Raw genomic sequence first — 45870 nt, 5'->3', positions numbered from 1 at the left:
GCTACCGATCCGGAAATCATCGAAGCAGCCCGCCGTGCCGGTATTCACGAGTTCATTTTGTCCCTTCCCGAAGGCTACGAGACGGTGCTGGGTCACCGCGGTGACACGCTCTCCGGCGGCCAGCGTCAGCGCATCGCCATCGCCCGGGCGCTGGTCCGTGATGCACCGATCGTGCTGCTGGATGAACCTACCTCCGGCCTGGACCCGGCGTCGCGACACTTGGTGGAAGAGTCCTTGCGGGAGCTGACCCATGGGCGAACCACCATTGCCATTACCCATGAGCTCTCCACCGTGCAGGGCCTGGACCGAGTGCTGTGGCTTGAGGGTGGGCGCATTGTGGAAGACGGCGCGCCCCAAAGCCTGCTGGCCGATCCAGACAGCAAACTCTCGCGCTGGGCTGCATTCCAGCAAGAAGCGATGGCGAAGGAGAACACCCGCTTCCAGGCCCAGCAGCAGGTGAAAGCTGCTTCGGCTGTGCCCATCCACCCTGCGAAGGAGTATGCCCGATGAGTGTCACCGGCGAACTACCCCGCGTCCACCAGCTCGAGCAGGCGCGCGACCAGCAGCCGACTCTCAAACAGCCAAGCCTCGAGCAGTCCAGCGCTGAGCAGCCCAGTGCTGAGCAGCCCAGTGCTGATCAGGCTGATGTCTGGGCTGCACGCTCTGCCCAGCTTCCTGGAGCTGAGCTGCTGCTGAATCCAGCGAAGCTCTCCGAGCTGCTGACCCGTCAGGTCCGCATCACGCATCTGCGCATCAAACCCGACCATTCTGTGGTGGTGACCTTTGTGGACCGTTGCGGTGCCTACGGTTATGCGGCGCTGACCACTGATGCGGATAAATTCACCAAAGCTATTCAACGGGCGGCGAGGGTCGGTGAGACTCTGCACGTCCACCAGGATGAGTCGCCGTGGCTGTTCAGTGGTCCGGTCTGGGCAGATCCGGTCCTGGCCACTGCGCTTCATTCAGCCTTTGCCGCCACCAGTCAGCGATTCGGTGAGGATGGCGCCCACTGGGAGATGCTGCGCTATAACCCACGCCGTCGGGTAGTCGCCGCAGTAGGCCCCCGGGGCCGCCCCAGCCATGTGGTGCGCGTGGTGGAATCCGGTGCTGCCAAGCTCCTGGAGACCACCGCGCGCTGGCGCGAACTGGGAGTGCCTGTCACCAATGCGAAGGCTCTGGGCGAGCGTGACACCGCGGTGATCACCCCCATGTGGGGTGTCGGGGACCTCACCCATCACCCCTTCGAGCCCGCGGCTCACAGCGCAGGGTCGGCTGTGGCACTCCTGCACTCAACCACCAGGTTGAACACTGACAACGACGACGCGGCCGCGGGCAGCCGACTGCAGGTCCTGCCAGTGTCTGCCACCCAGGCTGTGGCGCCGATCCAGCGCTTCGCCCCGTGGCTGGGTGAACGTGCTGAGAAATTGGCAGAGGTCATTGAACGCAGACTCCGTGAGGCGGCGCTGGGCCGGCGCGAACACGCTGAGCTGCTCGCTCCCTGTGAACTGCATGGAGACCTTTCAGCTGACCAGGTCATTCTGGCTGCCCCGAACAGCCATAAAATCCGGCTCATCGATTTAGAACGCAGCGGAATAGGTCACCCCCTGCGAGACCTGGGCTCCTGGGCAGCCACGTGCTTCCGTCAGGGCCTGCCGCAGCTCGTGGAACCTTTCTTGCACGGCTATGCCACCCAGCTGGGCATCAGTGCCGATGAGCTGGACCTTGACCTGTTAAGCGCGTGGGAGGCCTACTCACATCTGACCGGGGCGCTTGATCCCTTCCGCCACAGGGAGCAGAACTGGCCGCAGCTGATCACCGCAGCCATCACCTGCGCCGAGGAGGCAATCCTGCGATGAGCACCCCCAGTACGGCCAATGCCACCGCCGATTCTGCTGCGCAGACTCGTGCCATTCCCGCCGAACAGCTGACGCAGCAGCGCGGGTCTCCCCATGCGCTTCCCCCGCGCTGGCTCACCATCGACAACACCGAATGGCAGATCCAGCGCGCCTGGCCCGCCAAAAACGCTGATGCTCTGCTGGCGGTAGAGGCCCTCGCCGGGGGTGAAGCACAGGCCGGCGGTGAAGTGCGGGCTGGCTGGTGGGACGAACAACGGCTCCAGCTGCTGACCTATGGACAGGACCCGCAGCTGAAGACGCTCTGGAAGTGGGCCCAGCGCGGCAGGGTGGTCTCACATCGTCCGGCCAAGCGCGCGGTGGTCCACCTCGCTGAGGAGAACAGCTACGTTAAAGTGGTCAAAGGCGGCAAAGCCAGCGGCATCCTGGACGGCATCCAGCGTGCTGGACCTTTCTCCGGACCCTTCGTCACCCCGGAGGTGCTCCACCACAGTGACTCAGAAGTGATTCTCTCCAGTGTCAACGGCGTAGGGCTCCATGACGCTGCCGCGCTTCCCGAGACACTATGGGACACCGCTTGGCGCGATGTTCTCCAGGCCTGGCATGAGGCAGTCACTCGCTCCGAGAGTGCCGGGATAGCGCAAACCCGGCAGAGCATCCCGGTCCACAGTGCTGCCGATGAGGCCGCACTGCTCATGTCCTGGATCAGCCAGGTCTCACGTTATATTGACGACGCTGACTCCGCGGCTCGGGCTGCGCGGCGACTCGGCGCACACCTGCAGGCTCTTCCTGCAGCGCAGCTGAGGGTCTGCCATCGGGATCTGCACGATAAACAGCTGCTGTGGTCACCCCAAGGGCCGGGTCTGCTGGATGTGGACACTGCATGCCTGGCGGATCCGGCGCTGGACCTTGGCAATCTGCGCGCTCACGCGCGGCTTCGCAGGTGCCAGGGCGTGTGGACTGCACAACAGGCCGACGTCGTCATCAGTCATATCGATCAGACCGCCGAGGCGACGGCAGTCCCCGAAGAGACCCTGCGAACCTATGAGCAGGCCGCACTGCTGCGCCTGGGCTGTGTGTATGCGGTGCGTCCGCAGTACGCGGAGCTGGCCGCCGGGCTGCGTGCCGCCGTCAGTACTACTGGCTGAGTTCGGCTCAGCTGAACTGTTTAGCTGAGCTGTTTAGCTGAGCTGTTCAACTGAACCGGGGTCCGGACTTGATCTCCAGCCAGCTCTGCGAAGCCGGGGTGAACAGCAGCACCAGCACCGCGGCGGCGGGCACCAGGAAGATCACCCCTACCAACGGGGTCCCGCCTGCGAAGAAGCTGAAGGAGAGGATCACCAGCAGCAGTTGCAGCACCATCGTCGGAGTGCGGGCACCAGCTGCGCCCAGGAAAATCCGGAATCCCAGGATCATCAGCACCACACCGGCTAACAGGTACAGCACCACCAGGGCGATCTGCCCGGCTGTGTCCAGCACCGCTGCCTCGGAGGTGAGGACCGACCCTATGGTGAACAGGATCACCGCCGCGCCTTGTAAGAAAAGGATGAGGTAGACGATCCAGATAGCTAGGGGGCGCGCCGCGGCAGGTGTTTCGGACATGCCCCTATTGAATCACCCGCCTGTCCCGGGTCTACGGCAGAACCTGACGGCAGATGAGAAAACTCTCATCTCACTCTCCTGGTGCTCTCATAGTGGGCGGCGAGGATCGGTAGTGTCATAAGAAGATCTACAGCCCTAGGGGCTGAGAGGAACGCTTCCGAGATGAGCAAGCAGAGCACGTGGGTCCTCACCGGAGCGCTGGGCATTGTGGCCCTCGGCGGCGGCACTGCGCTGGCCCATGCGATGAGCAATCCCACCGAGGTGGATCTGGGACCGGCTATGTCCGTTGCCAGTAACACCTCCCCGAGTGAGAGTCCCAGCGAGTCCCCGAGCCCGAGCCAATCCCCGAGCCCGAGCCCCACTGCCACCAGCACCGCCTCACCGGCGACGCCGCCCTCGGCAGAGTCGGCTTCCTCACCCGCCCCCTCACGCAGCGCTGTTGAGACTCCGGTTCCGCAGCGCGCCGAGGAAGCCCCCGCCCCGCAGCCGAGCACCCAAGCACCACGGCAGACTCAGACAGTGGTACCTGCTCCGCCGCAGACCCGCACAGCCGCTCCGGTGTCCTCCTGGTCAGCCCCGAGCGCGCAGAGCTGGTCTGCCCCGTCGGCCCCCAGTTCCTGAACTTCGGCAACGCGGCCCGGGACTGCACTGTAGACCCAGCCCGGACGCCAACGAGGCCCCGGTTGTTCTTGACCGGGGCCTCGTGATCTGGCAGGACGCGTTCTAGTCCGTGAACTGGCCGCTGCGACGTGCTCGTAGGTGCATCACAAGCCCCAGCAGCACCAGCAGCAATGCGCCGCCGAAGACCGCGCCGATCGCAGCGCCGGTGCGGGCCAGCCCGTCAGTACCCGCCTCACCGGGCTCAGTGGGCGAGGCAGTGGGGGACTCTGTGGCGGTCTGCGAAGGATCAGCCGTGGGATCCGTGGTCGGATCGACCGTCGCCTCATCCGTCGGCACCCCGGTGGGCTCGTCCTGTGCAGATTCAGTCACTGTCAACGGAGCTTCGGCCAACACATCGCCGTCGGAGTTCAGCGCCCGCAACATGTAGTCGCCAGCCGGGATGTCCTCGGGAATCCTCACGGTGACACTGAACTCACCGGACTCATCAGCCTCCACAGTGCCCAGCTCCGGGTTGAGCTGCAGCAGCAGCTGCTCTCCTGCGCTGAAGCCAGCGCCCTTCACAGTGATCTCCTCGCCGGCTTCGATCCGCTCTGCGCCAAGGGTGAGCTCCGGCTCAGGCTGCGGGGCGGGATCGGGATCTGCGCCCTCTTCAGCAAAGGCGCCCTGGAAGTCCAGCACGTAGTCGTGGCTGAAGAACTTCATGAACTCCGGAGTCAAGCTCTGGGCCTCGATCCCGTTGTCGTAGAGATCCACGGTTCCCACGTCCTGCACCACCCGGATGCTGGTGCCATCCTGCAGTGAAGGAACCAGCGGCAGCGACTCGTAGGAGCCGTCCTTGTCCCACGCCATGCCCATCTGGTTGACCGACTCCACCGGAGCATCGTCGGGGTCCCCGGTCCAGCCGAAGATGGCGAAGTTGCCCGCGTCGTCGGCGGAGCCCGCCTGGATGGCGTAGTGTCCGTCCCCGGTATTGGCCATGCCGCGAATGGCCCGGCCGCCCAGGTCCAGCAGGTGGTAATCGGTGATGTGAATCTCAGCGCCGTTGACGGTGACATCGTAGATGTCGGCGATCTCGACGATCAGCGCGTGATCGCCGGCGCTCTCGGGCACATCATTGCTGCCGACCCCGGCCTCAGGATCCACCAGCGGGGAACGGAAGGCCAGCCACAGGGACTGACCGTCAGGTGCCATGGCCGCACCTTCAACGTTGAGGCTGTTCGGGCCCTCCACCGAGTAGCCGGGCTGCACAGCCCGCTCGAAGCCGAAAGCGCCCGCGCCCAGGCCGTGGCCATCGGCGTTATCCCAGGCCACCAGCGCGTCCTTGAAGCCGCGAGCATACCCCAGGGTCTCTAGCTCAGTCTCGGCACCGGATCCGGTCAGCTCAGTGGCGGCGATGGTATCCCGGTCGGGCCGCACGTTGCCGGAGCGCGAATTGCCGATGGAACCGATCCAGAAGATCGTGTCGTCCATCCGAGCAGAGGCCTCCATGTCCCACGTCTCGCCGGGCGCCCGCTCATAGGGGATGTGTTCGTGGTCCTCGCCCTGGATGGGGAAGAAGTTCACCGGCACGTCAAAGGTGGGTCCGTAGAGACGGATGCCGAGGCTGTCGTCGTCAGCCACCAGCAGATGCCCGTCGCCGACATCCTGGGCGGTGGAGGCATCAGCCATACCCACATGTGCCAGGGCGCTCTCCTCCGGCAGGGACTCGGAGACCCAGTAGCGCAGCGTGGATTCGGCGATCTTCTCGCCCTCCAGCGTCGCGGTGATCCGCAGCTCGGTGATACCTGCTGACTGCGGCTCTGCGCTTAAGCTGTAGGTGCCGTCGTCGTGGTTCTTGATGACGACGGCGTCCGCGGTCACCACATCCTCATCGGCACTGCTGACCTGGAACTCAGCTGAACCGAGATCGGTGATCTCCTCACTGGTCAGCTCGAATCGGGCCCGCGGGTTGGTGTCGGCCCCGAGCACTGCCGAAAGCGCATCACCCTCCCCGTAGGGCACCTGGACCTGCCAGTCGAGATCGGCCGGCAGCAGCTCGAGGTCTTCAAGCTCGACGGCTCCACCGGGCGCAAAGCCGGGGGCGAAGGCGACGCCGCGGAACGCGTAGTTCTCCTCTGCGGTAGCGATCACCTGGGAGGAAGCCTCATCCAGGCCGTTGGTGTCCAGGATCTGCACCAGTTCGTTGCCGAACCCGGAGCCGCGGGTTGCATAAACAGCCACACCGTCCTCAGTCTCAGCAGCCTCCACACCCCAGAATTCACCCGGGTAGGCGGAGTCAGGCTCCCAGGAACCGCTGACCTCGGCGTAGCGCACCAGCGCGGGCTCATCACCCTCGGTGAAGGCCACGTAGAGGTACTCCCCGGCGAAGACGAAGTCATGCGGCACATCACGCCCCTCGGGGGTGGCAGCGATCACCTCGAACTCCTCCTCGGCAATGGTCTCGGTGGGCACTCCGTTGCCGATCTGAACAATGCCGCTGTAATTGGAGCGGTCGGAGCTGACGTAGAGCTGGCCATCGTAAATGCCGGGCACGCGGTGGTTACGCAACTGCCCGGAGTTGCCAGGCACGACGACGGCGGGGTCATCTCCGCCGGCTTCAACCGTGAGTACGCCGGCATCATAGGGCGCCTGGGCATCGTTATTGCCATGCCCGCCGACCCAGTACCGGGTGCTGTCCAGGGCAGCGACGCCGCGGATATGACCGCCGCTGAAGGCACCTGCCAGGGAGGTGGAGACATCCACGCTGCCGTCTGCGGAAATGGCCGCCACCACCCGCTGGGTGCCCAGTTCGCTGAGCGCACCGTTGGTGGCTGCGCCTAGCTCGGCGTCATAGCCGCCGATCACCAGGGTGGAGCCGTCCGCCGATAATTGCAGGGCACCGGCCTGATCCCGGTCAGCGCCGAGCACGAAGCGGTGCTGACCGTCCTCATCCCCTGCGTAGGGAATGCCGGTGACGCCGTTGAGCGTCCCATCAGGGTTGAACAGGTGGATGCTGACTGGAACTGCCTCATTGCCGGTGCGCGTTCCGTCCCCGACCACGGAAACAGCCAGCTGCTCGATGCCGACCACCGACTGACTACCGGGAACCTCCGGGTCCGCTACAGGTTCAGTTGTGGCAGTGGCGGGGGCTAACGGGGCGCCCAAGAGCGCACCGACCGCTCCCAGACTGACCAGACCTTTGACGATACGTGCGCGCTGTGGGTGCACAGCGTCAGCTTGAGTGCTCATAAAAGCAGACATTCCTCATCAACAGACAGCGATTGGGCTCAGGCCCCGCGCAGACCAGCAAAGGGCTCTGCGACCGGGTGCAAACGCCTGTCAGCGAATCAGAGCAAAGTGAACTCCCAGTAACTATTGGGCGAACTCCCAGGGAGCACTGGGGTGTGCGAGCAGTAGGCAGCAGCGCCATGCGCCGAAGGGGAGGGCTTCGGGAACTTCTGCGGCCGATGGCGTGGTGCTCAGACGTCTAGCCGGTACCCCACACCACGGACGGTGCGGATGGCTTCGGCACCGATTTTGGCGCGCAGATACCGCACATAGACATCCACCAAGTTGGAACCCGGATCAAAGCTGTAGCCCCAGACCATCTCCAGCAGCTGCTCACGGCTGAGCACCTGCCCCGGGTGGCGCATGAAGGTCTCCGCCAGGGCGAATTCTCTGGAGGACAGTTCGTGTTCCACACCGTCGACGCGTACGGTGCGACCGTGCAGGTCAAGGGTCAAAGCACCTGCAGTCAACGTGGTCGGCTCCTCAGCTGACCCTGAGCGCAGGCGCAGCCGGATTCTGGCCAGCAGCTCATCAATACTGAAGGGTTTAGCCATATAGTCATCGGCTCCGGCCTCCAGTCCGCGCACGGTGTCTGCCGCCGCCCCGCGGGCTGTCAGGATAATCACCGGGGCGCCCCAACCACGGCTGCGCAGCCGCGCCAGCAGGCTCAGGCCGTCCTCATCGGGCAGACCGAGGTCAAGAACAGCGAGGTCAACGTTGGTGTTGAGCGCGAACTCGAACCCTTCACCTGCAGTTTTGGCACGCACAGTGGCGTAGCCGGCAGAGCTGAGCCCCTTCTCCACGAAGGACGCGATGCGGTCCTCATCTTCTACGATCAGCACTGAGGTCATGCGGGAGCCTCCCCTTCTGTGTCTGGTTCGCTCGGGCCTTCCTGGGATCCGGAGACTTCCACAATGCCAGCCGGTATCACCATGGTGAAGGTCGCGCCGGCTCCGGGTTGTGACTCGACCACTACGTGCCCGCCGTGTGCGCGGACTATCGCTGCGACGATGGGCAGCCCCAACCCGGACCCAGGCTTGGACTTATCGGTTCTGCCGAACCGCTCGAAGATTCGCTGCTGGTCCTCCTCGGCGATCCCTTCGCCCTGGTCTCGCAGGCTTAGCAGGAGGTCATCGCCCTGCACTTGCGAGGCCAAGGAGATAACGGAGCCTTCGGGAGAGAACTTCACGGCGTTGGCGGCAAGCTGCAGCCACGCCTGGGTGATGCGTTCGCGGTCCAGCATCGCCACCGCTTCGGTGCGTTCAGCGATGGTCCACCGCCGGGGCCCCAAGGCGATTGCCTTGTCGAAGACTTCATCTGTGAGGGTGCCGATATCAGTGGGCTGGGGCTGAACGAATTCAGGATGCTCGGCCTGAGCCAGCGTGGTGAGGTCATCTACGACCCGGTTCATCCGTTTCAGCTCATCGATGGCCAGTTCCCGGGTGGCGATGATATCGGCGGGATCTCCTACATCAAGCACCTCCAGGTGGCCACGAAGGATGGTCAGCGGAGTCCGCAGCTCGTGGCTGACATCGGCCACCAGCTGGTCCTGAGCACGGAAGGCCCCTTCAAGGCGCTCGAGCATCTCGTTGACTGCTCTGGTCATTTCCGCCAGATCATCGCCGCCTGCCACTGGGATGCGCTCGCTGATATCCTCGCGCCCAATCCGCCGAGCAGCACCTGCGAGTACGCGCACTGGGTGCAGGACGCGGCCTGCCACAATCCATCCCACCACGGCCACCACCACTAGAGAGAAGGCGGCGACAATGGCATAGATGATGAAGCCGTCTGCGAAGACTCCTCGTTCGGCGGTGAGGTCATAGGCCAGGACGAAGGTGGCTACTTCATGGTCCTGTCCATCGATGTCTTCGGCAGTGGTCTGGGCGTGAACGGGGACGACGGCGGCCCGGTAGGTGGTGCGCGAGGTGCTGATGGTGGTGAAGCTGGCCCGGTCAGAGAGTGCATAGGGACGCAGAGCCTCGACGAGCTCAGCGTCCTCCTCCAGTGCCACCGGGGCCACTGCGGAGGTGAAGGCGACCTCGCCGTCGACAAATCCCACCGCACCCTCGTTGCGGGTGGGGATAATGCGCTGCATGGCGATATGCACGAGGTCTGCCGGGGAGGAGAAGCTCTCACCAGTGCGCGGGTCAACGCCGACGTCGTGGAGTAATCGGAACTGCTCGGAGTCAGCCTGCAGTTCGGCGTTTATCCGGGATTCCACCTGGATCTGCTGGATAGCAAAAGCTGTATATCCGGCCACCACCAGACCGAGTGCAGCCAACCCCAGTACCGCCATCAGAATGCGGGAGCGCACGCTGATCTGGCGCATGCTCCAGCTCTGGCTGAGTCGACGCCGACCCGTGGCCTGCTGTTCTGGGAGATTCTGTCTGACTTCCGGGACCACCCGCTTAGTTTCTCATTCTCTTGCGAGGCTTCGGAAATGAAAAACCATGAGAGTTTTCTCATTCGCAGGCGGTAAAAATAGGACCATGATCTCTGCCATGGGAGACTCCGGTCACGGAGACCAGGCCGCACCGCAGGCTGCACTGGAGCAGCTGCTGCGCTCTGAGGAGGCCGGAGAGCTGCTGGAGCTGGCACTGAGTTCCGCTGGCCTTCGAGTGGGCCAGTGGCGGCTAGAACAGATTTACACCCGCCCCGGTGCAGAGACCAGCGCCAAATATCTGGTCGACTCCGGCGGGGCCAAGCTGATGCTCATCATTTCCACGGTAAAGCTCAGCGATGACCAGCGCGCGGCCCTGCAGGCGGTTCGACTGGACTCACCACTTGGGGCACTGCATCTCTGGGCCTTCCCGCAGGACCCCGCACTTCCAGGTCTGGTGCTGGTGGAAGACCAGCAGGCGCTTCCGAGACTGCTGCGCAGAATCTGGGGAACCACAGTGGAGGTACATTCCGGGGAGCTGCTGGTGCTGCGCCCGCTGCGCCGAGCAGTACACCGGTTCACCCTCCAGCGAGGGGCAGACTCGGTGGAGGATGTCTACATCAAAACCGTGCGTCCCAGCCGGTCCAGAACCCTTCTGCAGCGTCACGACAGCTGCGCGTTAGCCCCACCTCTCTGGGATGCCGGAGACGGGATACTCGTCAGTGAAGCCGCCCGTGGCATACCGCTGACTCATCATCTCTACCGACCCACCGCACCTGATCCAGCAGTTCAGATAGGCCCCGAATTGATCTTCTCGGCTCTGCACAGCATCAGCGCTGAGGCACTTCAGCTACCCGCAAAGGTCTCCGCGGCCTCCCGCGTGCAGGCTTTCGGCCCAGTGCTGCACTCCCAGGGCGCACCGACACAGCGGGTCGATGATCTGCTGCTGGGCATCCGGCAGAGGCTGCTTCCCGAGCCTGGCCCTTTGGTGCCCATCCACGGCGATTTCCACCCGGCGAACCTCTTTGTCGACCAGCAGGCGACCTCGCTGAGTGCCCTCATTGACACCGATACGGTAGGTCCGGGTTACGCCGCCGACGACGCCGCCACTTTCTTCGCGCATATGCTCGCCCTTCCCAGCTTTGATCCACAGGGCTACGCTGGGGTAGACAGACATATCCAGCTCTTCTGGGATCACCTGGCCGCCATCCATGATCCCGATGACTTGGCAGCCCGGACGGCCGCGGTCCTGCTTACCTTGGCACCTGGAGCCAGAAGGCCCGAGCAGTTCGAGCACTTTCTGTCCACAGCGGAGTCGATGCTGCATCGTCCCAGCTCAGCGGGCAGCTTGCCCATCATGGGCCAGAACCAGAAAAACTGATGTGATAAATCACACACAGTTTACGCAAAATTCACCCATTGAGAGGTCTTGTTTGCCTTCGCGTAACATGCCAGCCTTGATAGGTACCCGTTCAGCGAAACCCAGTAGCCCTCCTGCGGCCCCGAAGCTCTCGAGGCATCCACTCTCGCACCAGGATGACCGCCGCCGCAGGCCTGCTGCAGCGTTTCAAGCTGAAGCACCCATGACCAACTGGCGTCCCGCCCCTGAGACGACAGTGCCCAAGGAGTAGTGATCCCCAATGGATTGGCGCAGCCGAGCAGCATGCCTTGATAAGGATCCCGAGCTGTTCTTCCCCGTCGGCAACACCGGCCCCGCTCTGCTTCAGATTGAAGAAGCCAAGAGCGTCTGCCGTCGCTGCCCTGTAATGGATACTTGCCTGCAGTGGGCTCTGGACACCGGCCAGGACGCCGGCGTCTGGGGCGGAATGAGCGAAGACGAGCGTCGCGCCCTCAAGCGGCGTGCCGCACGGGCACGTCGGGCGAGCTGACTCAGCTGCGCTCCTCTGATCCCAATATTGGTGCGCGGAGAGTTACTTTCGTCCCCGCCGGGCTGCTGTCCCAGGCGATGGATCCCGAGAGCTCTCCGCGCACCAGTGTTTTAACAATCTGTAGCCCCAGGCCAGGCTCCCAGCCCTCCTGAGGCAAGCCCACGCCGTCGTCGGTGAGTTCAATATCCAACCGCTGCCGGCCAGCCGCATCAGTATGCCGGTCCACCCGCAGAGACACGTGAATGGTCTTATGCTCAGGATCGTCGCTGAATCCATGCTCCACCGCATTGGCGACAATCTCAGTCAGCACCAGTGCCAGCGGAGTCACCATATCTGGAGGCAGCTGTCCGAAGCTGCCCACCAGCTCGGTCACCGCGGTCCTGTCAGACTCCGCCATCTCAGCCGCCAGCCGCAGCTGACGTCGCATCAGCTCATCGACATCCACGGTGTCCTCAAGTCCCTGGGACAACGAGTTATGCACCATCGCGATGGTCTCCACCCGGCGCATCGCTCGGCGCAGGCCCTCGCGCCCCTCCTGGGAATCCATCCGGCGTGATTGCATGCGCAGCAGCGCCGAGACAGTCTGCAGGTTGTTCTTCACCCGGTGGTGGATCTCCTTGATGGTGGCGTCTTTGCTCATCAGCTGCTTATCCCGACGGCGCAGCTCGGTGACGTCCCGGCAGAGCACCAGGGCGGCGAACCGCTTGCCTTCGCGGCGCAGCGGAATAGACCGCAGCGTGACGGCGGCCCCGTGAGCCTCCAGTTCAGCACGCATGGCGCGTCGGCCGGTGAGCATCAGCGGCTGGGATTCATCCACCACCACCCCGGTGGCTCGCTGCAGCTCTGCCCCGATACCCGCCAGCGAGCGGCCCTCGAGAGTGTCATTGACCCCTAAGCGCAGCAACGCCGAAACTGCGTTGGGGCTGGCAAAGGTAATCTGCCCTTCAGCGTCCAGGCGCAGCAGCCCATCACCTACGCGCGGTGCCCCGGAGTAGCCGGTGAACTCATGACTTGAATCCGGCCAGGCTCCTTCGGCGGCCATCGAGAGCAGATCGGCGGCGCAGCGTCGGTAGGTCAGTTCAAGCCGGGAAGGTGTGCGCAGTGCCGAGACCGAGAAGTGCATGGTGATCACCGCGACGGTGCGTGGGCGGCCGTGGGCATCGGGACGGACCAGCGGGACAGCGGTGACCCGCATCCGCCCCGGCGATGGCTGCCCCTGGTCAGAGGAGTTTGTCTCCACCTGAGCCACCCAGGCCCGCTCCACCATGGGTTTCAGGTCCGCGCGGATCCGGTCCCCCACCACATCGCGGTGTATCAGCGTCTGGGTGGTGGAGGGCCTGGCCTGGGCCAGCGCCACATAGGAGCGGTCCTGAGCTGCGATCACGCCGTCTTCGGTATGCGGGAACCACAGCACCAGGTCAGAGAAGGCCAGGTCGGAGAGCAGCTGCCAGTCACTGACCAGTGCATGAATCCACTCCACATCTGAGCTCAGCAGATGCGGATTGTTATCCAGTCGGTCACTCAGCACAGACATCGGTATTCCTTCCGACCCAGCCTCAGCCTCAGGTCCCTATGAGTCCGCGGAGGTGGCGCAGCAGCACAGTGATCGAGGCGATGTTGTGATCACGTCCGGTGATCTCGTCCTTCAGCCGTTCAGCACGGCTGAGAGCGCCAGCATGGGCCTGCTTCCAGTTGTGCAGGCGCTCCACTGCGTCGCCCTCATGGCCGCTGGTGAGCACCGACTCCGTGATCTCCTTCAGCGCGAAGTAGAGATCATCACGCTGAGCCCCGCGTGCCAGGGCCTGCCATTTGTCCTTCCGCGGCAGTCCGGTGATGTGGTTGAGCAGTCGATCCACGTCGAAGTCGTGGTACACCGTGTAGTAGATCTCCGCCACAGTGTGCGAGTCCAACCCGTGCTGCTGCGCCAGTGCCGCAATGTCCAGCAGGGAGAAGGTCTCAAAGAGCTGGGAGTGCCAGCCGGCGAGCTCCTCATCCATACCGTGTGAAATGACCTCTTCACGACGACGAGCGACCCGCTCGGCGTCGGCCCCGCGCAGCAGCGACTCCACTTTGCCGTAGAGCGGCTCAATGTGCCGGGCGTAGAGGCTGATCTCTTCGGCGATGCTGCGGTCATGGCTGCCGTGGTTGACGAACCAGCGCACCGCACGGTCAAGCAGCCGGCGCATATCAACGTAGATCGGTGCCCACAGCTCGGTGGGGAAGCTCACCGGCAGCTGGCGCATGGCGGCGTCGAACTCATCAAGCTTGAACAGCTCACGGACGATCACGAAGGCACGGACCACCTGTGCTTCGGAGGCGAAGGTCTCCTCCACAGTGCGGAACACGAAGGTAGAGCCACCCATATTGACCACATCATTGGCAATCTCGTTGCTGATGATCTGGGTGGCCAGCGGGTGACGCGGCAGCTGTTGAGCGAAGTGCTGAGTGATCTGGTCCGGAAAGTAGCTCTCCAAAGTGCCGGCGAACCAGGGGTCTTGCGGCAGATCGGAGGCGCCCAGAGCACCCTTGAGCTGGATTTTGGCATAAGCGGCAAGTACCGACAGCTCCGGGGCGGTCAGCGGTGGGATCCCGTCTGCGGCGCGCTGCTTCATCTGCTCATCAGTGGGCAGCACCTCGAGCCTGCGATCGAGTCCAGCGTTGTGTTCGAGCCAGCTGATCAGTCGGCCGAAACTGGGGGACCAGTCAGAGAGCCGCTGCCGGTCAGTCAGCAGCAAGACGTTTTGATCCTTATTGGTCTGCAGCACCAGTTGGGCGACTTCATCGGTCATTTCACGCAGCAGGTCATTGCGCTGTTGGGCTTCTAGGTGGCCGGAATCCACAAGCCGGTCCAGCAGGATCTTGATGTTGACCTCGTGGTCCGAGCAGTCGACCCCTGCAGAGTTATCGATGGCATCAGTGTTCAGCAGCACCCCGTGCTGTGCTGCCTCGATGCGTCCGGCCTGCGTCAGGCCCAGGTTGCCACCCTCGGTCACCACCTTGGCGCGCAGCTGACTGCCGTCTACACGGATGCCGTTATTGGCCCGGTCCCCCACATCCTCATGGCTCTCCTGCGAAGATTTCACATAGGTGCCGATGCCGCCGTTGTAGAGCAGATCTACCGGAGCCTTCAGCAGGGTACTGATCAGTTCCGGCGGAGTCAGCGCGTCGACGTCGTCGGAAATGCCGAAGCGATCCCGCATCTGGGCAGTGATCTCGATACTGCGAGTATCGCGGGAGAAGACACCGCCGCCGGCGGAGATCAGCTCTGTGCTGTAGGCATCCCAGCCTGAGCGGTCAGCTTCGAAGAGCCTGCGCCGTTCCGCGAAGGAGGCGGCGGAGTCCGGGTTGGGGTCGATGAAGATGTGCAGGTGGTTGAACGCGGCCACCAGTCGGATGTGCTCAGAGAGCAGCATGCCATTGCCGAAGACGTCACCACCCATGTCACCGATGCCGACCACGGTGAAGTCTTCACTCTGAGTGTCCACGCCCAGAGAGGAGAAATGCGACTTCACTGATTCCCAGGCACCGCGGGCGGTGATGCCCATGGCCTTATGGTCATAGCCCACCGAGCCACCCGAGGCGAAGGCATCGCCGAGCCAGTGCCCGTATTCGGCGCTGATGGCATTGGCAGTGTCGGAGAACGTGGCAGTGCCCTTATCCGCAGCCACCACCAGGTAGGGGTCATCACCGTCGTGCCGGACCACATGCTGCGGCGGGACGATCCGCAGGCTGCCGTCCTCCTCCGCCTGGTTATCGGTGATATCCAGCAACGCTCGGATGAAGGTCTTATAAGCCTCCCGTCCGGCTTCGAACCAGGCACTGCGGTCCTGACGGGCATCGGGCAGCTGTTTGGCGAAGAACCCGCCCTTGGCACCTGAAGGCACGATGACGGCGTTCTTGGTCATCTGCGCCTTCACCAGACCCAGGACCTCGGTGCGGAAGTCTTCCTGTCGATCAGACCAGCGCAGTCCGCCGCGCGCCACCTTGTCGAAGCGCAGATGCGTGCCCTCCACCTGCGGCGAGTAGACCCAGATTTCATGCGCTGGGCGAGGCTTGGGCGCGGAGTCGATGTCCTGCGGACGCAGCTTCAGTGAGACCCAGTCCTGGCCCTGATAGAGGTTGGTGCGATCGGTGGCGTCGATCAGATTCAGGAAGGTGGAGAGCACCCGGTCGGCGTCGAGAGTCTTCACACCTTCCAGCGCCTCGACCACATTCTTCCGGCAGACCTCCATGGCTTGGTCGCGGGAGGATTCAGCACCGGACTCACCACCGAGCTGCGGGTCGAACTTCGCGGTGAAGTAGCCGATCAACGCCGTGGCCACCTCCGGGTTCGCCAGCAGCGCTTCGGCGAGGAAATCGTATGAATGCGGGCTGCCCAGCTGGCGCATGTACTTCGCGTAGGCGCGCAGGACGGTGACCTTGCGGATATTGAGCTTCAGCTGCAGCACCAGGCGAGAGAAGACATCGGATTCAGCTCGGCCGGTGAGGACATGGCTGTAGGCCTCTTTGAACAGCTCGATAGTCTCGTAGGGATCAGCGCTGGTCGGATAGCACAGCCCCAGGTCATAAAGGTAGAAGGTGCGCTCATCGGCGGTGGTCAGCGTGTAGGAACGCTCATCGAGGATGGAGAGCCCGAAGTCATCGATGACCGGCAGGGTGTCGGTCAGCGTCTTGGGTTCGGTGAGGTAGAGCTTCAGCCTCATATCGGCTGGATCCTCTTCCTTCGGCGAATAGAAGTAGAGTCGCGGTCCGGCCTCGGGCTGGGCTTCGAGGGTCTCGAACTCAGCGGCGTCATGCAGCGCATCAGGCACCTCGTAGAGCACCCGGTAGTCATCGGGGAAGGCCTCGCCCCAGCGCGAGGAGATCCGGCTGGCGTGGGCTGCAGAGTAGGCTTCGCTGGCCTCCTGGGCAATCCCTTCTCCCCAGGAGCGGATGGCCCGGGCCAGGTGCTGCTGCAGCTCATCAGCGCTGATGCTCATCTGGGCGGCATCTTCGCGCAGCCGCATCCGGAAGAATACGCGCGCCAGTACTGAATCTGAGAGCCGCACATTGAAGTCAATGGATTCTGCGTCGATATGCTTCAGCAGCTCGTTCTCCACCCGACGGCGCACGGCGGTGTTATAGCGGTCGCGCGGCAGGTAGAGCAGAGCTGTCATGAAGCGCCCGTAGTGGTCCTGGCGCAGGAAGAGCTTGACCCGACGACGCTCCTGCAGCTGCAGGATCTGCCACGTCACATCCTCGATCTCGGAGATCTCCATCTGCAGCAGCTCATTGCGCGGATAGGTCTCCAGGATCTGCACCAGGTCATTGCCGGAATGCGAGTCCGGGCTGAAGCCGGAACGGGCCAGCAGCTGCTTGGCACGGGAGCGCAGCAGCGGAATGGTCGAAATGGACTGGGTATAGGCCCGCTGGCTGAACAGTCCGAGGAATCGCCGTTCACCGACGACATCACCAGCTTCGTCGAAGGTCTTCACCGCCACATAGTCCATATAGGTACGACGCCGCACCGTGGAGCGGGAATTGGCTTTGGTGATCACCAGCGCCTTCGGCTGGTGGGCGCGTTCACGACCTGCCGCCGAGAGCTCCGAGGAACTCTTGGGGCGCGGAGTGCCGTCCACGTCGGAGAGGATCCCCAGGCCAGTGCCGGTCAGCGGCTCAAGGCGCAGCGTGTCCTTGTCATCGATCAGCTGGTACTCGCGGTAGCCCAGGAAGAGGAAGTTGCCCTCACCCATCCACTCCAGCAGCTCGGCAGACTCATCACGGTCTTCCACATTGCTGAGCTGACGGATATCAGCGGCCGCACTGCGGGCCTGGGCGATCATCCGATCCTGGTCGCGGTGGGTGATGCACACATCGTCAAGCACCCGGGCCAGGCCCTTGATGAGAGTCTCGCCCTGCTCCTGGCTGATGACCCGGTCAATCTCTACGGCAATCCAGGATTCCACCTGGGTTTTGTCGTTCTCATTGAGGATCTCAGCCAACGACGGCAGCGCCTGGGTATCGCCGGAGGAGAGCGAACGCCCTTGGGTGGGCACGGATTTGACGCTCTTGAGGCTCTGATCCTCCAGGCTGCGAGAGGCTAGGAAGATGGGGTGGACCACCAGCGAGATGGCATGACCGCAGCGAGTAACCTCTGAGGTCACCGAATCCACCAGGTACGGCATATCTTCTGTGACCACCTGAACCACGCTGCGGTGGCCAACGGTGGTCACCGAGATTGCAGGGGCTGCGGGGCTGCGCTGGGCTGCGAGTTTCACGTGGGCGGCGACGCCTTCGCGACGCTGATCGGGGCCGATCTGCCGCAGATCCTCCTCGGCGATATGCCCGTAGTACGCCTCCGTAAGGCCTTTTAGGTCAGCGTCTTCGCTTGTCCACAATGCCGTTGTCTCCGCCATACCTTCAGCCTACCGGGCTGGCACACACCGGACTACCGCGCCGCGACCCGACGGCGAGACATCCGCAGACGACGGCGCCCTGGCAGCTGGATCCCGGCAAGTTCAGCCAGCTGCCGGCGCAGGGCCGACTCGGGTGCCGCCTCAGCTAGGACCTGGCCGGTGCGCAGCGCGTCATCGCAGGCTTGCCGGTCATAGGGCAGAAAGTGCCGTAGTTGATTCTGCTCGGCGAGCTGTTCCCACGCTTCGGTGAGCTGTCTGCGCGGGGAGCGCCCCACTGCGGAGGTGCGCAGCTGATTGATGATGACCTGGGGCTGGGGCGCCTGAGGCAGCCGGTGACGATACTCCTCGCAGGCTTTGATCAGCCGGGAGAACCCCACCGCGTCTGCTGTTCCCAGCGCCAGCACCTGATCTGCCTCACGCAGCGCCGTCAGGGTGGCGCTGTTGCGCTGGGGTGCGGAGGTGTCGAAACTGAGCTCCTCGTCCTCCTCGATGCCTGCGCTGACATCCACCACCACGTGCTGGTACTGGCTGCGCGCCAGGGATAACACGCGTTCCAGTGCGCGTGGGCGCAGTTCGGCCCAGCGTTCGGCCCGCGGCAAGCCGGTGAGTACCGGCAGCACAGCGCTGTGTCCGGCAGCCTGCAACTGCGCGGTGGTCTTGGCTTGTGACAGGCGGTCAGCATCGAGTCCGCCCAGCTCTGCGGCGCGACAGGCTTGGGCGAGTCCGGCAGATTCCTCGAGCAGCCCCAGCTGTACAGCAACAGACGAAGCGTGGGCGTCGGCGTCGATCAACAGCACTGAGGCGTTGCTCATGGCCAGCTCGGCAGCCAGATTGACGGCGACAGTGGTGCGCCCTGGGGCTCCCGCGGGTCCCCAGACCACTGTGATGCCCGGTAGTCCTCCTGCTGGGGCGCGCCGCCCGGAAGCAGCGGAGTCGGTATCTGCACCAGGGTTCATATCTTGAGAAGTCTGGGCTGCAGTATGCGCAGCGACCTCGGCGTCAGCCGGATCCATCTCCATCAGGTTCCCGCTGAGATCGAGGTAATCCGGGTCTTCCTGGGCGCTCAGTGGATCTGACTGCGCCGGATCTGACTTCTCTGGGAAAGCCCCACTGTACTCACGGGCCAGATGATCGCCACGCGCTGCCGCAAGGCTAGGCGGTTCATCTACACTGGGTTCAGCGTCACTGGCTGACACCTCTGCGTCCGGACCGGTGGCGCCGTCGTTTCCTTGTAGAGCAGCAGCCAGCGTCTGGGCCTGCACCTCATCGCTGAAGCACCTGGCGCCGAGCCGGCTGAGCCGGCTGCGCTCCTGGGCGACATCGGAGATCACCACCACGCGGATTCCGCACTGCCTCAGCCCGCTGAGCATCGAGGCAGTCAGCGGCGCGGTGTCCCCGATGATCAACGCAGCGTCAGCCCGTTGCAGCTCTGCTACAGCAATGAGCTCCGCGAGATCCGCACACCGGCGATCCACCGTCACCGAAGTATGCAGTCGCTCCAGCGCAGCAATATGGTCAGCGGCAAGCCTGCCGATGGTCACCACTGAGCAGCGACTCATGGCTGCTGCGTCCCGGCCGGCAACACCGAAAGCACAGCTGCTGAGCCTTCGGCGGCGAGCAAGTCCGGCAGCTCGGGGACTTCGATCAACAGCTCGACGGTGACCGCGGACTGACTGCCGAAGGCGGAGGAGGTTTCACGAATATCGATGACTTCAGCGTCGGTGACCAGACGCTCGACTGCAGCCTCGTCAGTGGGCGATTCCGCAGTGGCCGCCCAGACATCGACTCGCCGTCCCACCTGAACGGCCCGTGCCAGTTCCTGTTCCACGTTGACTGTCACCGGCTGTCTGCCCTCAGGATCGCTCTCCCCCAGTGCGGTGCGGGGAATGAGCTCCCCCTCCAGCACAGCCCGAAGCAAAAGCCCCTCTGCAGGCAGCGGATCAGCTGCGGAGAGGTAATGATCGGCCAGATCATCCAACTGGACATGGACGACGCGCACGTCGTCGTCGCTCAGTTGGTCTCCGGTACTGAGCTGGCGTTCAGCCGCGTAGACGGCGGTAGTACGGTCCTGGGACATCACTAGGGCTACCACCGCGGCAGTAGAGAGCAGCACGATGAGGATTCCGCCGAGTAACCGCGGGTCCCTCCATGAGGGGCGCCGGAGCCGCTGAACATCAGTGGGTTTCTGCGTCACGCTGCCCAGAGTAGTAGAAACCTTCAGATACCGATAGGGCTCAAATGAGACGTGATGACACGCAGACGAGGAATAACACGCAGAGCAGCGTCAATGCGAGAATAGAAGCAAATGTCATCAAAAAAGCCGATATGCCCTGAAAGGTGTGGCTATGCGTAAATTTCTGACCCTTCCGGATGTGGCCGAGGCCCTGAACATCTCCATGTCCCAAACTCGGGCGCTGATCAAGAGTGGAGACATTGTTGGAATCCAGATCGGCGGGCGCGGCCAGTGGCGCGTGGAGGAGGCGAAGCTGGATGAGTACATCGAGCGCCAGTACGCCGCCCAGCGTGAGTCGCGCAGCACCAGTAGCCCGTCCCAGGAGCACGCGGGGCGTTAAACCGGCTGTGCCGCTTGCTTCACACCTCACCGGCTTCAGACCCCCAGTCCGGCTATGCAGCCCTCACGCTCCGGCTAGGCTGCGAATCAGCGCGACGGCGTTGAGCGGAATGGTGCGAATACTGCGCCCGTCTCGCTCCGGTGCGTGACCATCAGCGGCAGGCATCAGCACATCAAAATGATCCTTGCCGACGGCGATGAGCCGCCCGGCAGCCAGCTCAGCATCGCCGTCGGCCCCCTCCCCAAAGACGGCAACCCCAGCTCGGTCATTCATCAGCGCCCGCAGCGGTGCCGCGATCGTCAAGCGCCTGCGGGTCGGACTTGTTTCCTGCGCGGCGGTGCGGGCCAGACTCTCCACCATCAATACCGCCGGCAGCGGTATGAGCAGACTGTGGACACCGGCACTTCCTGCAATCCAATCCGCTCCCACCGTCTCCAAGCAGCAGGTGATTCGTCGGCCACCGCGCAGCAGCACACTCAACTGTTCTGAGGCATATCGCTGATCCTCTAAGTGGGCCCGCAGTCGGTCTGCCAGCAGCAGCTGAGAGCGCTCCAGTTCACGGGCCTGCTGCACTTCAGCTTGGAATCGCTGATCCGCCTGCGCCTGCAACTGAGCGTCCAAGTCAGCAAAGAGTGCATCCCAGCGCACGCTGACACCCCCTTCGGCTTTGACGGCAATACTGTGCCCATATTTCCTGCAGCTCTTCCCAAGCGCAATACATCTGTGTAGCATCTGAAAATATCAAACGACACTAAATGGCACATACCATATCCATGCAGTGTCACGACGCATCACAGGGAGTCAGCATGAGTCAAGGTTTTCTACCCCGCCGCCCAGCCCCCACGCCGCGGCACACTGGGGCGGCCACCAGATCCACCGACGAGACCAGCACGGTCACAGTGGGACTCGAGGACTCCTTGTGGAGCATCGCAGCTGAGTACGCAGGCCCAGATGCAAGTGACTGGGAAATCGCCCGAATCTGGCCCCATTGGTTCACCGCTAACCGTCAGCTGATCGGGGATGATCCCGCGCGGCTTCGCCCAGGAACCGTGCTGACTGTTCCCCCAGCTATTCGCTGAGCTTCCGTTGCTACAACCCCATACGACGCCGATCGCACAGGAGAAGACATGCCGCTCAACGCTGCGCAGAGCCAGCCCAGCAGCTCATCAGCCACTCTGCCCGCACTGCTTCAGCAACCTCCATCGCGGCGGCCAAGCCGATTTCGGCTCCAGCGCGAAGACGAGGTCCCGCGGCTCCTCCACGCTATGGGCGCAAGAGAACTCAATGCGACGTCAGAACTCAAACCCGATGGCCGCGCGCCAGTGCCGCTGGCAAGTGAACGTGAAGAACAACGGCAGATCACTGCGATCTCCAGGATGGTCTGCCAGGCTATGGCCGAGACGTTTGCCGGGCTGCGACCGGTTCATCAGATGCAGCGCTGGCTCGACGGCGAGATCTACCAGAAAGTGAGCCGCCGGGCAGCGCTACTGGCTCGCCATCGTCAGCGTTTTTCTCCCGGACAGCACCGCAACGGACCCGCCCAGCTGGTCTTCCGCAGCATTCGGACACAACAGGTAAGCCCCTCCGCATGGGAGGTCTGCGTGATCTTCACAGACAATCAGCGCACCAGGGCCTGTGCCCTGCGCTGTGAAGCTCACCGGGCCCGCTGGAGGATCACCGCCCTGGAACTAGGCTGAAGGCCCCACAAGACAACTCGCAGGGCCTTCAGGCTAGTCATTGCACGAACGTGCCAGAGCTCAACTAGTTCGAGCCTGGGGCGTCCTTGAGACCGGGTACCTTCACCTGTTTGCCCGAGGCTGCCACACGGCCATCCTTGACCCCCGGCAGCGACGGCGCGTGGGCGGGTGTGATTGCCTGAACCTCGGCGGCGAACAGTTTCCGCACAGATTCCTCTCGGATGCCCTCAGCCATTGCCTGGAACAGCAGATAACCCTCGCGCTGGTACTCCACCAGCGGATCACGCTGAGCCATCGAACGCAGCCCGATGCCAGACTTCAGGTAGTCCATCTCATAGAGATGCTCCTGCCACTTCTCATCGATGACCGAGAGGAGCACCCGCCGCTCCAGCTGGCGAAGCGCCTCGGAACCGATCTCCTCTTCCTTCTTCTCGTAGGCGATCTTGGCATCGGAGACCAGTTCACGCTTGAGCAGCTTGACCGAAAGCTGGTCGATGCCGCCAGCCTCCTCCACCAGATCCTCAATCTCCAGCGAGACCGGGTAGAGGCCCTTGAGTTCTTCCCACAGGCCTTCTAAGTCCCAGTCCTCAGAGGAGGATGAGGCAGTCTTCTCGTCGATCATGAGCGAGACAGCATCTTCGATGAAGTGCTGGACCTTGCCGTGGACATCGTCGCCTTCAAGGATCCGGCGGCGGTCAGAGTAGATGGCCTCACGCTGGCGGTTCATTACGTCGTCGTACTTCAAGACGTTCTTGCGGGTCTCAGTGTTCTGCGACTCGCGCTGCTGCTGAGCATTGGCAATGGCCCCGGAGACGAACTTATGCTCCACCGGGATCTCATCAGCCATGGCCGGGGAGTTCATGATGCGCTGCGCAGCCGACTGGTTGAACAGGCGCATCAGATCATCGGTCAACGAGATGTAGAAGCGGGACTCCCCCGGGTCGCCCTGACGGCCGGCACGACCCCGCAGCTGATTGTCAATGCGACGTGACTGATGGCGTTCGGTGCCGAGCACGTAGAGACCGCCCAATTCGCGGACCTCAGCGGCCTCAGCCTCAGCCGCTTCCTTCGCGCGGGCAAAGACCTCATCCCACTTGGCCTCGTACTCCTCGGCGTTCTCCACCGGGTCCAGGCCGAGTTTCTCCATCTCGTGGACTGCGTTGAATTCGGCATTGCCGCCGAGCATGATGTCAGTGCCTCGACCGGCCATATTGGTGGCCACAGTCACCGAGCCGCGGCGTCCTGCCCGAGCCACAATGGCAGCCTCACGCTCATGGTTCTTCGCATTGAGAACTTCGTGGCGGATGCCCTGCTTAGCCAGCAGCTTGGAGAGATACTCGGACTTCTCCACCGATTCAGTGCCCACCAGTACTGGCTGGCCCTTCTCGTGGCGTTCGATGATGTCCTTCAGGACGGCGTCGAACTTGATGACCTCGTTCTTATAGACCAGGTCGTTGTGGTCGACTCGCTGGCGAGGCTTATTCGGCGGAATCGGAACAACGCCGAGCTTATAGGTGGACATGAACTCGGCGGCCTCAGTCTCAGCCGTACCCGTCATGCCGGCGATCTTCTCGTAGCCGCGGAAGTAGTTCTGCAGAGTCACGGTCGCCCGGGTCTGATTCTCGGGTTTGATCTGAACGCCCTCTTTGGCCTCGATGGCCTGGTGGAGACCCTCGTTATAGCGGCGGCCCTTGAGGATACGTCCGGTGTGCTCATCAACGATGTGCACTTCGTTCTTGACCACCACGTAGTCGGTGTCCCGCTTATAGAGCTCTTTGGCGCGGATGGCATTGTTCAGGTACTGAATCAGTGTGGTGTTCTGGGTCTCGTAGAGGTTCTCGATGCCCAAGTAGTCCTCGACCTTGTCGATTCCGGACTCCAGCACACCCACCGTGCGCTTCTTCTCGTCGACCTCGTAGTCCTCGTCGCGCTTCAGCCGCTGAACCAATGTGGCGAAGTCGCTGTACCAGCGAGAAATGTCTCCGCTGGCGGCACCGGAGATGATCAGCGGAGTGCGGGCCTCGTCAATGAGGATGGAGTCGATCTCATCGATGATCGCGAAGTGGTGCTCACGCTGGACCAGGTCATCGAGGGACTGCGCCATATTGTCGCGCAGGAAGTCGAAGCCGAATTCGTTATTGGTGCCGTACGTGATGTCTGCAGAGTAGGCCTGCCGGCGCGCGGCGGGGTTGAGGTCATTGGTGATCGTCCCCACCGTCAGACCCAGGAAGCGGTAAACACGACCCATCAGATCAGCCTGGTACTTGGCCAGGTAATCATTAACGGTGATGACGTGAACGCCTTTGCCGGTCAGCGCGTTGAGATATGCCGGGGCTGTGGCCACCAGCGTCTTGCCTTCACCGGTGCCCATCTCCGCGATATTTCCCAGATGCAGAGCGGCACCACCCATGAGCTGGACGTCATAGTGGCGCTGGCCCAAGGTGCGGTCTGCGGCCTCGCGCACTGCCGCGAATGCCTCCGGCAGCAGTGAATCCAGGGATTCACCCTCGTTGAGCCGTTCCTTGAATCGCTCGGTCTCCTGCCTGAGTTCGGCGTCGGAGAGCGCCTTGAACTCATCCTCCAGGAGATTCACGGCATCGGCATAACCGTGAAGCCGCTTGAGGACCTTCTTCTCCCCGGTTTTGAGGATTCGTTCGAGCAGAGTAGGCACAGCCAGTTCTCCATCAGATCAATACAGCATCAGTCAAGATGTCAGTGTACGGCCCCACAGCGCACCCCTGCTAACACTGCATGGGCCGCGACCGGCAGATGCTGTCGCGGAATGGTTCTCATTCCTGGCAGATTCTCCACCGGCCGCGGCCGTCACGGCAGCTCAACGCTGCTGGTTCAACACAGCGTCTGTACCGCTATGCCGCCCGCACATGGGACCGGGTGGTCCCGTTATCGGCCCGGTAAGCCCGTTCCTCGGTGTCAGGCTCCTGCGCGGTCTTCTGCGCATCCAGTGAGATGACCCCGTAGGTCCATCCGCGGCGCCGGTACACGGCGGAGGGGTGGCCTGTTTCGGAGTCGATGTAGAGGTAAAAGTCGTGCCCGACCAGTTCCATAGCGTCGACGGCGGCATCAACGCTCATCGGCTCAGCGGCGAATACCTTGCGGCGGATCCTGATCGGTACATCTATTTCTTCTTCCTGGGGCGGGACGTTGTCTGCAGCCTCAGCATCGAGAACCTGCTCGTAGAGCGGGCGGCTGGTTTCCACTGGCGGCACGTCTGCCAACGCCTCCCCCACGGACGGAGCGGGGTGCCCCAACGTGCCGTTGCTGCGTGACTGGCTCTTCTTCTTATCCCGCGCCCGGCGCAGCCTTTCGGTGAGTTTGTTCCAGGCAATTTCAAAGGCGGCGAATTTGTCCCCTGCCTGCGCTTCAGAGCGCACCACTTTTCCGCGACCCACCACGGTCAGCTCCACGGTGATGCAGGTGTCTGCACGGCGGTGGGAGTTTTCGGAGACCTTGACCTCCAGCCGCTGTCCCTTATCAGCGAGCTGTTCGATCTTGCTGCTCTTGTGGTCGACGTGCTCTTTGAACGCATCAGGGATGGAGATGTTGCGGCCGGTGTAGGTGACCTGCAGGGTCATGGCGTCCTCCTTGGTGTCCGTACTCGGCACAGCAGCGGATGGACTAACGCGTAACGAGTCCATCGCTGCTGCGATGGGACTCTTGTTCAGGTACCCATACTTCACACTAGGCCAAATCCTGCTCCACTGGAAGTGCCCCCGGAAGGTTCCCCCGGCGTGTCACTGCTGAGCGGCCAGAGCGTCATCTTGAGGTGGTCGTGGAGCTGCCGCCAGCACCGCGGCACCACGGACTTCTGCACCCGATGCGGCCAGCGGAGCATACATTGCCGCAAGAGTCGCACCAGTTGTGAGCACATCATCGACTAACAGCACCTGCGTGCCGTCAATGCTGTGACGAGCCTGAGCTGTCAGGGTCAGTTCGGTGCTGCGCCGCCGCGCCGCTGCGGACCTGGCCTTCTGTCCACGGCCCAGTACGGCGCGAGGCCCATCCGAGCGCTGCAGCAGCTGCTGCTCGAGGACCATGCCTGGGGGCAGCGTGAGTGCGGCGACCAGTTCGCCCAGTGGGTGCCTGCCACGACGCAATACCGAACGTAACGACGGCGGGGGTGTGACTAGCAGCGCCGGCCCTGGCTCCAGGACTGTGGCGGCAGCTTCCTCCAGCGCGCGTGACAGCCCAGCTGCCAGCGGCCGGAGCAGCCCGGTGCGCTCATGGTCCTTGAACGCCAGCAGCGCCTCAGCCATCAGGCCGGAGTAGCGGGCCGCACTGATCACCGGCAACACATAGAGTCCCTCAGAATCCGCACCGATTACGGGGAGGGCCTGCGCCGGAGCCTCCGCGCGGAAGGGATGTGCGCGGAAAGGGTGGGAGCTCACTAGCCTCAGCTGGGTACGGCAGGGCGGGCACAGCACGGTCGCAGCTGCCCGACATCCCACGCACCAGGTGGGGCTCATCAGATCAGCTGCCTCGGACACGGCACCGCGCAGTGCCGTCCCCGGCGTTGAGAACCACATCCGGTCCAGCAGCCGCAGCGCAGCATCGCCGCATCCTCTCCCCGCCCCAGAAACCATAGTTCCCAGCATGCCGAGCCGATGCGCTGCCAACCAGCGGCGAGTCTCGGCTGTGGAAAACTACGCCCTGAGTCGGGTCGTGAGCCGGGCGCCGCTACCCGGGGTAGGCCAGGTCGCGGATCTCGATATCGTAGTTAGGCTGCCACTGCGAACCCACCAGCGAAGAGTAGGCCGTTGATTCGCTTTCAGTACTGACATGGGGCTGACCTTCACCTGCAGAGACATTCAGCAGGCCCAGCACAGGATAGAGGCTCTGCACCTCGCCGGTGCTGAGCTGAATCCGATAGATATCCCGAGTCAGTTCCTCCACGCCTTGTTCCTGGGCCTCTCCGGGGCTGTAAGGGGACCATGCCAACAGCTCATCGCCGGTGGATCCGCTCCAGCGCACCTCGGTCACGGCACTTTCGGACGGCAGCGGCACAGCCTGCCCCAGCGCTCGCGGTACTCCCTGCTCATCACGGATGACAGCGGCAATGTAGATGGTTGACTCGGTGGCATCATCCACCACGAGAACGGCACGCGTGCCATCCTGAGCGATCCGCAGCGATGTCACCCGCCGATCCTCCAGCAGGTCAGCGCTGATCTGGCGTGCTTCTCCGGCAGCAGGATCATCAAAGGGCACGGTGTTGACCATGGTTTCGCCGTCGTCATGTGAGACCGTCCAGGTCCAGCCAAAATTGTCCATAGAGGGGCGCGTGAGGTCCTCGCCCTCCAGTACCAGCTCCGCTTCATCCTGTCCGGGGCGCACATGGTAGAGCGCATCACCGTCACCGTTGAGGAACGCGAAGGCATCGGCACCGGTCAGTTCGGACATGGCAGGGGACTGCGGCTCGAGTTCAGCAATATCCGGCAGCTGCGCGATCTGCTCAGTCACAGTGCCGCGCTGCAGGGCCAACTGATCATTCAGAACACCTACCTGGATATTGCTGACCTGTGGATGCGCCTGAAGATTCAGCTGCTGATCCTCCGGCAGCTCCTCCGGGTTGGGCAGCTCCAACTCTTCCTGGTTCACGGTCAGCCTGACTTCCTCGACTCCGCCGACCTGTTCCAACGCCATCTCCATCTGACGCTGCATCAGCAGCAGATCAGACTGCGAGGCCCCCGCCAGTGCCGCAGGGTTCAGGTCCACATAAGCGACCTGCTCCTCTTCTGTGACGGTGGGACGCCCCAGTTCTGCACCACGCGGGAACGCGGACACCACAGCCTGATCAAGCCAGGGGGCCGGACCGGCCAGGATGCTGGTAGCAATGTCGCCCAGCAGGCTGGGCCTGGTGACGAACCAGCGCTGGTCCGGCACTGCATAACGCAGCTGCGGATCGAAGAAGTACTGCTCCACCGCGGTATGAGCCCGTTCGAACATCGTCTGGTCCAGGATCTTGCCCAGTCCCTCGGGAAGGGAGCTGATCCGCCATTCACCCTCGACCTGTTCCAGCTCAAAAGTCTCACGGACAAACTCATCGGTGCGGAACATAATGCCGGTGGAGTCCACCCGGGAATCCACATTGAGCTCCATCTGGTACTCCCCCTCCCCGGCCGGCTGGTAATTCGGCGGGGTGGAGTAAATCATGGTCTGCTGTCCCGGAGACCATTCGCTGCGGGCTTCAGCAGTGAGGTACTGCCGCGCTACCGAATAGTCGTCTTGGGGACCAGCGCCGGCCTGGATAAAGCCGTTGATGATCTCCTCAGGGGAGGCACCCGGTGACGGCTCACTGGGCCTGTAGACATAGCTGAAGGCCACCACCTCCTCCGCCTCGACTGCCTGGACCGGACCATCCGTGGGCAGCGTGGGCGCACAGCCGCTGAGGACAAGGCCCAGCAGTGCAAGGCAGGCCAGCAGGCCTGAACGCAGGCGGCGGGTCATGATGAATCCTCCTGCGGGTAGAGGGACTGCTCGTGCACTCGGTCGTGAGTGATCTCTCCGACGATGAAGCCCTGGCTCTCTGCGGTAATCCGCTCGCGGTCCTGCGGCCGGTACACCGGGGGCAGGGACAGCGGTGCGGCCCGGTAAGGCTGTCCCTGGTGACGGGGCAGCACAAGCCGGAAGCAGGAACCCTGACCTTTCTGGCCCCAGGCGTCCAGGCTTCCCTGGTGCAGCCGGGTGTCCTCCGTGGCGATGGATAGGCCAAGCCCGGAGCCGCCGGTGGTACGCGCCCTGGCCGGATCGGCGCGCCAGAACCGGTCGAAGACGTGGGCAACCTCAGCTGGAGTCATCCCGATGCCGTGGTCCCGCACCGCAATGCCTACGGAGGTGGGGCTGGCCGCAATAATCAGGTCCACCGGACGCCCCTCGGCATGCTCAATGGCGTTATTGATCAAGTTGCGCAGAATACGGTCGATCCGTCGGCGGTCCACTTCGGCAATGAAGTCTCCCTCGCCGGCAGCACTCTGTGCCGCAGCCGATTCCGGCTCCCGCTGCACCACAACATTCATCTCCGCTCCGGCCTGTTCCGCCAGCGGGGCTGCGGCAATGAGCACCTCGCGGGCCAGCGAGAGCAGGTCTACATCGCTGATGGAGAGTTCAGCAGCGCCGGCGTCGAATCTGGACATCTCCAGCAGGTCCGCCAGCAGTGCCTGGAAGCGTTCCACCTGGTGGTGCAGCAGCTCAGTGGAGCGCTGGCTGATGGGGTCGAAGTCCTCGCGGGATTCATGCAGCATGCTCGCAGCCATGCTGATGGTGGTCAGCGGGGTGCGCAGCTCATGGGAGACATCGGAAACGAAGCGCTGCTGCATCTTGGAGAGATTCGCCAGCTGGGTGATCTGCTCCTGCAGAGTGGAGGCCATCCTGTTGAAGGACACTCCCAGACGGGCGATCTCATCCTCGCCCACCACTGCCAGCCGCTGTTCCAGCTGCCCCTCGGCGATTCGCTCGGAGACCTCGGCGGCGTAGGAGACCGGGCGCACCACAGTGCGGGTCACCCAGGCGGCGATGAGCATATTGAGCAGCAGCATGGCCGCTGCGGCAATGATGAAGATCCGGAAGACGAAGTGGATGTTCTCCTGCACCGAGGAGAAGTCATAGACGAAGAACAGCCCGTAGGACTGCCCGGCGATGCTGACATGCATGCCGAAGACGATGCCCGGTACAGGCTGCCCGCCGCTTACAGGGATCCCCACCGGCTGCCAGAACTGGCTCTGCCTATCTGCCAGCACCGATTCACGCAGATCAGAGCCGATAATACTCAGCGGCAGCGCTCCAGTGGAGGTATCGGCCATATAGGGCGTGGCGGTGTCCTCCAGCCCGATCAGAATGATGCCGCGGTGCTGCTGTGCGGCCGGGCCGCCCACATTGTCCAGCACCGCAATGGCAGCCTCTTCGGACTGCGGTTCTGAGAAGGAGAGCGATTCGTACTGATTGCGGGCATCCACCAGTGCGGTAGTAGCTTCAATCTGGACCTGCTCAAGCCGCTCCTGATACAGCCCCGTGGTGACCTGCTGGACCAGGAAGTAGGTGATCAGACCGGTCCCCAACACAGTGAAGAGGCCCGTATAGAACACGGCGCGGAACATCAGGGACTGCGCCCAGAGTTTTGGCAGCCGACTCAGGCGCCGCCCCAGGGTCAGCAGCGGACGGCCGGAACCTTCCTCCGCTGCTGCGGTGCTCTGCTGACTGATAGCGGCGCTCCCCTATCCCCCGGCCTTGTAGCCGATGCCGCGAACGGTCTGAATGATCTCTGGGCTCTCCGGGTCCTTCTCCACCTTCGAACGCAGTCGCTGCACATGGACATTGACCAACCGGGTATCAGCCTGGTGACGGTAGCCCCAGACCTCCTCCAGCAGCATCTCGCGATTAAAGACCTGCCAGGGTTTCTTCGCCAAGGTGGAGAGCAGATCAAACTCAAGAGGAGTCAGCGAGATCTTGGAGTCTCCGCGGCGGACCTCATGACCAGCCACGTCAATGGTCAGATCCCCGATAGTCAGCGTTTCAGTCTCCGCCCGGCCAGGCTTATCCGAGGGGCGCAGCCGTGCCCGGACGCGGGCGATCAGCTCAGCAGGTTTAAACGGCTTCGGCACATAGTCATCAGCTCCGGCCTCCAGCCCGCGCACCACGTCAGCGGTATCCGACTTGGCGGTGAGCATGATGACCGGGGTATCGGCCTCATCACGGATCTCGCGGCAGACCTCAATACCGTCCTTGCCCGGCAGCATCAGGTCCAGCAGCACCAGATCAGGATCGGAGGAACGGAAAGCCTCCAACGCACCATCGCCGGTGGCGCAGAATGTCGGCTCAAAGCCGTCATTGCGCAGGACGATGCCAATCATCTCCGACAGCGCCTCGTCGTCGTCGACTACCAGGATCCTGGCTTTCATCCGGCTCCTCCCTGATTCCGCGGCTGGTCTCCCACGCAGCGACTGCCGCGGCGAATGCGTACGAATAAGCGAAGCCTATGCTCTCCGCTGACTCCCCAGGATATATGAGGCGATAGGCTAACGCGTGTGACCGCCGGAACTGCCTATCCCCTCAGAGCACTCTCCCAGGATGAGCTGTTCTCTGCGGCGTTCGCTGTGATCCGTCATGCGCCCCGAGCCGCACTGGGCCTGCCCTTCCTCGCCGGGGTCCTGAACTTCGCCGCCTCGCTGCTGGTGCTGACGTTCTTCGGCACCGACTCCTTCACCCGGCTGCTGACTGACCCTGCCGCCTTCGACGACGCCGAACTGGCCTGGGCAGCCATAGGCGACGGCAGAGTCATGCTGCTGATGACCATCTCCACCCTGCTGGGCAGCCTGCTGATGTCGGTCTCGTTGGGACTGCTGGTGATTCCCACGCTGCGTGCAGCCTACGGGCTGCCCACCACACTGCGGCAAACAGTGCTCTTGCGTGCCCGGCAGCTGGGGTGGCTGCTGCTCCACCTGGTGATTATGGGGCTGCTGTTATCGATCATCGGCTTCATCGCCGTGGTCATCGGCGCGATCCTGGCGGGCCTGACGCTGTTCGTGGGGCTCATCGTGATTGTGCCGGGACTCTACTTGCTGCTGTGCTGGCTGACCGTGGCCTTCATGTACGGTCCGGTGGTGATCGTGAGCGAACGGCTTAACGCATTCGCCGCCATCGGCCGCTCATTTTCGCTGAACCGCGGTATGTGGTGGCGCAATATCGCCGTGATCGCCTTGTTCTATCTCATTGTTGGAATCGCCATCATGCTGGCGTCGATGCCGGCGGCTCTGGCCTCCGGCTTGGGTGGTGAGATCGCCTGGCAGTCCGCAGAGGATTCCGGGGAGTCCCTGGGACTTCTGGTTCTTGCAGCAGGACATCTCTATGACAATGTGCTCAGCGCGTTGATGATGGCACTGGCCGGTGCCCTTGCTGCGGTGATGTACCTGAACTGCCGGATTCGCCAGGAAGCGCTGGATGTCGCGCTGCTGCACGCGGGACAGACCCAGAGCGACGACGACGCCGCTACTGTCCTGCCCGGCTCGCCTGAACATCTTGCACGGTTCTTCGCCCCGCGCAATTTAGACCCCCGCTATTTCGCCTCACCATCTGCGGCCCCTGGGGCAGCTCCTGGAGGCTCACGGTGACCGGGAGCCTCACCTACACCGACGACCAGGGACGCCAGCTTCTGGAACGCGAGCTGTCCGATCCGCGCTACCAACGGGAATACAGCGGTCCGCTGCGCCAGGCACTGGACCGGTTCCTCAGTTGGCTCGGGGAGGCCAGTGTGGAGGTGGGGCCGGTGAATATCCCCTACGGGCCTATCATCGCTGCGGTTCTTATCATTGGCGCCATCATTGTCTGCATCCTGGTAGTCCGGCCCCGGCTGCAGCGCTCGGGCACAGCAGAGCAGACCCTGAATATCGAAGAGAGCGTCACCGCAGAGCAGCTGCGGCTGCGCGCCGAGGACAGACGGCGAGCCGGAGACTATGACGCGGCCTTCCGTGAGCTCTTCCGGGCTATGGTGCGCACCGGCGAGGAAAACGGCTTACGGGATCAGCGCGGCCGCACCGCCACCGAAGCAGCGGCGGACCTCGCCGCCTATTTCCCAGGCGGAGCTGATGCACCTGCAGCGGAGACCGCGGCCATGGACGCCATGGGCGTACCGGCACTGGCCCCGGAGATTTTTCGTGCCGCGGAGAAGTTCAACCTTTCCCGCTACGGCGGGGTCCAGCTGGGCCACCGCGACTACGATCAGCTGCTGCGCCTGGATGCAGCCCTGATTACCGCGTATCGGCTGCGAAACGAGCATCCCGCCCAGGATGGGCAATGGCCTCAGAATCGTTCCGGCTCAGCTGCTCCGGGAGCGCAGGCGGCACCACGATGAGCGCTCCCGCAACCACTGTGGCCAGCACCGGTGCCGCCGCCCGCGCCGCTCTGGGGCGCTGGCAGTTCTGGATCGCGCTGCTGGTCCTGGGGGCCATTGTTGCTGTGGCCATGCAGCTGACCAGCGACCGTGAGTCCCGGCCCTATGGTCTGCAGAACACCGATCTCAATGGCTATGCCGCTTTAGCGCAGGTACTTCAGCATGAGGGTGTCACACTCCACCAGGCTCGCACCGCTGCTGAAGCCCAGCGGTTGATGCAAGAACACCCGGAGGCTGGCGTCGTCGTACTCTCTGACGGCTTCACCCCTCCCGAGGCGTTCAGCGCCGCCCTGCGTCAGCGCGCTGCCCAGGATCAGACCGCGGTGGTCTGGATAGCGGAGAATACCTACCTGCTGGAAGAGATGCTGGCGCTGGAGGGGATATGGTCGGCGCTGCCGATTCCCTCCGCAGCAACAGGCATCGCGGAGACGTTGTCCCCCGGACTGCACTGCCAGTTGGAGTTCGCCCGCAGCGCCGGAAGCCTTCAGGCACAGGGCGAGACGCTGAGCGCCCCGGAAGGATGCTTCCCCATCTGGGAGGGCGAAGCCGGTGGCGAGTACGCTCTGGTCCCCACCGACCATGGGATTGCCTTCGCTGCACCTGAGGCCTTCACCAATCGGCACATCACTGCCGAAGGCAATGCCGCGGTAGGCCTGGGCCTCTTCCGCGCAGCAGCAGCTGGGACCGTGGTCTCGGAGTCAACCGCCCCGCAGGACGGCGATTTCGCCTCCGCACAGAACAGTTCGAGCCAGCTGATCTGGTACACCCCAGGTGCGGCTGAACTTCTTGACGTCCAGCAATGGAGTTCGCCCTGGGATTTCCTGCCCCGGTGGTTCTGGCCGCTGGCTGGCTGGCTATTGCTGGGGACCGTTGTGGGCGCAGTTGCCTACGGACGGCGCTACGGACCGGTGGTCACCGAGCCGCTGCCTGTGGAGGTCCCGGCATCTGAGGCCGCCGAGGGCCGGGCACGGATGTACAGCCACAGCGGTGCCGTCACCGCCGCCGCTGCAGTACTGCGCAATGCTGCGCTGCTGAAGCTTGCCAGACTGCTGCGCCTGGGTCGGCACCCTGCGGCGCAGATTGTGGCCGAATCAGCAGCCAGACATACCGGACGCCCAGAGGTGGAAGTCACTGCCCTGCTGCAGCAGCAGCGTCCGGCCAACCATCGCGAGCTAGTGTCCTATGCTCAGGCTCTGCAGACTCTTGATCGTGAGGTGCGCGTGCAGCTGGGTCTGTGCCGCGCCGATGAACCCAGTGATGCCAGCACAACAATGAAGGAGAACGATGAGCAGCGATGATCTGCGCGGCAAGCTGGCCGCAGTCCGAGAAGAAGTGGCCAAGGCCGTCGTCGGACAGGATGCTGCGGTCAGCAGTGTGATCATCGGGCTGTTGGTGCGCGGCCACGTGCTGCTAGAAGGCGTGCCCGGTGTGGCCAAGACCCTGTTGGTGCGCGCCATTTCCGCCTCCCTGAGCTTGGATACTGCCCGTGTGCAGTTCACCCCGGATCTGATGCCCGGCGATGTCACCGGCTCCCTGGTCTATGACTCCCGCACCGGGGACTTCAGCTTCCGCGAGGGGCCGGTCTTCACGAATCTGCTGCTGGCCGATGAGATCAACCGCACCCCGCCCAAGACCCAAGCCTCACTGCTGGAGGCGATGGAAGAGCGCCAGGTCTCTGTAGACGGTATCGGCCGCCGGCTGCCGGACCCGTTCCTGGTAGCTGCCACCCAGAACCCGGTGGAGTATGAAGGCACCTACCCGCTGCCAGAAGCCCAGCTGGACCGTTTCCTGCTGAAGGTCACCCTGGCGCTGCCGGCTCGGGAGGATGAGGTCGAAGTCATCCGCCGCCACGCTGCCGGCTTCAACCCCTCGGATCTGGCAGCCGCCGGTGTCCGCGCGGTGGCAGGCGCCTCGGACATCATCGCCGCCCGGCAGGCAGTGGGCCAGGTGAGTATTGCTCCCGAGGTCGTCGGCTACATCGTGGACATCGCCCGGGCCACCCGGCAGGCGCCGAGCTTCCAGCTGGGAGTCTCCCCGCGCGGTGCCACCGCACTGATGAACGCCGCAAAGGCCTGGGCCTGGCTCTCCGGCCGTGAATATGTCACCCCCGATGATGTGAAGGCGCTGGCCGTACCTGCGCTGCGCCACCGGGTCTCGCTGACCCCCGAGGCCGCCATGGACGGTGCCGGGGCTGATGATGTCCTGCAGGGCATCCTGGCCTCCACCGCGGTGCCGCGCTGATAGCTGCCCCGGATTTGCCGAGAACCTCATGATCTTCACACCTCGCCTGCTGTGGGTGACGCTGGGACTGGCCTTAGCCGTCGTCGTACTTCCCGGTCTCTTCTGGCTGTGGATGGTGCTGCTGGCGGCACTGATCCTGGCTGACGTGCTGCTTGCCGGCTCCCCCCGGCGGCTGAAGGTTGTCCGTGAACCGGTGGGACCGCTGCGCAGCTCAGAGACCACGACGGCGGGCACCCGGGTGGAAAACTCAGGTGCACGGGCACTGCGCGGCTGGGTCAAGGACGGCTGGCAGCCCACAGCCGGGGCCGAGGATGGCTTGCAGCGGCTGCAGGTATCGGCCGGGGGTGCCACCACCGTGCAGGTTCGGCTGACCCCGAAGCGGCGCGGTAACCTGCGCAGTGAGCACATCACAATCCGTTCAATAGGGCCGATGGGCTTAGCAGGCCGACAGGTGGTGCATCATGTGGCTCATGAGCTGCGGGTGCTGCCGGAGTTCCGTTCCCGCCGGCATCTGCCCTCGAAGCTGCGCCGACTGCGTGAGCTCGACGGCACTACGGCAGTGCAGCTGCGCGGAGCCGGCACGGAGTTCGACTCGCTGCGCGACTATGTGCGCGGTGATGATGTGCGCTCCATCGACTGGCGCGCCACGGCGCGGCGGCAGGACGGTGCCGGCGGACATCTTGTGGTGCGCACTTGGCGGCCCGAGCGGGACCGCCGGGTGATCCTCTGCTTAGACGCTTCTCGCACCTCGGCGGCCCGGGTGGAGGATGAGCCTCGGCTCAATGCCGGAATCGAGGCGGCTCTGCTGCTGGGAGCTTTGGCCTCCTCAGCCGGTGATCGAGTGGACTTCATGGCCTTCCAGCGTCAGCTGGTAGCGCGCGCCTCATCCTCGGAGCGCGGGGACTTCCTCAATCTGATGGCCACGTCGATGGCGCCGGTGGAGCCGGTACTGGTGGAGGCAGATTTCTCGCAGCTGCCGGCTCAGGTCGCCGCGGTCAGTTCACACCGTTCCCTGGTTGTGGTGCTGACCGCGCTGGATTCGGCCTCTCTGCAGGAAGGGCTGCTGCCGGTGCTGCCGACGTTGACCGCCAAGCACCGAGTGGTGGTGGCCTCAGTGCAGGATCCGGAGCTGCAGCGCCGTGGCCAGCAGCGGGGTACGGCAGCCCAGGTGTACCGGGCCGCGGCAGCGGAGCGGACGCTGATCGAACACCGGACTGTTGCCGCGGAGCTTTCGGCCATGGGCGTTGAGGTGGTGGAAGCGGCACCTGAGGAGCTGCCGCCGGCGCTGGCCGATGCCTACATCAGGCTGAAGGCCACCGGGAAGCTCTGAGACGCGGGGAACCCTGCCGGGGAAGCCCTGTGCTGCGTTCGGTCACGCATTCTGCCGCTACTTTCGGCGGTACATCGCTCCGGGGGACCGAAACTACGGTGAAAACGCGTGACCGAACAGGGCTGGGAGCCGCGCGGGTCTAGTGGCGCGTACCTGGCGGGCGGCCGCTGAGACTCGCACCATGTTGAGTGGTCGCTTTGTCTCTTAAAACGCCGGGTTTTGGCCCCGTTTGGCGGACATACTGACCACTGAACTCTGGGAATGCCGCTGCCGCCGTCGTCGTTATGCCTTGGAGTTTCCCCAGCGGGTCTTCATCTCAGGCGCATCTGAACCGCCTGCTGAGATGATCAGTGTGAGTGAGCCGACGTCGGCTCGTATTGTCCCCGCTGGGGTTGAGTCCGTACCGTAGAAAGCAGCTATGAAAGTCCTTGCAGCAATGTCTGGCGGCGTTGATTCCGCCGTCGCCGCCGCGCGCGCCGTGGATGCTGGCCATGAAGTGGTCGGCGTACACCTGGCGCTCTCCCGCATGCCCGGAACGCTGCGGACCGGCTCACGCGGCTGCTGCACCATTGAGGACTCCTCTGATGCGTGGCGGGCCTGCGAGAAGCTGGGCATCCCGTTCTACGTATGGGACTTCTCCGAGCGCTTCAAGGCCGATGTGGTGGATGACTTCATCTCCGAATACGCCGCCGGCCGCACCCCCAACCCCTGTATGCGCTGCAACGAGAAGATCAAGTTCGAGGCGCTGCTGGACAAGGCCATCGCGCTGGGCTTCGACGCGGTGGCTACCGGTCACTACGCCAAGATCATCGAGACCGAGAACGGCCGGGAGCTGCACCGTGCCGCCACCTGGACCAAGGATCAGTCCTATGTGCTGGGCGTGCTCAACGAACAGCAGCTGGCGCACTGCTACTTCCCCCTGGGAGACACTCCCTCGAAGGATCTGGTGCGCGCTGAGGCCGCTGAGCGCGGGCTGTCCGTGGCGCAGAAGCCGGATTCCCACGACATCTGCTTCATCCCCGACGGCGACACCCGCGGCTGGCTGGCGGAGCAGATCGAGCTGAAGAACGGCCCGATCCTTGACGCTGAGGGCAACCAGATCGGCGAACACGGGGGCGCGGAGGCCTACACCGTGGGCCAGCGCCGCGGCCTGAAACTGGGTCGGCCCGCCCCTGATGGCAAGCCGCGCTTCGTACTGGAGATCCGCCCCAAGGACAACACTGTGGTGGCTGGACCCCAAGAGCTGCTGGAGATCGACCGAATCACCGGCATCCGGCTGTCCTGGGCCGGTAAGCCGGTACCCGAGGCCGCCAGCGGCGAGTGGTTCGAGATCCAACTGCAGATCCGCGCCCATGCAGATCCGGTGCCCGCCCGGGCTCGTGTGGAAGCCCCCGATCCAGCCGAGGACTCAGGTCCAGCCGAAGACGCAGCTCATCCAGAGGGCGACGGCGACGCCGCGGCCGCACCCACCCTGGTGGTGGAGCTGCAGGACCCGCTCAAGGGAGTTGCCCCCGGTCAGACCGCTGTTATGTACCAGGACACCCGAGTCCTGGGGCAAGCCACGATCGACACCGCGCGCTCCCGCAACTACCAGCCCGCCTGAGCAACCCCGGGCTGTTCGACCGGGGTTTCGGCGAAGTGGTGATGAACCCCTGATTCCGTTCTGCAACACACTTGTGATTCCTTTCTGAGGCTGTGTTCAGCTGCCCCTCCAAGGCTGGAACATGGCACTGGAACCGACCGCAGAGGACAGTAACGATGCAGTACGGAACGTCTCGTAAGCCAGCCCGCAGACTCTCCGCAGCGGCCGCATTGAGTACCGCGGCGCTACTGGCACTCAGCGCATGCACCCCGGATCAGGAGGGCGAACCCGCTCCGACCGCGACAGAACAGGACCAGGCGACCCCGTCTACTCCGGAGCCCACCGACACCGAGGATGAGGCGACCGATACCCCCGAAACCGACGACGGCGCCACCGGCACCGGCACCGAAGAGCCCCCAGCGGATACGACCGAGACAGCAGCAGATCCCGAGCCCGAGCTGCCCATCGGCGGCACTGACCGCGTAGATGATGCCGATCTGCCGGGAGAATCAGCCGAGACTTACTTCTCCCGCGAGGGCGAGGCGGTCGGCGTCATCGGCACCGCCGGGCCGTTGCCGGTACTTGCGGTGCCCACACTCGAGGGCGAGATGGATGAAATGGTCGGTGAGGTGTTTGCCGGCGATACGGTGCTGCTGGGCGGTCGCGAACGTTACGTGCCGGAATCAGAGCAGAGCTGGATCGAGATCCAGCTGGCTGACGGCTATGGGTGGGTGCAGGCCGGACACCTCTATTACTTCGGCGAGCATGAGGACATCACCGATCAGTACGCCGATCAGGTCTCAGCCTCCGCAGATCCTGAAGAACTGGCACTGCAGGTAGCAGAACTGCACACCGCGGACTGGGGTGAAGAGGGCCAAGCCGAGGACGGCCCGGATGTGGAGATCGTTAATAACCCCGATTTTGTGGACGTGGATTACTACATCGTTGATGCCACCGGAATGATGGATGATTCAGTCGCCGGGGACCGTCTGTTCGTCACTGTGGAAGAGCGCGATGCGGGCTATGAGCTCTCCCAGGTGGAGCGGACGGCGCTGTGCATGCGCGGAGTCAGCGACGATGGTCTCTGCATGTGAGCCGCAGAACTAAATGCTGGCAGCTCAGCCGCTAGGCTTGGACCATGAGCACTGATCCCCGCGCCGGCGAAGCAGCCCAGTACGTAGAACCCGAGGTGCTTGAAGAGCTGCTCTCTATGCGATCCAGCATCGACAATATCGACGCCGCGCTGGTGCATCTGCTGGCAGAGCGGTTCAAGGCCACCCAGCGGGTGGGTGTGCTCAAGGCCAAGCATCAGCTGCCCCCTGCCGATCCGGCCCGTGAGAAGAACCAGATCGCCCGGCTGAAGCGGCTCGCCGAGGACGCCCAGTTGGACCCGGAGTTCGCCGAGAAGTTCCTGAACTTCATCATCGAGGAAGTCATCCGCCACCACCAGGCCATTTCCGAAACCGCGTCTGAAGGCGGCCCGCAGGAACCGCAGCAGCGGTGAGCGGGAGCACCGTCAACCTGATTCGCTCAGCTGCCCCGGCAGTCATGTCCGGCCCGGCGGTGGATCAGGCGTATCAGCTGCTTGAATCCGAGTTCAGCGCACCCCATATGGGGGCGCTCGCTGAGCTGCCGGACAGGGGCCACCACGCATCGCTGCTGGGCCGTGCGAGTGCCCAACTCTCCGAGCTCTATACGGAGCTGACCTCCTACGGCTGGCGCCTGGTGCCGCGGCCAGGGGCAGATCATCAGCGCGCCGCACAGCTGCTGCGCTCTGATGTGGACACCCTGGCTGATGTTCGTGGTGCTCGCGCTGATCAAGGCGACGACGTCGGCCCCTTGCGTCTGGAGATGCTGGGGCCAGTGAGCTTCGCAGCGGGGCTGGCACTGCCCGGCGGTGAGAAGGTGCTGGCCGATCATGGCGCGCGGCGGGATCTGGCCGAGTCACTGGCGGCCGGTGCGGCTGAGCACGTGGCCCATGTGCGCCGAGCCGTGGCGCCGTCGTCGTTATCTGTGGTGATCCTGGAGCCCGATTACGCCCGGGTGCGGACGGCCCAGGTCCCTACCGTCAGCGGATATCAGTCCCTGCGCGCGGTGTCCCGGGACGAGACTAGGTCACTGCTGGGCGCGGTGGTGGATGCCCTGCGCACCGCCGGGGCAGATGAGGTGCTGTTGGACTTCGGGACCGCGGTAACTGCTGAGCAGGCGGAGGATTTCTTCAGTCGTAACCAGGCGCGGGTAGACGGATTCGGGATCGCTGTGCCACTGTTGGGAACTCCAGACTGGGAACGGGTCGCGGAGCTCGCCGAAGGCGGCGCGCTTTTCTCTGCTGGACTGCTGCGCGCCGGTGAAGCGGCCCCGACGGCAGCCGGACCCACCGGCCTGCCGCAGGTCACCGACCTTTCCGCTCGGCTGCTGCAGCCCTGGCAGCGCCTGGGCATGCCGCTGAACGCGTTGGGTGCAGTGACAGTCACCCCATTCGGTGCGCAGGATCGCTCACTGCTGGGACAGGTGGGTCAGGCGCAGGCGATGCGGTTGGCTACCCGCATCCGCGATACCGCAGAAGCGCTGACAGAACACATCAACGAGGGCTAGGCAGAGCGACGCGCTTGTCCGCGCTGCCTGCGCGCGCAGGGGCGGCCCGTGGAGCCCCCGGCGCAGCGTCCCATTCGTTGTTGCGCAAACTGCACCGACAGACCGCAGATCCGCAACAACCGGTGGGATTTCACGAGGCGTTCACGGCAGGTTCCCACCCGTTGTGGCGGCAGGCGGTGCCGCCAAGACCTGAGAAGCCCAGGGCGCTGCAGCAAGGGATTCTCATTGACGCCGCCTGGCTTTGGCCGCAGGCTTAAGCGCGTGACTACTTACCACCGGCCGAGGTTGCCGGACCTGGACTATCCCGACCCGGCCGGCCAGCCGATCCGCTACGGGCACCGTTGGGACGGGCAGCCTCCCGAGGACTCCTACAGCGTGAGCACACATCCAGAGCGTTTCGCACCCCTGCACCAAGTAGCCGATGCGCTGCTGGAGCATCTCACCTCCACCTACGATGTGCACCTCGAGCAGGACTCCTGGTTCACCCGGGAGAAACCTGGCGAAGGCACCAGCACGCACCGGGAACTGCGGCTGACACCGTCCTCTCCAATGAGTGCACCGCTGCGTCTGGCATGGACGGACTTCCCGGGCGTCGTCGTACAGGCTGGGCTGGTGGCTAGGCTGGTCGAGCAGCAGCAGCTCTTTCCGGTCTGCGGGTGCGATGCCTGTGATGATGACCTAGAGCACCTCGTCCAGGAGTTGGAAGAGCTGGTGCTCGCTGTGGCCGAGGGCAGGTTTCACGAGCGGCTGCTGACGAACGGGTGGCAGTGGTCCTTGACTACGGCTGATGGCAGTGGTCGCAGCTCCGAGTCAGCCGAAGGTCTCAGTGCGGATATCCGCAGGGCAGCCACGCAGACTCTGAGCGCGCTGCCCGATGGCAGATGGCAGCCGTGGCCGCTTAAATCTGCGGAAAAGGCGTGACTGTGCTGGTGTCAGGACCCAGCGTTTGTTTCACATGAGGCCCAAAACGCGGGTTTCGTGAAACAAATTCTGGGTCAGTGCGCGTGCACCCGTCCTCAACGCCGGTCAGCTGCCATACCGGCGGCTCGGGCCTGCTGGATCACGCTCGGCAGCGAGCCTGCCAGTGCCTGCACGTCCTCGGCGGTGGTGGTCCAGCCCAGCGAGAAGCGCTGAGCCCCACGAGCCTCGGCCTCACTCAGGCCCATGGCCAACAGTACATGGGATGCCCGGGGCACACCCGCGGTGCATGCTGACCCGGTGGCGGTATCAAAGCCCGCCATGTCCAGCATGAACAGCACCGAATCCCCCTCGGCACCGTCAACGGTGATGTGCAGATTGTTCGGCAGCCGCTTCTCCGGAACCACCCGCGGATCAGGTCCGCGCAGCGTCACCCCCTCAAGGCCCGCCACCGCCTCCAGAAGCTCATCGCGCAAACCGGCAAGCCGGGCGGACTCCGCCTCCAGAGCACCCACGGTCTCCTCCGCCACGGCCGCGAACGCACAGATCCCCGCGGCATCTAAGGTGCCGGATCGGATATCGCGCTCCTGTCCCCCGCCGTGCAGCACCGGGGTCAGCTTCACATCGCGGCGCACCAGCAGTGCCCCGACCCCCACCGGAGCGCCGATCTTATGGCCACTGATCGCCATAGTGGAGGCCCCTGATTCACTGAAACTGACCGGTACGCTGCCGAAGGCCTGCACCGCGTCAGTGTGGAACGGAACCCCGGCCTCAGCACAGAGCCGGGCAATCTCGGGCACCGGCTGGATCGCGCCGGTCTCATTATTGGCCCACATCGCGGTCACCAGCGCGATGGTCTCCGGCTGACGGCTCAGCAGCCGCTTCAAGGACTCCAGATTGAGCACGCCGTCGCCGTCCACCTCAATGATGTCCAGCTGGGCGCCCTCATGGCTCTCCAACCATTCGGCGGTGTCCAGCACCGCGTGATGCTCGATTCCCGGAAGCAGAATCCGGTGGCGCCGGGAATCCTCAGACCTGCGCTGCCACCACAGCCCCTTGAGGGCCAGGTTGTCTGCCTCAGTGCCGCCGGAGGTGAAGATCACCTCGCTGGGGTGGGCCCCAGCAGCAGCTGCAAGCTGGGCGCGCGCCGAATCCACGGCCAGTCGGGCCCGCCGTCCTGCCCCGTGCAGCGAAGAGGGATTGGCCAGCTGCGGCATCTGCTCAGTCAGCACGCGGATGGCCGTGGGCTTCACCGGTGTGGTGGCGGCATGGTCGAAATAGCGGGAGGGCTGCACGGTGTGCGATTCTACGCCGCCTACCGGCATTTTCTCCTGCAGATGAGATCCTTCCGGCGACCAAATGCAGGGACTGCTGGGCGGTAGTCTTATGCACTGATGAGTGAGCCCGATTTCTACGCGGTGCTGCAAGTGGCGCCCCAGGCCGATGCGCAGTCACTGCGCGCTGCCTACCGCCGTCGGGCCCGCCAGACCCACCCGGACCAGGGCGGCTCCGCAGAGGAGTTCCACCAGGTGCAGTTGGCCTGGGAGACACTAGGCACTCCTGAGAAGCGCGCGGCCTATGACCGGTCCCGGGAGATCCCGCAGGAGACCGACGACGACGCCGGGGCCTCCGGCATCTACTCCCGCAGCTTCACCGCCTCCACCTCCGGTGCCGCCTCGGCCCGGGGGCAGAACGGGACGGACTCGCGACGACGCGGCACAAGCCGTTCACCGCAGGCCGATCAGCCCCCGCGCTACGAACCCCCGCTATCGAACCCCGAGCCCCTCTCCCTGACGCTGACGAGTCAGAAAGTCCATGGAGAGTTCGTCGCACGCGGGCTCTTCGGCAGCCGGAGTCAGCGTGTGCAGCAGCGCACTGCGGCTCTGCTGGAGAAGCATGTGCTGGGACAGCTTCCTGCGGCACGGCTGTTTAATGATGTGCTGCTGGATCCGGTGGAGACTGACCGTCGCGGGCGTCGTCGTACTCCACGCGGTGATCAGCGGGCCGAGCATGTGGTGGCCTGCGGTCAGACGCTGGTACTGGTGGCCTCCTTCGAGGTGCCGGCCGATGCGGTCTCCTGGGATGGACGCGCGCTGCGAGCCCGCGGCAGAACCATCCCGCTGCCCAACCTCAGCGCGGCAGTCCGTCGGCTGCGCGGGACCCTGCAGGAAACTGCGCGGGCCGCCGGTGATGCGCCCGCACTGCAGACCCACACTCAGGTGATCCTGCACTCCCCCGACGGAGACCTCTTCCATCCGGTGGTGGAATCCCGTGGCGTGGCCTCCGGAGCCGCCCCGCTGCCGGCCGGCCGAGCACTGTCGCTGATCGCCGAGACCCTTGCCGCCTCCGCGCAGGCGAACCTGGTGGACAGACATCTGATGACCGCCCTGCGTGACCAGCTGGCCACCCCCGACGTCGACTGAGCAGCGCCCCACCCCTGAGCAGCGCCTCTCTGAGCAGCGGCCGTAGAGGTTTGCCAGAATGTCTTAGGTGTCTACTAACCTGCGCGTGATTCTTGACCAGCCGGAGATCCCCGGCAATACCGGCAATCTCATCCGGCTGGCGGCTATCACCGGCTTTGAACTTCACATTGCCGGACCCACCCTCTTCGACTTCTCCGATACCAAGCTGCGTCGCGCGGGATTGGATTATCACGATCTGGCGGTGATGACCGAACACGAGAACCTCGAGGCTGCTTATGCCGCGCTGAACCCGCAGCGGATCTTCGCCTTCACCGGTGAGGGCAACACCCGGCACGTCGATATCAAGTACCGCCCAGGGGATGTGCTGCTCTTCGGCCGGGAGTCCACCGGGTTGGACGATCACGTCAAGCAGGACAGCCGCATCACGGATCTGGTGCGCATCCCTATGCTTCCCGGGCGCCGCTCGCTGAATCTGGCCAACTCCGTCTCTATCGCAGTCTATGAAGCCTGGCGGCAGCAAGGGTTCGACGGCGCAGTCTAATCCCACCCCCCGGTCATCGACCCGTTCAGCTGGGCAAGCCGGGCCACCGGCAGGGTGTTGGTCATGCCCTGACGGCGCGGGGCTGACTACACTCACCATCATGAGCACCGACCCCGAGCGCGAGACTCACGACCCGCGACACCCTGAGGATCCGGCCGCAGCCGAATCTGCCGAGGCCGGTGACGAGTACCGTCAGGATGAACTGCCTCAGCGGGCACAGCCCGGGAGCTCTTCGGAATCCCCGCTCTCGTATGCCAGCGGCAGCACGGAAGAGGAACCGCATGAGTTCGACGACGGCGCTGCAGCCCCGGCCGATCCGGATACAGACTCCGCTGCTGACCGCGAGGCAGAACCTGCGGGCGAACCCGTGGAGCCCACTCTCGCCGAGCTGCTGACCGGCACTGCCCGCGGTGAGACTGCCTCATTCTCGGCGTTCTATGAGTCCACCTCGGATGTCATCTACGGCCTGGCGCTGCTGATGCATGCCGAGCCGGCTGGTGCACAGGCTTCCACCGTGGCGGTGTACCAGCACCTGTGGGACCAGGCTGATGCCCGGGCCCGTGATCTGCGCCTGCAGACCCAGGCCTCGCAGCTGCTGACGGACGAATATGCAGACTTCACCGCGGAACAGCAGGGTGATCAGGAGGCCCCCGCTGAGTACCGGCCGAACGAATACGAGCAGGTCCTGGAGTGGTTGGTGCCGTTGGCGCACCGGATTTTTGTGGAGCGCTTCCGTGAAGGGGCAGCCGAACCGATCCAGCTGACCGCGGTGGCCCAGAGCGACGGGGGCGGCGTCGCCGGTCTGCCCGAGGAGATCCTCGAGGACCTGCTGGCCCTGTCAGACTCTCAGGCACAGGCCCTGGCGCTGACGTATCTGAGCGGCCTCTCGCACCACCAGCTGGCCCAGAGTGTGGGGGCGGCGCTGCCGAGCGTGAAATCCCGACTGCGGGATGCGATGACCAGGCTGCACACCCAGCGCACCGAGCGGGAGTCCGAGCCTGACCCGATCCTGCGCGCTGCAGTGACCCGCAAGGATGTCGAGCGCGGCAGCGGGGTCAACCGGAAC

General features: G+C 64.1%; 37 protein-coding genes and 1 pseudogene. 22 read left to right on the top strand and 16 right to left on the bottom strand.

From position 1 onward, the window contains the following. From TX78_RS14185 to TX78_RS04810, 3 genes are all read left to right on the top strand, one after another. The coding region (locus TX78_RS14185; protein WP_233722164.1) for an ATP-binding cassette domain-containing protein at positions 1-510 on the top strand (510 nt) is incomplete at its 5' end. After that, positions 507-1856 carry a phosphotransferase family protein gene (locus TX78_RS04815; protein ID WP_044494120.1) on the top strand — a complete coding sequence of 450 codons (1350 nt, stop codon included), beginning with the start codon at positions 507-509 and terminating at the stop codon, positions 1854-1856. The genes TX78_RS14185 and TX78_RS04815, both read left to right, overlap by 4 nt. Continuing rightward, entirely contained in the window at positions 1853-3001 is a 1149-nt protein-coding gene (locus TX78_RS04810; protein ID WP_044494118.1) for a phosphotransferase, read from the top strand. The genes TX78_RS04815 and TX78_RS04810 overlap by 4 nt, the downstream gene beginning before the upstream one ends. Positions 3002-3047: 46 nt before the next feature. Here TX78_RS04810 and TX78_RS04805 read toward each other — a convergent pair whose 3' ends face one another. Next, positions 3048-3455 (bottom strand): hypothetical protein, encoded by a 408-nt coding sequence (locus TX78_RS04805; RefSeq protein ID WP_044494116.1) that lies wholly within the window; start codon positions 3453-3455, stop codon positions 3048-3050. Positions 3456-3617: 162 nt separating this feature from the next. Between TX78_RS04805 and TX78_RS13680 the strand changes: the two genes are divergently transcribed. Further along, positions 3618-4076, top strand: a complete 459-nt coding sequence (locus TX78_RS13680) for a hypothetical protein (protein ID WP_147640420.1) — start codon at positions 3618-3620, stop codon at positions 4074-4076. Positions 4077-4178: 102 nt separating this feature from the next. On the opposite strand, the gene TX78_RS04795 is transcribed toward TX78_RS13680, so the two are convergent. The 3 genes from TX78_RS04795 to TX78_RS04785 form a co-directional block, all read right to left on the bottom strand. Beyond that, on the bottom strand, positions 4179-7304 hold the full coding sequence (locus TX78_RS04795; RefSeq protein ID WP_044494114.1) for a PT domain-containing protein: 3126 nt from the start codon (positions 7302-7304) through the stop codon (positions 4179-4181). 230 nt (positions 7305-7534) lie between these two features. After that, on the bottom strand, positions 7535-8194 hold the full coding sequence (locus TX78_RS04790) for a response regulator transcription factor (RefSeq protein WP_044494112.1): 660 nt from the start codon (positions 8192-8194) through the stop codon (positions 7535-7537). Continuing rightward, complete coding sequence (locus tag TX78_RS04785) at positions 8191-9672, bottom strand: sensor histidine kinase (RefSeq protein WP_044494457.1); 1482 nt, start codon at positions 9670-9672, stop codon at positions 8191-8193. The genes TX78_RS04790 and TX78_RS04785 overlap by 4 nt, the downstream gene beginning before the upstream one ends. 160 nt (positions 9673-9832) lie before the next feature. On the opposite strand from TX78_RS04785, the gene TX78_RS04780 reads away from it, so the two are divergent. Beyond that, entirely contained in the window at positions 9833-11104 is a 1272-nt protein-coding gene (locus tag TX78_RS04780; RefSeq protein WP_044494111.1) for a phosphotransferase family protein, read from the top strand. Between the two features lie 259 nt (positions 11105-11363). Continuing rightward, the gene (locus TX78_RS04775; protein ID WP_028463811.1) at positions 11364-11612 is read left to right on the top strand and encodes a WhiB family transcriptional regulator; all 249 of its coding nucleotides are present in this window, start codon (positions 11364-11366) and stop codon (positions 11610-11612) included. 1 nt (position 11613) lies between these two features. On the opposite strand, the gene TX78_RS04770 is transcribed toward TX78_RS04775, so the two are convergent. The 4 genes from TX78_RS04770 to TX78_RS04755 are packed head-to-tail and all read right to left on the bottom strand — an operon-like array spanning position 11614 to position 20201. Continuing rightward, positions 11614-13146 carry a sensor histidine kinase gene (locus TX78_RS04770; protein ID WP_044494109.1) on the bottom strand — a complete coding sequence of 511 codons (1533 nt, stop codon included), beginning with the start codon at positions 13144-13146 and terminating at the stop codon, positions 11614-11616. Positions 13147-13174: 28 nt separating this feature from the next. After that, on the bottom strand, positions 13175-18007 hold the full coding sequence (locus tag TX78_RS04765) for an NAD-glutamate dehydrogenase (RefSeq protein WP_044494107.1): 4833 nt from the start codon (positions 18005-18007) through the stop codon (positions 13175-13177). Positions 18008-18039: 32 nt separating this feature from the next. Then, positions 18040-19566, bottom strand: coding sequence for an AAA family ATPase (locus tag TX78_RS04760; RefSeq protein ID WP_044494105.1), 1527 nt, complete (start codon positions 19564-19566; stop codon positions 18040-18042). Next, on the bottom strand, positions 19563-20201 hold the full coding sequence (locus TX78_RS04755) for a hypothetical protein (protein ID WP_049897467.1): 639 nt from the start codon (positions 20199-20201) through the stop codon (positions 19563-19565). Before TX78_RS04755 ends, TX78_RS04760 begins: the two co-directional genes overlap by 4 nt. 151 nt (positions 20202-20352) lie before the next feature. Here TX78_RS04755 and TX78_RS04750 point away from each other — a divergent pair, with 151 nt between their 5' ends. Continuing rightward, positions 20353-20580, top strand: a complete 228-nt coding sequence (locus TX78_RS04750) for a helix-turn-helix domain-containing protein (RefSeq protein ID WP_187118357.1) — start codon at positions 20353-20355, stop codon at positions 20578-20580. Positions 20581-20643: 63 nt separating this feature from the next. Here the strand turns inward: TX78_RS04750 and TX78_RS12545 are convergent, their stop codons facing one another. Then, the gene (locus TX78_RS12545) at positions 20644-21228 is read right to left on the bottom strand and encodes a hypothetical protein (protein WP_049897466.1); all 585 of its coding nucleotides are present in this window, start codon (positions 21226-21228) and stop codon (positions 20644-20646) included. A gap of 158 nt (positions 21229-21386) precedes the next feature. Between TX78_RS12545 and TX78_RS13110 the strand changes: the two genes are divergently transcribed. Both TX78_RS13110 and TX78_RS04740 read left to right on the top strand, forming a co-directional pair. Next, on the top strand, positions 21387-21659 hold the full coding sequence (locus TX78_RS13110; RefSeq protein WP_233722163.1) for a LysM peptidoglycan-binding domain-containing protein: 273 nt from the start codon (positions 21387-21389) through the stop codon (positions 21657-21659). A 186-nt stretch (positions 21660-21845) separates the two neighbouring features. Continuing rightward, positions 21846-22277 carry an Rv3235 family protein gene (locus TX78_RS04740; RefSeq protein WP_158644299.1) on the top strand — a complete coding sequence of 144 codons (432 nt, stop codon included), beginning with the start codon at positions 21846-21848 and terminating at the stop codon, positions 22275-22277. A 76-nt stretch (positions 22278-22353) separates the two neighbouring features. On the opposite strand, the pseudogene secA reads toward TX78_RS04740, so the two are convergent. The 6 genes and pseudogenes from secA to mtrA form a co-directional block, all read right to left on the bottom strand. After that, positions 22354-24948: pseudogene (gene secA / locus TX78_RS04735) on the bottom strand (preprotein translocase subunit SecA); the annotation flags it as partial. 196 nt (positions 24949-25144) lie between these two features. After that, positions 25145-25870, bottom strand: a complete 726-nt coding sequence (gene hpf, locus TX78_RS04730) for a ribosome hibernation-promoting factor, HPF/YfiA family (RefSeq protein ID WP_049897464.1) — start codon at positions 25868-25870, stop codon at positions 25145-25147. A 159-nt stretch (positions 25871-26029) separates the two neighbouring features. After that, positions 26030-26683 (bottom strand): ComF family protein, encoded by a 654-nt coding sequence (locus tag TX78_RS04725; RefSeq protein WP_158644298.1) that lies wholly within the window; start codon positions 26681-26683, stop codon positions 26030-26032. 289 nt (positions 26684-26972) lie between these two features. Continuing rightward, positions 26973-28739, bottom strand: coding sequence for an LpqB family beta-propeller domain-containing protein (locus TX78_RS04720; protein WP_044494100.1), 1767 nt, complete (start codon positions 28737-28739; stop codon positions 26973-26975). Next, complete coding sequence (gene mtrB, locus TX78_RS04715) at positions 28736-30385, bottom strand: MtrAB system histidine kinase MtrB (RefSeq protein WP_233722162.1); 1650 nt, start codon at positions 30383-30385, stop codon at positions 28736-28738. Before mtrB ends, TX78_RS04720 begins: the two co-directional genes overlap by 4 nt. 117 nt (positions 30386-30502) lie before the next feature. After that, positions 30503-31186, bottom strand: coding sequence for an MtrAB system response regulator MtrA (mtrA, locus tag TX78_RS04710; protein WP_044494098.1), 684 nt, complete (start codon positions 31184-31186; stop codon positions 30503-30505). Between the two features lie 126 nt (positions 31187-31312). Between mtrA and TX78_RS04705 the strand changes: the two genes are divergently transcribed. The 10 genes from TX78_RS04705 to TX78_RS12535 all read left to right on the top strand — a co-directional run bounded on the left by TX78_RS04705 (position 31313) and on the right by TX78_RS12535 (position 41843). Next, complete coding sequence (locus TX78_RS04705; protein WP_044494097.1) at positions 31313-32395, top strand: V-type ATP synthase subunit I domain-containing protein; 1083 nt, start codon at positions 31313-31315, stop codon at positions 32393-32395. Next, on the top strand, positions 32392-33135 hold the full coding sequence (locus TX78_RS12540; protein ID WP_049897461.1) for a DUF4129 domain-containing protein: 744 nt from the start codon (positions 32392-32394) through the stop codon (positions 33133-33135). The genes TX78_RS04705 and TX78_RS12540 overlap by 4 nt, the downstream gene beginning before the upstream one ends. Continuing rightward, entirely contained in the window at positions 33132-34472 is a 1341-nt protein-coding gene (locus TX78_RS04695; protein ID WP_044494096.1) for a DUF4350 domain-containing protein, read from the top strand. The genes TX78_RS12540 and TX78_RS04695 overlap by 4 nt, the downstream gene beginning before the upstream one ends. Further along, positions 34459-35415 carry an AAA family ATPase gene (locus TX78_RS04690; protein ID WP_044494095.1) on the top strand — a complete coding sequence of 319 codons (957 nt, stop codon included), beginning with the start codon at positions 34459-34461 and terminating at the stop codon, positions 35413-35415. Before TX78_RS04695 ends, TX78_RS04690 begins: the two co-directional genes overlap by 14 nt. 28 nt (positions 35416-35443) lie before the next feature. Continuing rightward, entirely contained in the window at positions 35444-36745 is a 1302-nt protein-coding gene (locus TX78_RS04685; RefSeq protein ID WP_044494094.1) for a DUF58 domain-containing protein, read from the top strand. A 418-nt stretch (positions 36746-37163) separates the two neighbouring features. Then, positions 37164-38348: a tRNA 2-thiouridine(34) synthase MnmA gene (gene mnmA / locus TX78_RS04680; RefSeq protein ID WP_044494092.1), complete on the top strand. Its 1185-nt coding sequence runs from the start codon at positions 37164-37166 to the stop codon at positions 38346-38348. A gap of 155 nt (positions 38349-38503) precedes the next feature. Continuing rightward, positions 38504-39421, top strand: a complete 918-nt coding sequence (locus TX78_RS04675) for a hypothetical protein (protein WP_044494090.1) — start codon at positions 38504-38506, stop codon at positions 39419-39421. Positions 39422-39465: 44 nt separating this feature from the next. Beyond that, a complete protein-coding gene (locus TX78_RS04670) occupies positions 39466-39831 on the top strand; it encodes a chorismate mutase (RefSeq protein WP_044494088.1) in 366 nt (121 codons plus the stop codon). Further along, the gene (locus TX78_RS04665) at positions 39828-40922 is read left to right on the top strand and encodes a uroporphyrinogen decarboxylase/cobalamine-independent methonine synthase family protein (protein WP_049897459.1); all 1095 of its coding nucleotides are present in this window, start codon (positions 39828-39830) and stop codon (positions 40920-40922) included. Before TX78_RS04670 ends, TX78_RS04665 begins: the two co-directional genes overlap by 4 nt. 261 nt (positions 40923-41183) lie before the next feature. Beyond that, complete coding sequence (locus tag TX78_RS12535; RefSeq protein WP_147640417.1) at positions 41184-41843, top strand: DUF6226 family protein; 660 nt, start codon at positions 41184-41186, stop codon at positions 41841-41843. Between the two features lie 95 nt (positions 41844-41938). Here the strand turns inward: TX78_RS12535 and TX78_RS04655 are convergent, their stop codons facing one another. Continuing rightward, positions 41939-43135, bottom strand: a complete 1197-nt coding sequence (locus TX78_RS04655; protein ID WP_233722161.1) for a cysteine desulfurase family protein — start codon at positions 43133-43135, stop codon at positions 41939-41941. Positions 43136-43234: 99 nt separating this feature from the next. On the opposite strand from TX78_RS04655, the gene TX78_RS12530 reads away from it, so the two are divergent. The 3 genes from TX78_RS12530 to TX78_RS13675 all read left to right on the top strand — a co-directional run. After that, positions 43235-44263, top strand: a complete 1029-nt coding sequence (locus tag TX78_RS12530; RefSeq protein ID WP_049897456.1) for a J domain-containing protein — start codon at positions 43235-43237, stop codon at positions 44261-44263. A gap of 67 nt (positions 44264-44330) precedes the next feature. Beyond that, the gene (locus TX78_RS04640; RefSeq protein ID WP_233722160.1) at positions 44331-44804 is read left to right on the top strand and encodes a tRNA (cytidine(34)-2'-O)-methyltransferase; all 474 of its coding nucleotides are present in this window, start codon (positions 44331-44333) and stop codon (positions 44802-44804) included. Between the two features lie 100 nt (positions 44805-44904). After that, on the top strand, positions 44905-45870 hold a 966-nt coding region (locus tag TX78_RS13675; protein ID WP_158644297.1), incomplete at its 3' end, for a sigma-70 family RNA polymerase sigma factor.

This window comes from Nesterenkonia massiliensis, assembly GCF_000455245.1.
Classification (GTDB): Bacteria; Actinomycetota; Actinomycetes; order Actinomycetales; family Micrococcaceae; genus Nesterenkonia; species Nesterenkonia rhizosphaerae.
This window is presented reverse-complemented; position numbering and strand designations above follow the sequence as displayed.

Bases quoted from the DNA above. Each gene is read 5' to 3' on its own strand.
- TX78_RS04775 (WP_028463811.1), top strand. From the start codon at position 11,364: ATGGATTGGCGCAGCCGAGCAGCATGCCTTGATAAGGATCCCGAGCTG.
- TX78_RS04810 (WP_044494118.1), top strand. From the start codon at position 1,853: ATGAGCACCCCCAGTACGGCCAATGCCACCGCCGATTCTGCTGCGCAG.
- TX78_RS04815 (WP_044494120.1), top strand. From the start codon at position 507: ATGAGTGTCACCGGCGAACTACCCCGCGTCCACCAGCTCGAGCAGGCG.
- mtrB (WP_233722162.1), bottom strand. From the start codon at position 30,385: ATGTTCCGCGCCGTGTTCTATACGGGCCTCTTCACTGTGTTGGGGACC.
- mnmA (WP_044494092.1), top strand. From the start codon at position 37,164: ATGAAAGTCCTTGCAGCAATGTCTGGCGGCGTTGATTCCGCCGTCGCC.
- TX78_RS04770 (WP_044494109.1), bottom strand. From the start codon at position 13,146: ATGTCTGTGCTGAGTGACCGACTGGATAACAATCCGCATCTGCTGAGC.
- TX78_RS04750 (WP_187118357.1), top strand. From the start codon at position 20,353: ATGCGTAAATTTCTGACCCTTCCGGATGTGGCCGAGGCCCTGAACATC.
- TX78_RS04760 (WP_044494105.1), bottom strand. From the start codon at position 19,566: ATGAGTCGCTGCTCAGTGGTGACCATCGGCAGGCTTGCCGCTGACCAT.
- TX78_RS04695 (WP_044494096.1), top strand. From the start codon at position 33,132: ATGAGCGCTCCCGCAACCACTGTGGCCAGCACCGGTGCCGCCGCCCGC.
- TX78_RS04795 (WP_044494114.1), bottom strand. From the start codon at position 7,304: ATGAGCACTCAAGCTGACGCTGTGCACCCACAGCGCGCACGTATCGTC.
- TX78_RS04785 (WP_044494457.1), bottom strand. From the start codon at position 9,672: ATGCGCCAGATCAGCGTGCGCTCCCGCATTCTGATGGCGGTACTGGGG.
- TX78_RS04780 (WP_044494111.1), top strand. From the start codon at position 9,833: ATGATCTCTGCCATGGGAGACTCCGGTCACGGAGACCAGGCCGCACCG.
- TX78_RS04790 (WP_044494112.1), bottom strand. From the start codon at position 8,194: ATGACCTCAGTGCTGATCGTAGAAGATGAGGACCGCATCGCGTCCTTC.
- TX78_RS04690 (WP_044494095.1), top strand. From the start codon at position 34,459: ATGAGCAGCGATGATCTGCGCGGCAAGCTGGCCGCAGTCCGAGAAGAA.
- TX78_RS04765 (WP_044494107.1), bottom strand. From the start codon at position 18,007: ATGGCGGAGACAACGGCATTGTGGACAAGCGAAGACGCTGACCTAAAA.
- hpf (WP_049897464.1), bottom strand. From the start codon at position 25,870: ATGACCCTGCAGGTCACCTACACCGGCCGCAACATCTCCATCCCTGAT.
- TX78_RS04670 (WP_044494088.1), top strand. From the start codon at position 39,466: ATGAGCACTGATCCCCGCGCCGGCGAAGCAGCCCAGTACGTAGAACCC.
- TX78_RS04720 (WP_044494100.1), bottom strand. From the start codon at position 28,739: ATGACCCGCCGCCTGCGTTCAGGCCTGCTGGCCTGCCTTGCACTGCTG.
- TX78_RS04740 (WP_158644299.1), top strand. From the start codon at position 21,846: ATGGGCGCAAGAGAACTCAATGCGACGTCAGAACTCAAACCCGATGGC.
- TX78_RS12530 (WP_049897456.1), top strand. From the start codon at position 43,235: ATGAGTGAGCCCGATTTCTACGCGGTGCTGCAAGTGGCGCCCCAGGCC.
- TX78_RS04675 (WP_044494090.1), top strand. From the start codon at position 38,504: ATGCAGTACGGAACGTCTCGTAAGCCAGCCCGCAGACTCTCCGCAGCG.
- mtrA (WP_044494098.1), bottom strand. From the start codon at position 31,186: ATGAAAGCCAGGATCCTGGTAGTCGACGACGACGAGGCGCTGTCGGAG.
- TX78_RS13110 (WP_233722163.1), top strand. From the start codon at position 21,387: ATGAGTCAAGGTTTTCTACCCCGCCGCCCAGCCCCCACGCCGCGGCAC.
- TX78_RS04805 (WP_044494116.1), bottom strand. From the start codon at position 3,455: ATGTCCGAAACACCTGCCGCGGCGCGCCCCCTAGCTATCTGGATCGTC.
- TX78_RS13680 (WP_147640420.1), top strand. From the start codon at position 3,618: ATGAGCAAGCAGAGCACGTGGGTCCTCACCGGAGCGCTGGGCATTGTG.
- TX78_RS04685 (WP_044494094.1), top strand. From the start codon at position 35,444: ATGATCTTCACACCTCGCCTGCTGTGGGTGACGCTGGGACTGGCCTTA.